This is a genomic window from Marinilabilia salmonicolor (assembly GCF_003003035.1).
GTDB lineage: Bacteria > Bacteroidota > Bacteroidia > Bacteroidales > Marinilabiliaceae > Marinilabilia > Marinilabilia salmonicolor_A.
On the sequence record NZ_PVTS01000016.1, the window covers coordinates 1 to 57671 of the forward strand.

Here is a 57671-nt window from a genome sequence, read left to right on the forward strand (position 1 = left end):
TTGAGGGTTTTGTATTACCCAAAACCTTGCTTTCAAGCTGATAAATCCACAGCTGGTCTGAAAGCCACGCCCAGGCGCATATAGCCGGGACGTTGCCTGCAAGCTTAACAAAAACAGCATATTCGACAAATTTCTTAAATTTGAAAGAAAAAACATATGCAACGCATTCTTACCGAAAAGAAAAATGATTTGAAACGTTTATGCGAATTGCTTAACGTAAAACGACTATATGCATTTGGTTCTGCAGTTTCGGGAGAATTCCGAGACGATAGCGACATTGATTTTCTAATTTCATTCGCCGAAAATTTAACCCCAGAAGAATACGCAGATAATTACTTCTCGCTTCATTACAAACTAAGAGAACTTTTTAACCGAGAAATTGACATAGTAACTGAAAGAACCTTGTCAAATCCCTATTTTATTGAAAGCGTCAATGAATCAAAAGAATTAATCTATGAAGCGTGAAATAAAAAAATATCTCTATGATATTAAAACTTCCATTGACTCGATTGAAGATTATTTAGATGGCAAAAGGGATTTCTTTGAATACCAAAACAATAAGCTACTTCGTCGTGGCATTGAGCGAGAATTAGAAATAATTGGCGAAGCAATGAATCGCGCTTTGAAAATTGACCCCGAATTAAATATTGAAAATGCCAGGCAAATTGTTGATACAAGAAACTGGGTTATTCATGGATATGATAAAGTAGATGACGTTGTAATTTGGGCAATAATTTCAAAACATCTTCCCAAATTAAAAAACAGAAATTGAAAACTTATTTAAATTCTATGGCAGGTGATTGTGAGGACTATTCAATAATGATGGCTGCCTGCATAAAAGCTGTTGGAGGAAAAACCAGGATTGTTTGGGTCAAAGAGCATGCTTTCCCCATTCTTTTGGTAGCAAGTGACAAGCATGAATATAATCTGAAAGTCAAACCGCTTCTTAACCTTTTATTTACAGATATCTACGAAGAAGATTTCGGAGTTGTTCAAAATGAGGAAGGAATATGGTTAAACTTTGACTACACAAAGAGTTATCCAGGAGGACCATTTCTGAATAAAGAAGTAATAAAACTCATCAAAATATAATCGATTTTCCGTGGAATAATTAATACCAATCCCTAATTCAAAAAAGCAATGAAGAAAACCGTATTAATAGTATTATTATCACTTTCAAGCCTGAATCTTTTCTCACAACTAAATAAAGGAAAGACAGTTGTATCATTAGATGGAAATTATTTAAAAACCAACACTGAAAATGGTGTCACATCAAATTATAATGCGTCACAAGTTAAAAATTTAAACCTTGGAGCGTCAGTTGGGTATTTTATAGCCGACCGAATTGAATTGGGAATAGGACTTAACTATTATTGGGAAAAAGAGTCCAGAACCAACAAATTGATGATCACAGATTTCTATCAGGCTGAAGTGATGGATTTAAAATCAAATGGTTTTTTGCCGCATATTTATCTGGGATATTATTATCCAATTGTTAACAGGCTCTACCTTAGTGGAAAACTAAAATTTGGATACGGTAAAATAAAATCTGAATATAGCACACTCATTGCGGGTAGATCCAATACTCCATCAGAATCTTCGTATTCCCCTCCCCCTTATACGACAATGTCGAAAGACACTTACGAAGTTGATTTATTCAATGCTGAAATCATACCGGAACTGACTTGGTTCATTTCTCCCAAAGTTGGTCTCTCTCTTGGGTTGGGAGGAGTAAAACACACAATGATTGATTGGGAAACAGATAATTCCAGTTGGTCCGTTAATTTCGATCCGGCATATTGGAACTTTGGGTTCAAAATAAGATTATAATTCGCCAATAACACAGGCCTACCCCCAACCACAAAAAGCACTTGATTATCACAAACAAAACCACAACATTATAAAAAAGAAAAGGTTAAAAGAAACCTGTTAATCACATCGTTTCTTTTAACCTCTATATCTTTTTAAGAATAGAAAAAAGTCACATTATCCCTTCCATTCTCCTTTATTGGCCTTCTCCCAACGTTTGCTTACCGTTTTCCAATCCACTACATTCCAGAAATTGTCCACATAAGTGCCACGCATATTCTGATACTTCAGGTAATAAGCATGCTCCCAAACATCCAGCGCAAGTAGTGGAATACCGTTCTCAGAAACAACATCCATCAAAGGATTGTCCTGATTAGGCGTGGAGGTTACTTTCAATTTTTTATTGCCATCGAGATAGAGCCAAGCCCAACCACTGCCAAATTGGGTCTTTGCAGCATCTGAAAATTCCTTTTTAAACTCATCCATCGAACCGAAATCCTTAACCAAAGCATTCAGCAGGCGGGCCGATGGCTCACCTCCATCGGGAGACATATTTTCCCAAAACAACCGGTGATTGTAGTAACCACCACCATTATTACGGACAGATTCGCTGTGCCCGGATACATTAGCAAAAATCTGATGCATTGCCGTAGTTTCCATCTCGGTCCCCTCGATGGCTTTCATAAACTTACCATAATAACCACGATGGTGCTTATCGTAATGCAACTCCATCGTTTGCGCATCAATATATGGCTCCAACGCATCGTAAGCATATCCCAGTTCGGGAAATTTATGACCATCAATGGTCGCGGCTGCTGAAGCAGTTGCTCCGTTATTGTTACTTTTTTTCCCTGTGGGGACACAGGCACCTACAGCTGCCATACCCACGAGTGATAAAAAATGACGTCGTTCCATATTCCGTAGTTTTTAGATTTCAAAAAGTTGATTGTAGTAATAAAAACACGTAGCGAATAAAAATGTTTGATTCTCGGTCAGGTTTTAAAAAACTTAAGTTATTCAACAGCTTCAATTTCCGTGCGCTATTAGATGCTTAAACATCAGCTCAATTCATTTTTTCTGAATTTGGGCCTTGCGATGTTCATCCTCAATCTCTCCGGCATTTTTCAAAGATAGTTTCGATATCACCGGGCCAAATAACTCATGAATAATTGCGGTACCGATAACAACCGTCATTATTAAGGTAGAAAAAGCATTAAAAGCCTCCTCTTTGGAAACCAGCAAAGCCAGGCCTATCACAATGCCACCTTGGGGCAACAACCCACCGGCAGTGTATTTTTTTACCTGTTTGGGAATCGAAAGATACGATGATGAGGTCCAGATACCTGTATATTTACCCAACAACCGGGCTGCTATAAACAACAGAATCAACATTGAATTTCCCGAGAGTAAAGAAATATCGAGATGGAGCCCTGACAAAGTAAAAAAGATCACAAAAATGAGCTCTTCGGTATATCGCTCAATAAGACCAAATATTTCATCTTTTTGCTTGTTATAGTTAATAACTACCACTCCAAGTGCCAATGTAGATAGCAACTCGTCAACTCCAATGTATGTTGCCGTACCGTAACAGGCAACTAATATTCCCAGAATCAAAACAATCAGTGCCCCATCAGTCTCCTTCTTAAAAAATGAAGAAAGCCTGTTTAATAAAAATCCAAAAGCCGCACCCAACAACACAGCAACACCTATCTCATAGAACAGATGCCCCATCGAATCAAGCATTGAAGTATCTCCATCTCCCAGGAGCACCTTTGCTGATGCCAGTGAAAGAGTGAATAAAATGATGCCCATAATATCATCAAATGCTGCAATGCCTAAAACAGATGAGCTGACAGGCCCGCTGGCTTTGTATTCTTCAATAACTGCCAACGTTGCCGAGGGATCTGTAGGAGCTGCAAGTGAAGCCAGCAACATACTGAAAGCCAAAGCCAGATAAATAGAATCAAAAAGATTAAAAACATACTGAACCGTCAGAAACGTCAGTAAAAAAACAAACAAATAGGCCAGCAAAGATTCAGCCAGCGTCATAATCAGGTAATTCTTTCCTTCCTTCCTGATTTTATCGAAAGAGAGCGATCCTCCTATATGGAAAGTGATTACGGCCAATGAAATATTAACCAGCGGATCCCCGGTTTCGATAAAACTATGGGGAACAATACCCAGAACCTGTGGATTGAGCAGAATACCTGCTATGATATAACCTGATATCTTAGGCAGAGAAATTCGGGCTGCCAACTCCCCCAGCAAAAAACCGGAAAAATAATGATTCCTGTAATTAATAATAAACTCATGAAACTGAATTTTAATAATCTGAATTCAACCCTGCATTTCCAAAAGACTTGCAAATTTTTCCTAAGGAAAATATCATTTAAGTATAAAAGTACCGAAGAAAATTTGATACACACAAACTACATGTATTAAAATACAATTGGTCATTGAATGATTGGATGAAAACCGAAAGGATAAAAAACAATTTATGATAAAATAATTACGGCACAATAAATGTATATTTGAACATAAAACATAACCTTCTTTTCGTATGAAGACAATATTCGTATTGATTACACTGTTGAGCTTTTCTGTGATACAGGCTCAGGAACAAAAAGAGATATCATCAGAGATATCCGATGTGGTGGTTTACTTAAAAGGTGCTCAGGTTACCCGGACAGCAAATATTTCTGTTGGCTCAGGTAAATCAACACTCCTGTTCAAAGGTTTAACCCCTCGTCTCAATTCCAACAGTTTGCAGGTTGCTGCCGGAAATGGAATTACCATTCTTTCAGTGAATCACAGCATCGATTATCTGGAATCCCAAAAATCGGATGCTCTGGCCCAAAAACTGGTCAACCGAAGAGATGAACTCCAGGACAGTATTTCACTCAACAAGAACACCCGGCAGATCTACATCAAGGAACGGGAAATGTTAATCAGCAATCAGTCTATTGGTGGACAACAGACTGGTGTTAATGTGGAACAACTTATCAGAGCGACCGATTTTTTCCGTCAACGCCTTACGGAAATTGAAAAAACTCTGTTTGAAAATAACAGAACAACTCTTGAAATGCAAAGACGTCTGGATAAAATTAATCGCCAGCTGAACGAGTTGAATGCCCGGGACGACCAGCCCACAAGCACCATCAAAGTAACTATTTCAACCAACCGCCCCGTTAGTGCCCCGGTTGAGCTTACCTACACCGTTCATGATGCACGCTGGCAGCCATTTTACGATATCCGCGTAAAGGATACCGATGAGCCGGTAACGTTGGTTTACAAAGCCAAGGTTTTTCAAAGCACCGATGAAAACTGGCACAACGTAAATCTGACACTCTCCACAGGCAACCCCACCATCAGCAACTACAAGCCGGAATTGCAACCCTGGTTTTTATATCCTGCACCTGTACGAATGCCGGAGGTAATGGAAACCATGAGCATTGTTGAAGACGATGTAGAACTTAATGAAGAATTGGTAATTGAAGACAAGGAAGAAGCCAGGCCCATACGCATCAGAGGTGTGTCCTCTCTTGGAAAACAAAACGTCACCACCGTTCAGCAACAAACAACAACAGCTTTTGAAATCCAAATTCCCTACACGATTCCTTCTGATAATCAGGGATACGACGTAGCCGTTTCGGATCATCAGGTGAAAGCAGATTTCCAATACGCAACAGTGCCCAAACGCTCCCCTCACGTTTACCTGATGGCGCATATTTCGGACTGGAGTGAACTAAACCTGCTGCCCGGGCAGGCCAACATCTATTTCGATCAGACCTATCAAGGCAAAACGGTGCTGAACCCCTACTCTTCTGAGGACACTCTTAACCTTTCCGTAGGAAGAGATCCGGGCATTATCATGGAGCGGGAACTTCAAAAAGATTTTTCATCAAAATCCTTTTTTGGCAATAATGCCAAAGAGACCAAAGCATGGAAAATTACAGTGCGAAATAGCAAAAACACCAAAGCAACTGTAATGGTGGAGGATCAATATCCTGTGTCCACCAACAGCGACATCAAGGTGGAACTGGAAGAAAATAGCGGTGCCAAAGTAAATCCAGTAACCGGGATGCTCAACTGGACGCTGCATCTGGCCCCTGGAGAAACCAAAGAATTACAGTTCATTTATACGGTTCGATACCCTAAAGAGATGGACCTGATTATCGAATAAACAGTTCATTATAAAACAATTAATCAAACAAAAGATATTGTCTCTCAACCAAAAAGAACAAACAGGAGACAATATCTTTTTTATACTCTCCTTCCTGAATACTCAATCCACCACTTTATTATTGAGGTTTTGCTGCACATTTTGTAGATTCGCTTATCTAAAAACGAACAAATGAAAAAAATACTAATTATTACAGTCATTGCCATGTTCACAGCATGTGCCACCAGAGACATTCATGACATTGAAGAAGGAATGGCCTCGAAAGAAGTTGTTGATATAGCCGGTGAACCCACCGAGAAAGTAGAAATGCCACTGGACATTGAATGGTGGGTGTATGAAGAAGATAAGGTGTTGTTAATATTTAAAAACGATACCGTCACCAATGTAACCTCCGAAAAGGAGATTGAAGAGTCACTGAAAGACTTTGAAAAAGGAATGGAAGACATCCAAAAAGAGATTGAAGAACTTACAAAATAGAGATTAATGAAGATTCTGATTGTTGGAACCGGCGGTGTGGGTGGCTACTTTGGCGGTCGTCTTGCGCAGGCAGGACATAGTGTGACCTTTATTGCCCGCGGAGCTCACAAGGAAGCCATGGAAAAAAATGGACTCGAAGTACAAAGCATCAATAGCGATTTCTCAGTGACAAAAGTCAATGTCACTGAGAAAATAAGTGAGGCAGAAGTACCCGATCTGGTCATCATTTCAGTCAAAGCATGGCAGGTAAAAGATATTGCGCAACAATTAAAATCTGTAATCGGACAAAGCACCATGGTACTCCCTTTACAAAACGGAGTTTTGGCCAGTGACGAACTCAAAGAGTATTTGCCTGAAAAGAATGTACTCTCCGGTCTTTGCCGCATTATCAGCAAAATAGAAGGTCCCGGAAAGATTAATCATCTGGCTGTCGATCCCACCATCGTATTTGGCGAATGCGACAACAGCAAAACCGACCGTGTTTATGCCTTGGAGAAGGTTTTTAACGACAGCGGGTTTAAAGGCAGAGTAGCCAACGATATTCAGTCAGACTTATGGAAGAAGTTCATCTCTATCTGTGTTAGTGCCTGGCTCGCGGTTACAAGATCCACTTACGGAGAGGTCAGAGCGCAGCCGGAAACCCGTAAAGTAATGCGCGATTTGTTTGATGAAGTAACCGAACTGGCTCACAAAAAAGGCATCAATATTGAGTCGGATTTTGTGGACAAAACCATGGCCTTTATCGACACTTTTCCTCCGGAATCAACCTCATCGCTAACGAGGGACGTTTGGGAAGGAAAGCCTTCTGAACTGGAATATCAGAACGGAAGCGTGGTAAAACTTGCGGATGAAATCGGATTAGATGTCCCCGTCAACCGGTTTATCTATTACTCGCTGATTTTGATGGAAAAGAAAGCAAGGAAGAAATAAACTTATTGTTATTTGGCCAATGGGAACTCCATTCTTCCGCCGGTTTCAATATATTTTCTCCGGTCATACCCCATCAGACCTTGTTCATCAGCCTCCAACTTCAACTGATTGTAGCGCCTGGATTCTTTGGTCATTTTATTAATCTGCTGTTCCGACATCCATTCGATGTTTAGTCCCATGGGGATGGAGTCACGGGTAATCAAAGGAGAATATACTTCAGCGGAATCGCCTTTTTTTCCCGCTTTTTGCTGATAATAAGCAGAAAGCTTTTCAACATTTCCAGAAAGCATCTCAAAGTCTTCAGCGGACACATCAACTTTTGCAACCTCTCCCTCATGCCACACAAGCAATTGATAATCCTGATTATCGGGAATCAGAACACCTTGTTCAAATAAGGAATCAGGCACATCCGAAAACAAAAGATAATCAAGTTTCTCTATCAAATCGATGGTATCGCCTACCACAGGATGAAGTACAACTGGTTGCTGCGATTTTAAAGGCAGGGCAAAAAGCACGAAGACTAAAAAAAGAAATGCTGCACAACTCTTATTTATAGAGCCAAAGTGGTTAGTTTCAGGTTTCATAAGCATAAAATTTAAAATACTGACCCCAGAATTCCGGGACTCATAGTACAAACATAAAATTAATTATTAATGCCTTACTCACAATATTTGTGTTTGTTTGGCAAAATATTGTTCAATAATTTAAGGAAAAATGGCTACGCCATTTCTTGTTTTGGGTTCACGAATTTTTCGAATTACACAAATTAAAAACCTGTTTTACAGCATCTTTAAAACGGCATAGCTATTTTAAGTCTCACCTCATTTAGAAGTACAAATCCCGTTCCCCTTTTTTCACTCTCTCCAACCGATCAATCAATTTTTCACGGAACTGGTCATCTTTGTACTCTTTCAAATTTTCAGCAATTAACTTATATCCCTTTTCACGGGTTTCTGCAGGTGCATAATCTTCCAGATATTCAGCCATGGTAAGCATGGCATTTGGTTGGCAAAAACGCTTAATAAACCCGGGAACCGAGAACTCCATAAAGTGTTCGCCGGTGCGTTTCAGACGGTAACAGGCAGTACAAAATGAAGGCAAATAGCCATGTCCCAGCAATTCCTCCATAACCTCATTCAAGGTTCTATTATCTCCAATGGTAAACTGCTCATGATCCAAATCCTGCTGATCCTTTCGGGAGGAATAACCTTTCATTTCAATATTGGTTCCTCCATCAATCTGCGATACACCAAACTGAAGCACCTCATCCCGAATATGTGCAGGCTCACGAGCCGTAAGAATCAGACCGGTGTAGGGTACTGCCAACCGAAGAATAGCCACCAAACGCGTGAATTCCTCATCACTGACCTCAAATTCAGGTTTCACATCAAACCCTGAAGCCTGCTTTAGCCGCGGAAATGAAATGGTATGCGGTCCCACATTGTAAACAGCCTCAAAGTGATTGACGTGCCTCAACAAGCCCAGCACCTCAAACCGCCAATCATAAAGCCCCAGCAAAGCCCCAATCCCCACATCGTCGATACCCGCTTCCTGAGCACGATCCAATGCTGTAATGCGCCAGTCATAGTCTCGTTTTTTCCCTCCCAGATGTACTTTCAAATAGGCATTGCGGTCATAAGTTTCCTGAAACACCTGATAAGTCCCGATTCCGGCATCTTTCACTACTTTAAAACCCTCTATATCCATCGGGGCAGCATTGATATTGACACGCCGTATTTCCCCGTTGCCCTTCTTCACGCTATATACATTGCGCACCGTTTCAGCAATAAAATCTGCATCGTATTTAGGGTGTTCTCCATAAACCAATATCAAACGTTTATGACCTGAATCTTCAAGCATCTCAACCTCCGCCTTAATTTCTTCGGAAGAGAGTGTTATGCGCTTCTGTTTCTTATTATCGGTCCGGAAACCACAATACGCACAGTTATTGATACAAAGGTTTCCGATGTAGAGCGGTGCAAAAAGGACAATTCGTTTTCCGTAAACCCGTTCTTTCAATTCGCGGGCCCCGTTTTTAATCTCTTCGATCAGATCAAGGGTATTGGCATTAATCAGAACAGCAGTCTCCTCGAGCGACAAGCGGTGCTTATCCAGTGATCGCGCAATTACCTCACGAACTCTCTCAGGAGATGGATTTTCATTTCGTTTCAAAATCTCCCAGATCTCCTCAGAATCTATAAAATTCTGCATGGGAAGATCTTCTAACTTATATTTCTGCGGATGATATATTACGGACATAACATAACCTTTAGGCTTTAAAGGTACGATGAAAGAGCTGTTATCGGAAAGGTTTTACAGATTTTTTACAGAAACGTCGGATTGGCATATAGCACTTCTGCTTTACATGTCAAAGAATCCGCCGTCCCTGCAATCTAGTGGATTCATGACTTAGGGTTTATCCATAAAGTCCAACTTCTGCGTTGTTGTTCAAAATATAAATCCTCAAATACATTAGTATTCTCCAGTTTAGATTTTTCACACGCCTTGAATTTGAACTTTCTATTTCAAACACGTCAAAAACGCTTAGTTTATGGACAGGCACTATTTAGTGCGCGTCTATAAAGTCGGGAAAATTTGTAAAAAGCCATGTGCCTGGTCAGAAAGTGCCAATTGCAAGGCTTGCGACCGCGTGCCGCCTAAAGCTTTAGCGGTGGCGCAAGCCGCCAAAAACGGAGTTTACATGGGTAAATGAGTATTTTGGCGGCAAGCGTAACGACGCAATTGGTACTTTATGGACAGACATTATTTAATATTCTCCAAGAATTCCTTTTACATCTTCGGGAGACACACGTCCGTAAACCCGCTCACCAATGGTAACCACGGGAGCAAGGCCACAAGCCCCGACGCAACGCAGGCAGCTGAGAGAAAACTTTCCATCAGGAGTGGTTTCACCCACTTTCACATCCAGATGCCGTTTAAATTCATCAAGGACTTTTTCAGCGCCTCGCACATAACAGGCGGTCCCCATGCAGATGGATATCGGATGTTTTCCTTTGGGCAGCATGGAGAAAAAGGAATAAAAGGTGACCACACCATAAACATGAGCAACCGAAACATTCATCTCTTCTGCCACGATCTCCTGAATTTCAGCAGGCAGGTAGCCAAACATTCCTTGTGCACCATGCAACACATTAATTAACTCACCGGGTTCATTATTGAATTTGGCGCACAAATCTTTCAATTCCTGAACTTTATTTTCGGGTATTTTTACTTTTGCCATAACTCTTTTCAATTAACAATGACCAATTACCAATTATCAACTCGCCGTCAAAGACTATTCGATCTCAGCTTTTTTCTTACGATTGAAATAATGCGTATGCAGCAACTCATGCGACAAATCACTCATTGGTTTACCCAGGAATTCTTTGTACAGCTCCTGAATAAACGGATTCTCATGTGACTTCCGAATGGGCTTACCCTTATCTTCTTCATAAATGGCCCGCTGACGTTTCTTCAAAACATCCACATTTCCATGATGATATGGTTGTCCACCACCACCGATACATCCTCCTGGACAGGCCATTATTTCAATGGCATGAAACTCCGACTTTCCGGACTTGACTTCCTCCAGCAGTTTTCTGGCATTTCCTAATCCGTGGGCAATCCCGATATTCAGTTTAAGTCCGTCAAAATCAACGGTTGCTTTACGGGACCCTTCCATACCCCTAAGCTCCTTGAAGTCAACTCTTTCCAGATGTTTGCCTGTGTGCAATTCATAGGCTGTACGTACTGCAGCCTCGATAACCCCGCCGGTAGTTCCGAATATGACTCCGGCCCCTGTGGATTCTCCCAGCGGCTGATCAAAATCATCATCCGGCAAGGCGGCAAAATCCAGGTTGGCATTCCGGATCAACTGAGCAAGTTCCCGTGTAGAAATAGAAACATTCACATCCGGATCCCCATTCACAGAAAACTCTTCGCGTGTGCACTCATATTTCTTGGCCAGACATGGCATTACCGATACCACTACCAGGTCTTCCCGCTTCTTATTCATTTTTTTTGCAAAGTATGATTTGGCGATGGAGCCAAACATTTGCTGGGGCGATTTGGCCGTAGATGGCACATCCATCATCTCCGGAAACTGATGCTCAAAGAATTTCACCCAGCCAGGGCAGCAGCTGGTCAGAATCGGTAACTTAACCTCTTTATCTCCATTCAGATGCCTGTTGAGACGATCCAGCAATTCAGTACCTTCTTCCATAATGGTAAGATCGGCAGCAAAATCAGTCTCAAACACATAATCAAATCCAAGTTTTCGCAGAGCTGATACCATTTTTCCTGTTACCAGGGTTCCCGCCTCCATTCCAAACGACTCGCCCAATGCTGCACGCACTGCAGGAGCTGTTTGCACTACCACTGTTTTGGTGGGATCCACCAGTGCCTCAATTACCTTCCATGTATAATCGCGCTCTGTAAGTGCGCCTGTAGGACAGACAGCCACACACTGGCCGCAATAGGTACATACCGAATGATCCAGATCCATCTCAAAAGCCGGTGCAACAACCGATTCGAAGCCACGATTTACAGCCGACAATACACCAACTGTCTGCACTTCGTTACAGGCGGTTTCGCAACGGCGACACATGATGCACTTATCCATCTCACGAATGATGGCCGGGGATTGGTCGCCTTTGTAATGCGATTGCTCTCCGGTATAATGAATTTCACGAATACCCAGATTCTGAGCCAGATCCTGCAATTCACACTCTCCTGACTTGGCACAGGTCAGACACTCGGCAGGATGGTCAGACAAAATCAGTTCTACCACCGTCCGTCGGGCATTGACCACCCGCACGGTATGTGTATGAACTTCCATTCCTTCCGTACATTCAGTTTTGCAGGCAGGAGCCAAATTTCTCCGCCCCTCCACTTCAACAACGCAGACCCGGCAACCGCCCGGTTTATTCTCAAAATTCATGTCATCCATCTTCATGTAACACAAAGATGGAATTTTGATGCCAATGGATTTAGCAGCCTCCAACAAGGTGGTCCCTTTTTCCACCACCACCGGTTTATCGTCTATAGTTAATTTCACTAAGTTCATAAGTCATTGTTTTTTTTGAAAGTTTCTGACCCGATTTATTGAATACTGATGGCACCAAACTTACATTTATCCATACAAGCGCCACACTTAATACAAATGGAAGTATCGATAAAATGCGGCATCTTTTTATCGCCTGAAATGGCATCCACCGGACAAACACGGGCGCACAATGTACAACCGGTACAAAGCTTCGGATTGATAACATACTGCATCAATGCACGGCACTGACCGGCCGGACACTTACTCTCCTTCACGTGAGCCTCATACTCTTCAGGAAAATTATCCATAGTGGAAAGCACAGGGTTCGGCGATGTCTGTCCCAACCCACACAGAGCAGTATCTTTAATCACGTTGGCCAAATTACGCAAACGGGTCAGATCACCTTCATCCCCTTTACCAAGAGTGATTTTCTCAAGCAGTTCGTAAAGTCGCTTGTTACCTACACGGCAAGGGGTACATTTTCCACAACTCTCTTCAACGGTAAAATCCAGATAAAATTTGGCTACCGAAACCATACAATCGTCCTCATCCATCACAATCATACCTCCGGATCCCATCATGGAACCGCTGGCAATCAAACTGTCGTAATCGATGGGCAGGTCCAGGTGATTTTCCGTCAGACACCCACCTGAGGGACCTCCGGTCTGTACAGCCTTAAACTTCTTGCCACCTTTGATGCCTCCGCCAATATCAAATATCACCTCACGCAAAGTAGTCCCCATAGGTACTTCAATCAATCCCACATTATTCACTTTTCCTGCCAATGCAAACACTTTGGTTCCCGGACTCTTCTCTGTTCCAATTTTTCTGAACCAATCAGCACCTTTAAGAAAAATCGCCGGTATATTGGCAAAAGTCTCCACGTTGTTTACGTTGGTCGGCTTTCCTTTGTATCCACTAACCGACGGGAACGGCGGTTTCACCGTGGGTTCTCCGCGCAATCCTTCCATCGAATGAATCAATGCTGTCTCCTCGCCACAAACAAAAGCCCCTGCTCCGTAGCGGATTTCCACATCAAAATTAAACCCGGCTCCAAAAATATCTTTTCCAAGCAGCCCATAATCCCTGGCCTGATCAATGGCAATCTTCAACCGTTTAATGGCCAGCGGATACTCTGCCCGAATATAAATCAATCCGGTATCGGCGCCAATGCAATATCCGCAAATGGCCATGGCCTCCAGAACCGAATGCGGGTCGCCTTCAAGAATCGACCGATCCATAAAAGCTCCGGGATCTCCCTCATCGGCATTACAAACCACATACTTCTGTTCCGATTCCGACTGCAGGGTTATTTCCCATTTCAACCCCGTAGGAAACCCCCCTCCGCCACGTCCACGAAGACCGGAGTCTTTTACCACCTTTATGGACTCTTCGGGGGTCATTTCATCCAAAATGGTTCCCAAAGCACTGTAACCATCCCGGGCAATGTATTCATCTATATTTTCCGGATTGATAAAACCGCAGTTTCTCAAAGCAATGCGAATCTGCTTTTTGTAAAAATCCATGTGTTTGGAATCGCTCACATGCTCCTTTGTTTCCGGATCCACATAAAGCAAGCGTTCCACCTTCCGTCCTTTTATCAAATGCTCAAGCACCAAGTCTTCAGCATCATCAGGAGTCACATGAACATAAAAAGTGTTATCCGGAACCATTTTTACCACTGGTCCCTTTTCGCAAAACCCGAAACAACCGGTTCGTACCACCTGTACGTCGTTTTCCAGATTGTTTTCATCAATCGATCGCTTTAGATTGACGGCAATGGCTTCGCTTTCAGAGGCCCGGCAACCGGTACCTCCACAAACAAGAATATGATTTTTGAATTTGGCCATAGCTATTATTTTAAAACCATACAAGGTATTTAATATGTAAGTAAATAGTTGTTAGTCAGAAGGCAGTAGTTGTTTCTTCTGATGACTACTTGCGCTGAAACTAACTAGTGTTTGTCTATAAAGTCCAACTTCTGCGTTGTTGCTCAAAATCTAAATCATCCTTTCTTCCGGGAGTAATGACCTACCATAACAAAGAACCATTTCCCTAAGGATGTATAATTTATCTACGTTATTGGTCTGATTGAACCCGAATGCAGGAACATCTATATGTTCTCTTCTGGCAATCGTTGTCATGCTCGTTTCATTTATCATCAATCGTTTCGTAGCTGTCGGGTATTATTCCGTCCACCAACTCGCCGTTTTTGATGTATTTCTCAATAATTTCTGATGCTTTTTTTGTATTTACATGACCAAAAACCACAGGTTTCTCCCCCGGTAAAGTAACTTCAATGGTAGGTTCGGCATAGCAATACCCCATACATCCTGTCTGCGTTACTACCGCATCAACAGCCTGACTATCCAGTTCATCAATCATATAATTCATGGTTTCCCTGGCTCCGGAAGCAATCCCACAGGTTGCCATCGACACTTTTATTTGAACCATACTTTCAGGATGGTCACTTTTTTCTCGCAGGCTGATTTTTCCCTTGAGCTCGTCCCTCATTTTTTTGAGGTCCTGTAGATTTTTAACTTTGCTCATAACTCATTGGATTTAATATACTTTATCTCTTCTTTAATCATATTTCTAACAAAAACACCCACCTTCGGGTGTGAAATGGGAACCCCTTCCAGCACCTCTTTTATTTCGTCGGATGAAATTTCAAAATCAGTCTGATTCCTTTTCATGCGAATTACAAAATTGATCTCCGGATGACCGGTCATCAACAGTGCCAGCGTGGAGGCGAGATCTCCCTCCGGAACGCAATCGATGTGTCCGGTATCAAACAAAGCCGTCACACCGGTACCTTTACCCGGCTTAGAATCAATCTCAATCCGACCTCCCGTTTGTTCCGCATTCATTTTAAGAAAAGGAAGCCCCAGACCGACTTTTCTCGATGAGCGTGAGGTCGTATAGGGATCTGTAATCCGTCCCACTGTTTGCTCATCCATTCCGCAACCGTTGTCCCGGATGGCCATCTGCAACATCCTGTCAGTGTATAACAACTCCACCTCCACCCGGTCGGCACCGGCTTTTACAGAGTTTTCTGCTATATCAAGTATGTGCATCGATAAATCCTTCATCTCATTCTTTTACAGCTTTAGTATTTCAGGAACCACCTCACGTCCGTCAACCCCGCCTAAAGCCTTTTTAAATTCCTCAATGCCGGTATCTTGCATTCTCAACCGGGTCATATTCATCCCCAACCTCTCCGGATGATGCGCATCAGAACCGGTAATCAATGGTTTTATCTTTGCCCAGCCATATTTCTCAATCATCTCCAAAGTCACATTAGGACTTATCTCGAGCGCATCGGCGGCGATATCAGGAGGCACAAATCCAAGCTGACTGCTCAGACTGTTTCCCGGCCGGTCTATGTGCGCCGGAACAAAAACGCCCCCCAGCCGGTGAACCTCTTCATAACATTGATCCAGACTCCGATCCAGCGCTGCGATAAGCAACCATGGTTCCTCACCCAGAATATTCTCCTCTTCATCCACCCAGACCTGATCCCCAAAATAGTCAGGGTTGTTCTTAATTTTCACCAACCACCGGTCCAGCCATTTCTGCAATTCATCCAATGGCTCAAACTCATCAAAGTATGCCAGGCAATGCACCTCCTCCCGGGTGTTAAGCTCTGCACCACCCCAAACGGCAATTCCGGCCTTACGTCCCATCTCCATTACCACCCTGCACTGACGGGTTGAGTTGTGATCGGTTATGGCCATTATGTCAATGTGCTTTTGTTTTGCTTCCGAAATAATCCGTGCCGGACTCATATCCAGACTTCCACAAGGTGAAAGAACCGTGTGGACATGCAAATCGGCACGATATTCCTGCAACATACCTTTCATTTCTTTATCAATCCATACAGCCTGCCTGCAAGTTCAAAGGTCTCCATTTCAGTTCCCAAAACCGGAACATCCTCTTCGTTGCTTTGCTCCAGCATATCCTCATCAGGTTTCAATCCCTTCACCAGAATAACTGCCGCCACCTCCTTCAAAGAAGCAACGGCCATCACATTTTTGTGGGTTTGAAGAGTTGCCCAGACATCTCCCTCAGAGGCATTTCCCATCACATCACTCAACAAATCGGAGACATAACCACCGGTCACCTCCCGGCTTAGTCCCTTTTCTCCTCCAAAAACGGACAGCCCCAAACTCTTAATAACATCATTTACAGTCATACAATTCTTCTTTAATGTTAGCACGATCCGGGCAAATCACTCTTCTATATTGGCCTCATCTGCCGCCCCTTTTTTCTTACAATCCTTATCCAACCGGTTTTTGCCCCATATCTTCTCAATGATTTTAAGTGCGTGCTCCCCGCTCAACTTACTGTGTTTCTCCATCATTCGTTGAATAAAAACACATGCTGACAACTGGGCTTCTCTTCGCACGATATCCTCGGCCAGACTCTGGCAATTTGGAGCTCCGCATGCCGCGCAATCAATACCCGGCAAAAAACACATCAGATGACGTACCTGCTGCATCTTACGCATTGCTTCCCCCATATCTTCATCCAACGCCATCATGGAACGAGGCTCCAGCAAACCTATATCCAGATTATTAGACATAAAATGTGTATAAGCCTTTATATCTCCCGGAATATCGGCCACACCTTCAAATCGGCCGGCTCTTTTGTTCAGTCGCTCAGTGGTCAAAAACCGATTGCCTCCCACCAGGACACCTCCGGCACAACTCTGGTCACATGCTCTGAGTTCTAAAAAATCGACCCCTTCAATTTCATCATGCTCCAGTTTTTCAAGAAATTCAATGACGTTATGAATCTCATCAATAGCGAGGCATCTGCCTTCCATGCGTGATGCTTCACCGCCGGTAAGACTGTATTTTATAGATCCCGGACTCAGCAATGGCAACATTTCGCCGGGAGAAATACTACTGGTCTCGTGTCTGGATTTTATACGTTTGTAGATTTTATTGTAGATAAACTGCATATTTATGACCCCATCGATGGGAGATTGCTCTTCGCCAACAGGGCTTTTTACGGCGGCAATTTTTGCAGCGCACGGAGTTATGTAAAAGATGCCGATATCATCGGGGTGAATGCCCTCATCTTCCAATCTTTTCCGAAAATATACTGCAGAAGCATCAATGGGAGGTTTGATACGCATTACCTGATCAAGCAGTGAAGGAAATTTTATCTGAATCAATCGGACGATTGCCGGGCAAAAAGAGGAGATAACAGGTTTATCCTCCATCTCACGGGCCGTTTCGACCATCGAGCGGGAAATAATCCCTGCAGTATGTTCAGTCTGAAAAACATGAGTAAAGCCCAACTCCCGCATCACAGAAAAAATTTCTGCCTCGGTTACCTTCTCAGGAAACTGTCCGATAAGAACAGCAGGGACAAGAGCAACCCGACATTTGTATTGAAAAATTTTATCAAAATCGTCCTGCTCCACATAGAAAGCATCTACCGGACAAGCACGCATGCACTCTCCGCAATCCACACACCAATCCGGCCTGATGGTTGCGACACCATCCCGGATGCGAATTGCGGCTGTGGGACAAACATTCATACAGTGCGTACAACCGAAACACTTGTCCCCATCAACCTTTAATGCATGATAAAACCCGCTTTCGACCATTAAAACCTTCTATTTCAACAATGTTGTAATTTCTACCGTGGTGCCTTTTCCCACCTCGCTCTTTATATTCAGTAAATCAGCATTTTTCTTCATATTCGGCAATCCCATTCCGGCACCAAACCCCATTTCTCTCACTGCCTGAGAGGCCGTAGAATATCCTTCCTGCATAGCCTGTCCAATATCCGGAATTCCGGGCCCTTCATCTTCAATGGTAACAAAAATGCGATCGGGATCGATATCTACATAAATGCATCCATTCCAGGCATGGGCTACTACATTAACCTCTCCTTCATAAAGGGCCACCACCAGTTTTTTTATGGTGGCGGGCGGTACATTTAGCTGTTTCAATATTTTCTTTACGGCACTACTGGCATTTCCCGCTTTCGAAAAATTGCCTCCCTCTATTTCATATTTAAACTTCATCCGCTGATGATTTTTTTTAATCCTGAACCACAACAATCAATAGACAGGCTTCAATCCGGCCTCATGCAACCTTGCAATAGCTCCAAACATGGAATAGCGACACTCTATCAACACCATCTCATGTTCCTTCGCTATAGCAATCATTGGTGGTAGTACCTTCTTATTCCTGACAAATACAATGCATTCAATATCTGCAACTTCAGCGGTCCTAATTGTCTGTAAATTGTTTAACCCCGTAACCAAAACCAGTTGGTCTGTATCCAACGTGAGCACATCACTCATCAGATCACTTGCGAATCCCCACACCACTTCTTTTTCCAGAAACTGTTCGCCACAAACAAGTTCTCCCTCTAAAATCTCAAGTAATCTGTTTATTTCCATCTACTTATAATCATTTAAAAAACTGATCAACAAGAGTATAGCCACCCTTATTTTGATTAAAGATTTTTTTCAATAATTAATACACGAAACTACAATTTTTAAGGAATTTAAAAAATAAAAAAAGACACACTTTGTAATATATATCCGGTCTAAATTACTGTAGCAATGAAAAGTATAAGGGATGTAAATTTGAAAAGAAAGACAAATAAGTCGAACTCTCATTAAAGATTTTTTAACAAATCCATCTGGCTCAATCTCACATATATTCCAGATCAATCTCTTTCAGGAATTTTTCCTCCAGCAGATGTACAATCCGTTTGATCACCGTTCGGCGAATTTCCAGCTCCACTGGCAAGTTCGGATCCTGGTGGGCCACATTGATACGGGTACCATTCAGCACATGAATCCGGTCACTCTCCAGCAGCATTCGAATAATCTGATCGGCAGGCCCGTTGCCCAGCCGGGTGTCGCGATGGTAATGTTCCAGAATGCGAGCCACTTTTCCTAAAGTCAGAATACCCTCAGTTACAAGATGAATACCCTCCACATAGGATACCGGAGGCAATTCAGGGTCTGAAGATTCCATTCCGGCGTCAAATTTCAGCGCCAGCTCCCGGGCCACCAATTCGGCAGTTGTACCTCCGGCAATTATCTTTTTCCCATTGAAACGCTGAACCTTCAAAGCAAAGTCAAGATCGTGACGTTCATCAAAAGGGGGCCCCGATACCAGCAGTAATTTCCGGGGTTCCCTGAAATAAATCACCCCGCAGGACGTATCGTCTTTAGGACTTTCTCCATCATGAAGAGCAGCCATATTTGCAATTTTCCGGGACATTTTGGCTGCCGAAATAAAAGGTTCATTACCCAAAACCTTCATTACATACTCCACAGCACCCTCTCTTCCCCAACCAAACGGAAATGAACGGGTTCCCATACCTGATTGAATAATTCCGTCCGTCCAGAACACAATCCGGTCCTCTTTTTGAGCCAAATAACTACAGGTCCGAATTACTTTTCCCTTATGTTGGTCCGATTCAAGTTCCAGATTTTCCCATCCCGGATCAAATTCCCGATTATTCCGAAGCACCAGACAAGAAGGGTTATCATATTCCACAATGGTTGTTTGACCATTGTCCTCCATATCCACAATGGTGAAAGTGGAGTAACTGATTTTACGAATGGAACAAACCGGCAGGGTATCCATAATTATCTCAGCAGTCTTCCTGACTTCCCGGTGCTCTATGGTAAAATTTATGGCCATGGAAGCCGTCAGAGATGCCAGTACATTGGCTTTAATACCGGAGCCCATTCCATCGGACAACACCACAATGGTTCTTCCCTCCTCACGCACTCTTCTGGAAAGAAAAACATCACCACAAATAGCCTCCCCCACGTGATCACGCTGTTCACAAAAAATGTCCAGATAAATATTTTGCTCTGGTAGATGCATGCCAAATAGATTCGTTTTACTTATTTAGAGTCTGATAATAAATACACTATCACGACTTTATACACAGGCACTATTTAGTGTCACCACGAAAACTCCTGTTTTTGGGTGTGCCTGATAAGAAAGCATCAATTGCAAGGCGGGCGATGACTGAAAAACAGGAGTTTACTTTTCGTAAATGACTGTTTTGAAGGCAAGCCCAACGCAACAATTGGCGTTTTCTTGCAAGCACTATTTATTGTTGATACCTGTATCATCAGAGCTGCCAAGTTTTTGGGCTTCGATAATGGAAGTCAGTATTTTCTCCGTTTTGGAAGCACTCTCGCCCAACAGAAAAGCTATCTGCTGAACAGTTTCCAGGTTTTCGCGAATGACCTCACGGGCCCGTGTTACCACCTCCTCTTTCCTGACTTCCGGTGCCGTCAGATCTCTGATAATTCCACCCACAATCCGATTTTTCTCGATGGTAAAAACAGACACATTAACCACCGAGTCGCCAATGGTAGTATCCCTGTTGAGAAGATCCTGCCCTGACTGCAACACAGATGCAAACAACTTGGGAAACGGCACCAGCGAAGCCAACTCAGCTCCATTTAGTCCGGGAATGGTTTCATTGATCTGTCGGGCATCATCACCAAGCATATCCACAAAACTATTGTTCGATTCAATGATCCGCAGATTCTCATCCACAATTACCACCCCTGCCCTGATTTTATTGAGCATGGCAGTGGTCGTTTCGGCGGCCAATCGAGCCAGTTTTTCTTCCTCCCGGGCTTTTTCTTCACTCTGCTTCAGCGCTTCTTTGGTCTTTTTCAATTTCTCATTGGTGGCATTCAACTTTCCGATATAAGTATGCATCTTATGGATGGTATAAGTATAACACATCTCATAATTGGTCAGCCCCTGGCAATAGGCAACAGCAAATTCGCGGCACGATGGATAACCACAGGCACCACAACCCAACTGATCCTCCACTTTTTCCTTACCCATCTCATGCAAAACACGCTGGATCTCATTTTCGGCGGGATAAGGAAGTCTCTGATCATGCTCCTTAAATGAACGTGACAGAACCAGATCACTAAAAGATTCAATCTGTTTTTGCCAGGTTTCATAGTCAAAGTCCTTCAGGCGCTTATTGACATACTTAATCACCTGAGACCTGCGATAAAACTTCTTCCCACCGGGTGATGTACCGGGACCCATAATGCACCCCTCGCAATAAAAAAGATCGAGATGCTGCTGAAGACCAATTTCTGTTTTAAACTCCTGCAGAGATTGGAGGAAGTTGGTGCGTCCTTCCGTCATAATGATGCTGGCACTTAATAAATCCTGATTGATATCCACCGCCTGCAACATGCCCCGGTTTATTGGGAAAAGCCCCCCTTTCCTTCCAATGGGAGGGTCAAAATCACTAAATTTCACAGAATTCTCAGTGATGTGGTGTTCACCAAACATCTCACGGAGTTCCAGAAAAGTCAGCACTGCATCGGTTTTCCCATCTTCTTTGAAAAAACGTGCATCATCTTTGGCCGCTGCACAGGCGGTTATATAAACAACTTTCGTATCCGTACCATACATTCGGTGGATAACCTTAGCCATCGCCACGTAAGGAGGAACAATAGGGGCAAGATTCTCCACCAGTTCCGGATGATATCGTTCCACATGATTGGCGACGGGAGGACAGTTGGTGCTGATGTAATATTTCCCCTGAAAATTGTAGAGCAGTTCACGATAGCGGAAGGAGACCAGATCCACACCAAATGCTCCTTCCATCACATAAGTAAAGCCCAGAGCACGAATCATCCCAACAAATTTTCGATAATCCGAAATATCCACAAACTCAGCAGAAATGGTAGGATCACAAATAGCCGCAACGGGTGTATCGCCATCAAGAATATTACGGACACGTTGCTTTTCATCCCTTATCTCGATGGCATCCTGAGCACACATGGTCACACAATGGCCACAGCCAATACAACGTGCAGGCATTATTTCAGCGTGCTTCTCCACTATTCGGATAGCCTTGGCCGGGCACACTCTAATGCAGGTAAGGCTTAAATTGCACTTTTCAGGATCGACATGAATTAACTGGCTCATAATTATCAATTAACGATCTACTCAATATCCTCACGGGAAAAAAATTCACTCAAAACATCGTAAACATTGTCTGAAGTTACATTCCTGAAAATTTCTCCGTTAATTTTTAAAATGGGGCCCTGCTCACAAAGATTGTCACAAAGATCACCATGAAAAAACACCCTGTCCTGAAGGTTATGCTCTTTGAGATAACTCTTTATCAAATCCATAGTATAACGGTTCCCTCTCGAGAAACAAGAACTCCCCAAACATATGGTCATATCTATTTCGTTGCTCATGGCGTTCTATTTTGCCTAAAATTGCTATCTCACTAAAATTACATATTTTTAACACATCACAAACACCGGTTCCTCTATTTGTAGGGATTAAAAATTAGCAATAAACCAAGTAAACATGGCAAGCCTTTTACTTCCCATATCGCCTGACGATGACATCAATAAAATTCTTCCTGCAGTAAAACAAATTGCCGGATTTACTGATTACACCATAATTCCTTTTACTTACAAAATATCCGGAAAAAAGTATCGTACCCAAACAAACTCCAATGCAGGGAATATTCGAAGCTCCGAAAATGATTTATTCAAAACCATTCACTCCTTTCTCTTTCCCAACGATGATGATATTGCACTGGTTGTCATCAGTCCGCAGGTAATAAATCTGCAAAGCAGAAATAAAGCCACCCATTTTTTCTCAAAATTCAGGAATTTACAGGTTCCGTACCTTGTATTACCTGACAAGCCCGAAGATACCTGGCATCCGAAAGAAATCTATTTCCCGGTTTGCCTGAAAGACGGAGAAAAGGAAGCATCAGCCTGGGCAGGATTCTGGAGCAGAACATTTGAAGCCAAACTTCATCTTCTAAATCCGCACTTCCGGAATAAAACCACCAACCAATATTTGCAACGTACCATGGCTTTCATCCGGAATCTCCTCCAGAAATCAAACGTTTCGTATGACATTTCATCTGACGGCCACACAAGAAAAGAGGCCCGGCAAAAAGCTTTGGAACTGGCAAAAAATTCGCCGGACACACTCATTGTAATGCCGGCCACCAGGCTTAACTCTCCGGAATACGTTTTTATCGGACCTCCCGAAATCCGGCTATTAAAAAACCGGGGCAACACCCCGGTTCTTTTTGTCAACCCACGCCATGATATGTATGTACCCTGCGGGTAAAAAACTGAATTTCAGGAGACATGAAAAACAGCACAAAAATTAGTTTGGAAAATTATGGGTCTTCACACTAATACCTGTTTCTCGGTGTATATGTGGTATGCAGTAGCTCATGCGACTTATGCCCAAGCGGTTCCACCAGGAAATCTTCATAAATCTGGATAATCTCCGGGTTTTCATGTGATTTTCGGATCTTTTTCCCTGCATCTTCCCTGTAAATCGCTTCCGCCCTCTTTTTCCGAATCTCCGGCGACGTAGGCAATGGTTGTCCACCACCTCCCAGGCATCCACCCGGACAAGCCATAATTTCAATGAAGTGGTAATCTGCTTCTCCGTTTTTTACTTTCTCCATTACTTTCTTAGCATTCGACAGTCCGTGAGCCACACAGGTTTTCACCTCCACACCATCCAGAAAATCCCATTCAGGTAATGGATTCTCAATTTTCAGCGAAGCCTCCCGAACCTCCTCCATGCCCCTGACAGGAAGAATATTTAACCCGTCGAATGGTATTTCCCTTCCGGTTACCACCTCGTAAACCGTCCTTAATGCTGCCTCCATAACACCACCGGTAGCTCCGAAAATAACTCCGGCTCCTGTGCTCTCTCCCATAATGCTGTCGTAATCATCATCAGGCAAGGATTTAAAATCAATACCGGCCTGTTTCACCATCATTGCCAGTTCACGTGTTGTCACCACAAAATCAACATCCTGATATCCGCTGGCCCTCATTTCCGGCCTGTTGGCCTCAAATTTCTTAGCAGTACAAGGCATTACCGACACGCTGACCATGTTGGACGGATCAACCCCGATTTTATTGGCATAAAAAGTCTTGGCCAAAGCTCCAAACATCTGCTGGGGAGACTTAGCAGTAGAAAGATGCTCCAAAAAATCAGGAAAAGTATGCTCAATAAATTTAATCCATCCCGGGGAGCAGGAGGTTGTCATTGGAATCTTTACATCCGTCTCTTTATCTTTCAAAACTCTTTTCAACCGCTGAAGCAGTTCATTCCCCTCCTCAATAATGGTAAGGTCGGCCGACCAGTCAGTGTCCAACACGGCATTAAAACCAAGCCGGCGCAAAGCAGCCACCATCTTTCCGGTGACAATTTCACCAGGATCCATATCCAGGGCTTCACCCAAAGCTATTCTTACTGCCGGAGCCGTTTGCACAACTACAAATTTATCCGGATTATCGATGGCATTCCAGACTTCATTAATATACGTTTTCTCGGTAAGTGCCCCGGTAGGACAACGGTTTACACACTGACCGCAATTGGTACAAACCACCTCATAAATGGGTTTGTCAAAAAAGGTTGAAATCTTCATTTCGCCACCTTTATGTGCCACAGTTAATGCACCAATGCTCTGAATCTGGTCACAGGTGCGCACACATCTCTGACATCGGATACATTTGGAATCATCTTTTATGATAGATGGCGAAAATTCGTCAATCGTATAGCCCTTCAACGGCACCAACGGAAGAAACCCACTCTCCCCTACAATATATTCATTCGATAAAGACTGAAGCTCGCATTTGCCATTTTTATAGCAGGTAGTACATTCGGCTCGATGTTCAGAAATCAATAGCTCTATGATCTGCTTCCGTGCATTTCGAACTTTCATGCTATTTGTAAGAATCTCCATCCCTTCACTAACCGGAATGGCACAAGCAGGTTGTAAACGGTCAAGTCCCACTTGTTCCACCACACAAACCCTGCAGTTTCCAGCCACACATAAATCCTCGTGATGACACAAGGTGGGAATCCGTACATTTACTTTACGGGCAGCTTCAAGAATGGTGGCCCCTGCATCAACAGAAACACTGAGATGGTCTATTTTCAGATTTACTTGCTCAACCATAACTATAGATATTTTTTAAACGAAAGACCCCAAACAGGTCCGGTTAATAAATCATCTCTTCACGAAAGTTTTCGACTATAGAGCTGAAAGAATTGGCCACAGATTGCCCCAAACCACACTTTGCGGTTACTCGCATGGTTTCGGCCAGTTCCAAAAGCTTTTCCAGATACTGCGACGATTTATCGCCTCTTTTTACAGCCTCTATGCCCAGCAAGAGTTGCTGAGTCCCAACCCTGCATGGGGTGCACTGACCGCAGCTCTCCTCCACAAAAAAATCAAGATAATTGTGCAAAACATTATACATGGAACGTGAAGAATTAAAAATCATCATGGAACCTCCGGTGGGCAAACTGATTCCGGTAAGTTTCCCCTTATATCCAATTACTGTTTTATCGAATTTTTTCCGGGGCACACAAAAACCTGCTGCTCCTCCCACCTGAACAGCCTTAGCATCGCCGTCGCCGAAGTCATCCACAAATTTCTGAAGAGTCATGCCAAATTCCAGTTCATAAATACCGGGAATCGGCGTGTCACCGCTTACCGAAAACACCTTACTTCCTCTGCTGTCCTTAACTCCCAGATCTCTGAATTTCTCAGGACCATATTTGAATATGGAGTAGGTATGTGCCAGCGTTTCCACATTATTAATTACGGTAGGTCCTTTTCGGTAACCGGAATCCGTCGGGAAAGGAGGTTTATTCCGCGGCTCCCCCCTGTGTCCTTCCATACTTTCAAAAAGTGCCGATTCCTCCCCGCATATATAAGCTCCACATCCCAGGAAAATTTGAACCCTGAAAGGTAGATTGAGGCTGTCGGCAAGTTCATGAAACTCATCAATGGCCTTCTGAAGCTTAGGAATTAAGAATTTGTATTCTCCCCTTAAGTAGATAAAGCCTTTTTCGGAACCAATTATCCGGCCGCAAACAGCCATTCCGGTAAGAACTTTATGCGGAACACTCGAAAGAATCTCCCGGTCTTTAAAAGTCCCCGGCTCCCCTTCATCGGCATTACAGATGACATATTTTTCCTGACCGGAAGCTTCAGCAGTCAATTTCCATTTTAATCCTGTGGGAAAACCTGCCCCACCCCGCCCCTTTAAACCGGAACTAATCAAATCTTCAATTAATTCCTCATTGGAACGTTTCAGGGATTTTTCAAGAATAACAGCCGAATCGTGCTCATTCTTAAATATTAAGTCGAGACGTTTAAGACCTTTTTTCATTCGTTTAAAATTTTGTAATTATCTGATAAAAAACTAATTAAAAATTTGAGAACGAATGGAACCGCTTCGCTCTCGCATAATATTTTTTAAACATGTTCTCTTGTGATTTATATTTAAAAAATATCATGCTCGTTTCATCAGTATAAAATTTATTAATTAAGGTCGGATGAAACTCGCATGCAGGAATTTATACATATTCTCTTGTTGCAATCGTTGCCATGCTCGTTTCATCAGTAAATAATTTATCTAAGTTATTGGTCTGATGGAACTCGTCCCGAACATTCGGAACTCGTTTCATAATGCAGAATTTCTGAAAAAAATATCCCCTGCGAAATCATTCAGGGCTGTTCCGGGTGGACCAAAATCAGGACGCTGATTTTTGTTCATTCAACCTGTATTCATTGATGATATCTCTAACCTTACCCGGAGTTAATTCGGTATAGGGAACATCATTAATCAACATGGCCGGCCCTTTATGGCATTGTCCGAGACAATTGGTCTCTTTTAAAGTAAAAAGACCATCAGGCGTGGTTTCTCCAAGCTTAATCTTCAATAGCTCCTCCAGTTCCTTTATCACCTGATTTTTTCCATGCATCATACAGGTAATGGTTTTGCAAACCCGTATGACATATTTGCCACACTTTTCTGTTTCCAGGAATGAATAAAAAGTTGCCGTTCCGTAAACCTTGGCAGCAGAGACATCCAGCTCCCTGGCTATTTCCACCATTGCATCTTCAGGGATAATATGATTGTCCTCATAAACATTCTCCAAAATAGGAAGCAAACTTTCAAGACTTCTTCCATGACGATCGGCAAGTCGTTTGATGTAATCAACGGAATGAGGCATAACACTGAATTTTAAAGAAATAAGGCAATAAGGATATTTTTCTTTAATAAATTTCAGTCAATAAATCAGGGATGTCCATGACTTTTGTCATGCAAATACAGGCAATTGTTAATTTTTATTAATTCTAAACACTTGAGCCAATTGGTCATATTTTTTTTAGATTCCCCGCAATTTTCCCGAAATTTGTGAAACAAAACTGATGAAGAGGTGAAGAATTACATACAAAGATTGATTGCCGAAGGAGAGCACGTTCAACAGGATTTTAAATATGCCATCAATGACAGCCGAAAAATAGCACGGTCACTGGCAGCATTTGCCAACACAGAAGGAGGACGATTGCTTGTGGGAGTAAAAGACAACGGCAGAGTTGCCGGTGTTTCTTCAGATGAGGAGTTCTATATGGTAGATGCAGCAGCCACACGGTATTGTCGTCCGCCAGTTCAGTTTGAGTCTCACGAACATATCCTGGATGGCAAAACGGTTGTAGAAATCATCGTCCCTAAAAGCGAAAGAAAGCCCCACAAGGCGCCCACCAAAGACGGAAAGTATAAAGTTTACGTCAGGGTTGAGGATCAAAACCTCCTGGCCAATCAAATACTCCTGAAGGTCTGGCTGAGACAGAAAAAAAACAAAGGAACTTTTTTCCAGTTAAAGGAGCCCGAACAATTACTGTTAACCCGTCTCAACAACGAAGAGCCTTATATTACACATTCAAAGTTTGCCCGTATAGCAGGTATTTCCCGAAGAAAAGCCGAAAAAATACTGGTCAATCTTATTGTGATGGGAATTATCGACATAAAACTTACCGAGAACGGTGCCTTTTACTTCCTGAAAGAGGCTCCGGTTGAAAACAAAGAAAAGGAAACACCGGACGCATCGCCGGTTTTTAAAACCATACGCTAAATGCAATTCATTTAAGGGTACAACAGATATTTCGCTCTAAGTGAACGATATTCAGCAAGCTCCTCTGCCCAGGAAGCCCTGATATCCGGTTCACTCACCCCCTCTTTTATTTGTAATAACACCTGATCATCTCCGGTTAAAAGATGAAACCATTGGAGTCTTGAAAAGAATTCATCACTTTCGCCGGATTTTCTGTAGAAATCAAGAAGAGGCTCCAGTGAAAACCTATGTTCTTCAGCCCCCGGCTCCCTAAAGTCTTTTCCAAAACAAGTTTCTCCCATATACACAGGGTTACTATCCATTCCTTCAATGCTCGCCCCCAACACGGGATGTTTGATTAACCAGCAATCCAACCTTTTTACCGGTAAGCAATGGAATCCAAACCTCCTTTCTCTCTGAGCCGGTTCGCAAATCAGCACTATTCTTCGATTGACAGTGAACAACAGAAACCGCCAGAAAAAAATACTGATAAAACAATTCGCCTGTCCATTTCTTTAAAATCTTGTCTTTTTCGGGTAAACCTACCACGGGTCGATAACCCGAGATTAACCAATTTTGCCCCCTAGGGGGAAGAGCCGGGTCTGTCATATTCCCATTATGCCTCAAAATTTAATCGAGGTGCTCACTCGACAAAACGCCGTCTTTAAGTGTTTAGCAGAGTTGGTAAGTGTTGATATTATAGCGTTTTCCTCACGCTTGTCCTGCTGGGCCAAAATTCATAGGAGGAAAACCACTTCCATGATCGTTCGGACCTGCAATATTCTTAATCGGACCATGAATTTCCTCAAACCTGGAGATATTCTCTTTTAATGCCTGAAGCAACCTCTTGGCATGTTCAGGTGTAAGTATCACCCGTGATTTTACGGAAGCCTTGGGCACTCCCGGCATTACCCTGGCAAAATCTACGACAAACTCCGAAGGAGAATGACTGATAATTGCAAGATTGGAATAAATCCCCTGAGCCACTTCCTGGTTTAATTCAATTTTAACTTGTCCTTTTTTATTATTCTGATCTTCCATTTTACTCAATTTTATTTAAAATAAGTTTGATATTCATTAAGCAACATTTTCACGCAATATTGTATTGAAAATCATCCGGCAAAACCATCAATTATCTATTCAAGTTCCATGCCTTCCCGATTGACGTATAAAGGTATAAAAACAAGGCGATTTTTCAGCACGAATGATTGACTTCGTCAAACTTCGTTTCAAAAAAAGCCTTGTCATGCTTGTTTTATATATTCTGGTTTAACAAACTCTGAGCAGTAACACAAAGAAAAAGCGCAACCCCCATAAAAGGAGTTGCGCTTTTGTTTATGTATTCCCATTAACCGGGAAATAGTTTCACTAGCCTTCTCTGACCGTTTCAGATTCGCGTTTATTAACCAGTTTATCGTATTCTTCCTGAGAACCAACAATAATCTTGTCATACTCACGCAATCCGGTACCGGCAGGAATCAGGTGACCGCAAATAACGTTCTCTTTAAGACCGTCAAGCTTATCTACTTTACCCTGAATTGCAGCTTCATTCAATACTTTGGTTGTTTCCTGGAAGGAAGCAGCCGACATAAAGCTCTTGGTCTGCAATGCAGCACGGGTAATTCCCTGAAGAACCTGACCCGAAGTTGCAGGAACAGCATCCCTGGTCTGTACAAGTTTCAAGTCTTTCCGCTTCAGTTGTGAATTCTCATCTCTCAGACGACGTGCATTCACAATCTGTCCCGGACGTAAAGTAGATGAATCTCCAGAGTCAACAACCACTTTCTTACCCCAGATCTCATCATTCTCTTCCATGAATTCGATCTTATCGACAATCTGACGCTCCAGGAATCGGGTATCACCAGCATCGGCAATCTCCACCTTACGCATCATCTGACGAACGATAACTTCAAAGTGTTTGTCGTTAATCTTAACCCCCTGCAAACGATACACATCCTGAACTTCGTTCACAATGTATTCCTGTACCGCAGTAGGTCCTTTAATGGCAAGAATATCAGAAGGAGTTGTAGCACCATCAGACAGCGGTGTTCCGGCACGAACATAATCGTTTTCCTGCACAAGAATCTGCTTGGATAGAGATACCAGGTATTTCTTAACCTCGCCATTCTTGGAAGTAACGATAATTTCACGGTTACCACGCTTAATCTTACCAAAAGCAACCTCACCATCAATTTCGGAAACAACAGCAGGATTGGATGGATTACGGGCTTCGAACAACTCCGTAACACGGGGCAGACCACCGGTGATGTCACCGGAACGTCCCATTGCACGGGGAATCTTAGCCAATGTCTCACCCTGCTTAATGTCATCACCCTCATCTACTGAGATGTGGGCACCTACAGGCAGGTTATATGTTTTTAACACCTCTCCGTTAGAGTCAAGAACACGTAATCCTGGGTTCTTGGTCTTATCACGGGTTTCGATGATTACCTTTTCACGATATCCGGTTTGCTCATCGGACTCTTCCTTGAAAGTAACACCGTCGATCATATTCTCGAAAGAAACCTTACCGGTTTTCTCCGTAATAATCAAGGCATTAAATGGATCCCATTCACAAATCAAATCCCCTTTCTTCAAGTCGGTTCCATTCTTAATATAAAGCTTGGCACCGTAAGGAATTGGTTGTGTGGTAAGGGAGATATTTGTATTCTTATCTACAATGCGCAACTCAGCCAAACGGCCGATGACCACATCAACATCGGTTCCTTCTTCAGTAGTGAAAGGAACAGTACGCAATTCATCAAATTCAGCTTTACCCTCATATTTGGCAAGCATACTATTTTCAGAAGTTACGTTTGATGCAGTACCACCCACGTGGAATGTACGCAATGTCAGCTGAGTACCCGGCTCACCAATAGACTGGGCAGCAATAACTCCAACAGCCTCACCTTTATGTACCAGTTTACCGGTAGAAAGGTTACGACCATAACACTTGGTACAAACACCTTTCTTAGACTCACAAGTCAATACCGAACGAATTTCAACCCTCTCGATGGGTGAATCCTCAATAATGCGAGCTTCAGTTTCGGTAATCTCATCACCACTCTTCACAATAATCTCGCCGGTGTTGGGATGATAAACATCATGCACAGAAACACGTCCGAGGATACGCTCATAAAGGGAAGCAACAACTTCTTCGTTACTCTTGATGGCAGTTGCCGTAAGACCACGAAGGGTTCCACAATCCTCCTCATTGATGATTACATCCTGAGACACATCCACCAGACGACGAGTAAGGTAACCCGCATCCGCTGTCTTAAGAGCGGTATCCGCAAGACCCTTACGGGCACCGTGTGTAGAGATAAAGTACTCAAGTACCGACAGTCCCTCTTTAAAGTTGGACAAAATCGGGTTTTCGATAATCTGTCCGCCCTCAGCACCTGATTTCTGCGGTTTGGCCATCAAACCACGCATACCGGACAACTGACGGATCTGCTCTTTAGAACCCCTCGCACCGGAGTCAAGCATCATGTAAACGGAGTTAAAACCATCTCTGTCTGAGCTCAACTGATTCATAAGTGTCTGAGTCAATCGGGCATTCACGTGTGTCCAGATATCGATAATCTGATTATATCTTTCGTTGTTGGTAATGAATCCCATGTTATAGTTGTTCATTACCTCCTCAACTTCAGCATACCCCTCATCAACCAAAGTTACTTTCTCTGCAGGAATAATCACATCCTGAAGGTTAAACGACAGACCACCTTCGAAAGCGAGTCGGTAACCCAGTGACTTAATATCGTCAAGGAAGTTGGCGGTTTTAGGAGTACCACAAACTTTGTGAACCTTACCAATAATGTCACGCAAAGATTTCTTGGTCAATAAAGTATTGATATATCCCACCTCTTCAGGAACAAATTCATTAAATAAAATCCGTCCGACAGTGGTCTCTATCATTGTTTCAACAAGTTCTCCCTGCTCATTAAGGTCTTTGGTCTTAACGGTTACTTTCGTATGCAGTTCAACCTGTTTTTCATTGTAAGCAATTTTCGTCTCTTCGGGAGAGTAGAAAACCAGTCCCTCATTTTTAGCTCCCGGTCTTGCTTTGGTCATGTAGTACAATCCCAAAACCATATCCTGCGAAGGAACGGTAATAGGCGCACCATTGGCAGGGTTCAGAATATTCTGACTTGCCAGCATCAGCATCTGAGCTTCAAGAATGGCGGCATTGCCCAATGGGAGGTGTACAGCCATCTGGTCACCGTCGAAGTCGGCGTTAAAAGCCGAACAGGCCAACGGGTGCAACTGAATCGCCTTTCCTTCAATAAGTTTAGGCTGAAATGCCTGAATACCCAATCGGTGAAGCGTTGGAGCACGGTTCAGCATCACAGGGTGACCTTTCAACACGTTCTCCAGAATATCCCACACAACCGGATCCTTACGATCTACAATTTTCTTGGCCGACTTAACGGTTTTTACAATACCTCTCTCAATCAGTTTACGAATGACGAAAGGTTTGTATAGTTCGGCAGCCATATCTTTCGGAAGACCACATTCGTGCATCTTCAATTCCGGTCCCACAACAATTACCGAACGTGCAGAATAGTCAACACGTTTACCAAGCAGGTTCTGACGGAAACGCCCCTGCTTACCTTTCAAGCTGTCGCTCAAAGACTTAAGCGGACGGTTAGCATCCGTTTTAACTGCATTTGATTTCCGTGAGTTATCAAACAGAGAATCCACAGATTCCTGCAACATCCTCTTCTCATTACGTAAAATCACCTCGGGAGCCTTAATCTCAATCAGACGCTTGAGTCGATTGTTACGAATAATAACCCTGCGGTAAAGATCGTTCAAATCGGAAGTAGCAAAACGTCCACCATCCAAAGGTACAAGAGGCCTCAATTCCGGAGGAATCACAGGAACCACCTTCACAACCATCCATTCCGGACGATTAACACCTTTAGATTCACGGAACGACTCCACTACCTGCAAACGTTTCAAAGCTTCGTTTTTACGCTGCTGAGAAGTTTCGGTATTGGCTTTGTGACGCAAATCATAAGAAAGCTCATCCAGGTTAAGACGTGACAAAATCATATGCAAAGCATCAGCTCCCATCTTAGCGATGAACTTATTGGGATCATCGTCTTCAAGATGCTGATTGTCCTTTGGCAGGCTGTCGAGAATATCCAGATACTCCTCTTCTGTGAGGAAATCCATATATTTCACTCCGTCAGCACCGGTAACTCCGGGCTGAACCACCACATAGCGCTCGTAATAAATAATGGAATCGAGTTTCTTGGTAGGAAGACCTAGCAAATATCCGATTTTATTGGGCAAAGAACGGAAATACCAGATATGTGCAACCGGCACTACCAGTGAAATATGACCCATACGTTCGCGACGAACTTTCTTCTCGGTCACCTCAACACCACAACGGTCACAAACGATACCCCGGTAACGAATCCGTTTATATTTTCCACAATGACATTCATAATCCTTTACAGGACCAAAAATGCGCTCGCAGAACAAACCATCCCGCTCAGGTTTGTAAGTACGATAATTAATGGTTTCGGGTTTAAGCACCTCACCACTGGAACGTTCCAGTATTTCCTCCGGTGAAGACAACCCGATTGTAATGCGGGAAAAATTACTCTTGACTTTCTGATCTCTTCTGAATGCCATATATAGCCGAGTATTAGAAGTTTTAAACTAAAAGAGGCATAATGTGCTTCCCCAAAAAGGAAAGCACATAGCCAGCGTACTATTCAAGATTCACACTCAAACCAAGACCGCGCATCTCATGCAGCAATACATTGAGTGATTCAGGGATTCCCGGCATTGGCATCGGGTCACCTTTCACAATGGTCTCGTAAGCCTTGGCACGACCAAGAACATCATCCGACTTCACTGTGAGAATCTCCTGCAATATGTGAGAAGCACCAAATGCCTCAAGAGCCCAAACCTCCATCTCACCAAATCGCTGACCACCAAATTGTGCTTTACCACCAAGTGGCTGTTGTGTGATGAGAGAATAAGGCCCGATAGAACGAGCGTGCATCTTGTCCTCAACCATGTGGCCAAGTTTCAGCATATAGATGATACCTACTGTAGCCGGCTGGTGGAAGCGTTCTCCTGTACCACCATCGTACAGATAACTCTTACCAAAGTCAGGCACATTGGCTTTTCGTGTCCAGTCTGTCAGATCCTCGTTGGAAGCCCCGTCAAAGATCGGAGTGGCAAATTTAACACCAAGAACATCACCTGCCCATGCAAGAACAGTTTCATAAATCTGACCAAGGTTCATCCTTGAAGGCACACCCAGCGGGTTCAATACGATATCCACAGGAGTTCCGTCTTCAAGGAACGGCATATCTTCCTGACGCACAATACGGGAAACAATACCTTTGTTACCATGTCGTCCGGCCATCTTATCACCTACAGTAATTTTACGCTTCTTGGCAATGTAAACTTTTGCCAATTGCACAATACCAGCAGGCAACTCATCACCAATAGTAAGATTGTATTTTTGTCTCTTCTCTTTGGCTTCAAGCTCCTTATATTTCATCCGGTAATTGTGAATTACCTTGGAAATAAGCTCATTCTTGTCTTTGTCAGTCGTCCATTTATTCGGATTAACTGACAAATAATCAAGATCCTGAAGAATCTTCTGAGTAAACTTGGTTCCTTTGGAAATAAGATCCGCTCCGAGATAATCCTTAACACCCTGGCTGGTTTTGCCATTGATGAGCGAGAAAAGTTTATCCACAAGACGTCCTTTAATTTCCTCAATGGAACGTTCAAACTCCTGATCTATCTTGGCCAATGCAGGTTTATCGCTTGTTCTGTTTTTGCGATCTTTAACCACACGCGAGAACAATTTTTTATCGATAACCACACCTGACAATGATGGAGAAGCTTTCAATGAAGCATCCTTCACATCACCGGCTTTTTCACCAAAGATAGCTCTCAAAAGCTTCTCTTCCGGAGTTGGGTCACTCTCCCCTTTGGGAGTAATTTTACCAATCAGGATATCACCGGGCTTAACATGAGCTCCGACACGAATCAGACCATTTTCGTCCAGTTCTTTGGTCGCCTCTTCACTCACGTTGGGAATATCAGAAGTAAGCTCCTCAAGTCCACGTTTGGTGTCACGTACTTCCAGTGAATACTCATCAATGTGTACAGATGTAAATACATCTTCACGAACGAGTTTCTCGGAAATAACAATGGCATCCTCAAAGTTGTATCCTTTCCAGGGCATGAAAGCCACTTTCAGGTTACGTCCCAGCGCCAGTTCACCTTTCTCGGTTGAATAACCTTCGGTCATAATCTGACCCGGTTCGATACGATCACCCTTTTTCACAAGTGGCTTCATATCAACCGTAGTGCTCTGGTTGGTTTTCTTATATTTGGTAAGTTTATACCTTTTGGTTTCAGGTTCAAAACTCACAAATTTCTCTTCATCTGTAAGATCGTATCTTACAACAATCTCCTGAGCATCCACAAACTCTACTACACCATAACCTTCAGCAACAATCTGTGTCCGTGAATCACGGATCAGCTTACCTTCAAGTCCGGTACCTACAATAGGAGCCTGGGGCCTCAACAAAGGTACAGCCTGACGCATCATGTTAGATCCCATCAACGCACGGTTGGCGTCATCATGCTCAAGGAAAGGAATCAAAGAAGCTGCAACAGAAGCAATCTGGTTTGGAGCCACGTCCATCAGGTCAATTTCCTCCCTGTCAATAAGAGGGAAATCACCATCATGTCGGGCTTTAACCTTATTGTTAGCAAAAATACCACTTTCGTCAAGCGGAGCATTTGCCTGCGCAATAATTTTTGACTCTTCCTCTTCAGCCGTAAGATAGAAAACACCTTCATTGGTAAGATCCACCTTACTGGTTTCAACTTTACGATAAGGAGTTTCAATAAATCCAAGATTATTGATTTTCGCAAACACACAAAGAGACGAGATGAGTCCAATGTTTGGTCCTTCAGGTGTCTCAATAGGACACAGACGCCCGTAGTGTGTATAGTGAACATCACGAACCTCAAATCCGGCACGTTCACGAGACAAACCACCAGGTCCAAGTGCAGACATTCTGCGTTTATGAGTAATCTCAGCCAACGGATTGGTCTGATCCATAAACTGGGACAACGCGTTGGTACCAAAGAAACTATTGATAACCGAGGAGAGGGTTTTACTGTTGATCAAGTCTATTGGCGTAAACACCTCATTGTCACGAACATTCATTCGCTCGCGAATGGTACGTGCCATACGGGCTAACCCAACACCAAACTGATTGGCCATCTGTTCACCAACAGTACGAACACGACGGTTACTCAAGTGGTCAATATCATCAACCACGGTCTTAGAGTTGATCAGTTCAATCAGATACTTAATAATCGCGATCATATCATCACGAGTAAGCACCTTGATATCGAGATCAATATTCAGATTCAGCTTTTTGTTCAAACGGTAACGTCCTACATCACCCAAATCGTAACGTTTATCAGAAAAGAAAAGCTTGTCGATCACGTCACGTGCAGTAGCCTCATCAGGTGGCTCGGCATTCCTTAATTGTCGATAGATGTGTACAACCGCTTCTTTCTCCGAGTTACACGGGTCTTTTTGAAGCGTGTTATAAATAATGGCAAAATCAGAAAGGTTCTGATCTTCCTTATGCAGTAGGATGGTTTTTGTCCCGGAATCGATAATTTCCTCGATGTGTTCATCTTCCAACACAGTCTCCCGGTCAATAACCACTTCATTTCTTTCAATAGAAACTACCTCACCGGTATCTTCATCAACGAAGTCTTCGATCCAGGTTTTAAGCACACGAGCAGCAAGTTTCCGGCCCACTACCTTTTTGAGGGCAGTTTTGGAAACCTTAATTTCATCTGCAAGGTCAAAAATTTCCAGAACCTCTTTATCACTTTCGTATCCGATAGCCCTTAATAATGTGGTAACAGGTAATTTTTTCTTCCTGTCGATGTAGGCATACATCACATTATTGATATCGGTAGCAAATTCAATCCAGGACCCTTTAAACGGAATAATTCTGGCAGAATACAACTTGGTTCCATTGGCATGCACGCTCTGACCGAAGAAAACACCAGGAGAGCGGTGCAGCTGAGAAACGATGACCCTTTCGGCACCATTAATAATAAAGCTACCTTTATCGGTCATGTACGGAACAGTCCCCAGATATACATCCTGAACAACAGTGTCAAAATCCTCGTGTTCCGGGTCGGTACAATAAAGTTTAAGTTTGGCTTTCAGGGGGACGCAATAGGTCAGTCCTCTTTCGATGCATTCTTCAATGGTATAACGGGATGGATCGATTCCAAAATCCAGAAACTCGAGCACAAAATTGTTTCGGGTATCTGTAATCGGGAAGTTCTCCATAAAAACCTGCCATAACCCCTCCTGTTTCCTTTCCTCGGGGGTAGTCCCCATCTGGAAGAATTCACGGAAAGATTTCAGCTGAATTTCCAGGAAGTCAGGATAGTCCAGCTGGTTTTTGATGGTAGCAAAGCTAATCCTTTCGGTAGTAATTGGAGTCATCTATCAACAAATTATTTGAACTTAAACATATAAGCATAAAAAGGTTTAGGATCCCATAATCATGGGTTCCTAAACCGTCACCATATTTCAGGTATATTGTCCTGTTTACTTAAGTTCAACTTCTGCTCCTGCTTCTTCTAATTGAGATTTAAGGCTTTCAGCTTCTTCTTTAGATACTTTTTCCTTGATAGGAGCGGGAGCTTTGTCCACAACTTCTTTGGCTTCTTTCAGGCCAACACCGGTCATTTCTTTAACCAGTTTTACGATGGCAAGTTTAGAACCACCTGCTGATTTCAGGATAACATCGAATTCAGTTTGCTCAGCACCGCCTTCAGCTTCACCAGCAGCAGCACCGCCAGCAACAGCAACGGCTGCAGCAGCAGGCTCGATGCCATATTCTTCTTTCAGGATTTCAGCAAGCTCGTTAACGTCTTTCACAGTCAAATTCACTAATTCTTCTGCAAGTTTTTTAATATCTGCCATTGTTCTAGGTATTAAATAATTTCAATTTCAGTTTGTAAAAATTTATTCTTTTTCACTAAGGGTCTGGAGAATTCCATGAATTTTGGTACCTCCCGATTGCAGAGCGGAAATAACGTTCTTAGCAGGCGACTGCAGAAGACCGATAACATCACCAAGCAATTCTTCCTTAGATTTAATGGTACTAAGTGTCTCTAATTGTTCACCGCCCATATAAACAGATTCCTCCACATAAGCACCCTTTAAAACAGGCAAACTAGTGGCTTTTTGGAATTCTTTAATCAATTTGGCAGGAACATTTCCTGTGTTACAGAAAAGAACAGCAGAAGTACCTTTAAAGGCTTCCTCCATGCCTTCTACCTGCTTTTCGCTTTGCTCAAGGGCCAGTTGGAAGAGGGTGTTCTTAACCACCATCATCTTAACGTCCTTATTAAAACAAGCACGACGCAAATCGCTGGTTTGAGAGGCATTCAACCCAAGGGTATCAGTCACATAAAAGTGGCTGTACTCATTGATTTTTTCTGAAAGCTCTTTAATCAGTGCGCTTTTATCTGTTTTTTTCATGATTCCTAATACTCTTCAGTTAACATTAATATTAAACCTCAACCGACTTGGGTTCAATGCGAATACCGGGACTCATGGTACTAGAAAGCGCGATACTCTTAATATAGGTTCCTTTAGCAGCTGAAGGTTTCAGCTTGATAATGTTCCCTACAAATTCACGCACATTCTCTGTAAGTTTATCGGGCGAAAAAGAGACTTTTCCAACGGTAGAATGGATAATACCATACTTGTCCACTTTAAAGTCAATTTTACCGGCCTTCACTTCGCTTACAGCCTTAGCAATATCCATGGTTACAGTACCACTTTTGGGGTTAGGCATCAGACCGCGAGGTCCGAGGATACGCCCCAAAGCACCAACTTTAGCCATGACACTGGGCATAGTAATGATAACATCAACATCGGTCCAGCCTTCTTTGATTTTATCGATATACTCATCAAGCCCAACGTAATCGGCACCAGCTGCTTTAGCTTCCTCTTCCTTATCGGGGGTACAGAGAACCAAAACTCTGGTTTCTTTACCTGTTCCATGAGGAAGAGTGACAACTCCGCGCACCATCTGATTGGCTTTCCTTGGATCTACACCCAAACGAACGTCAATATCAACAGATGCATCGAATTTGGTGTTGGTAATTTCTTTTACCAACTGAGCAGCTTCTTCAATGGGATATTGCTTTCCGGCATCGATTTTTTCTAACGCTAACTTCTTATTTTTTGTTAGTTTTGTCATTGTTGCAAACGGATTTTAATTGTTAACCGGAAAATCACCATCAACTGTGATTCCCATACTTCTGGCAGTACCAGCAACCATCCTCATTGCAGATTCGACTGTGAAGCAATTCAAGTCACTCATTTTGTCTTCAGCAATAGCTTTCACCTGATCCCAGGTAACTGAAGCAACCTTTTTACGGTTGGGTTCAGCAGAACCGGATTTTAGTTTAGCTGACTCCAGCAACTGCACAGCAGCAGGAGGAGTTTTAACTACAAAATCAAAAGATTTGTCTTTGTAAACTGAAATGACAACAGGCAAAACCTTACCGGCTTTTTCCTGAGTACGAGCATTGAATTGCTTACAGAATTCCATAATGTTCACCCCTTTGGCTCCCAATGCGGGACCAACCGGAGGTGATGGATTTGCTGCGCCACCTCTAATCTGAAGTTTAATTAAATTTTCTACTTCTTTAGCCATCGTAGCAATTCGTGTTGGTTATTAATAATCAGGATAATCAAGAATACTTTCATTTTTCACCTGCAGAGGCAATGTTATTGCCCTGGAAGCTCCGCTGCTCGATGAACGAACCCTATTCTTTTTCTACCTGTAAAAAGCTTAATTCGAGAGGAGTTTTGCGTCCGAAGATTTTCACCATTACTTTGAGCTTGCGCTTTTCTTCATTTACCTCTTCAATCACCCCGTTAAAACCGTTAAACGGACCGTCAACTACTTTTACGGTCTCCCCAACATAAAACGGGATGCTAATTTCCTCCTCATTTTCGGTCAACTCATCTACTTTACCAAGCATACGGTTCACCTCAGACTCACGCATGGGAACCGGGTTGTCATCACCCAGGAAACCAATAACGTGTGTAATACCTTTAATAAGATGAGGAATTTCTCCGACCAATGCAGCTTCAATAAACACATAACCAGGATAAAAAGTACGTTCTTTATTGATCTTTTTCCCGTTACGGATCTGATATACTTTTTCGGTTGGTATCAATACCTGACTGACATAATCCTGAAGGTCACGGCTTGCAATTTCACTTTCAATGAATTCCTTGGCCTTTTTTTCCTTCCCGGTAACAGCCCTTACCACATACCATTTCTTTTGAATATCACTCATCGGAATAATTCCTTCTTCCAGTTTTTAATACAATTGTTGATAAATCCACTGCAAGACATTGTCAAACGAATAGTCCATCGCATAAACAATACCTGCAATAATCACAGATGCCACCATTACAACAATAGCACTGTTCTGAAGCTCAGGCCAGGTTGGCCATGAGGTTTTGTTTATCAGTTCATGATGAACATCCTGAAAATAGGCTTTTATCTTTTTCATATTCTATCTTGTACTTTGCTCTTTATCCTGGGAAATCAAACACCCTTGCACGGGAGGAGAGGCTCGAACTCCCGACACCTGGTTTTGGAGACCAGTGCTCTACCAACTGAGCTACACCCGTATTCATAAAGATGGAGAAGCACATAGCTTCTCCATCTTCTATATGTTTCGGAATGCCTATTCCAAAATTTCAGTTACCTGACCTGCACCAACTGTACGACCACCTTCGCGGATAGCGAAACGCAGACCTACGTTAAGAGCTACAGGGTAAATCAGGCTCACAGTAATAGTTACGTTATCACCAGGCATAACCATTTCTGATCCTTCAGGAAGAGTAATCTCTCCGGTTACGTCCAATGTACGCAAGTAGAACTGGGGACGATAATTGTTGTGGAATGGAGTGTGACGTCCACCCTCTTCTTTTTTCAACACATAAATCTCAGCCTTGAACTTGGTGTGAGGAGTGATTGAACCTGGCTTGGCCAAAACCATACCACGCTTAATCTCTTTCTTATCTACACCGCGAAGCAGAAGACCTACGTTGTCACCAGCTTGTCCGTCGTCCAAAATCTTACGGAACATTTCAACTCCGGTACAAACAGTTTTCTTAGCTTGTGCACCAAGACCAATCATTTCCATTTCATCACCAGTGTGAATTACTCCGGTTTCGATACGTCCGGTAGCAACAGTACCACGGCCAGTAATTGAGAAAACGTCCTCAACAGGCATCAGGAAAGGCTTCTCGTTGTCACGCTCAGGAGTAGGAATCCATGAGTCAACAGCGTCCATCAGTTCCATAATTTTTTCTTCCCACTTCTCTTCACCTTCAAGTGCACCAAGAGCAGAACCTTTGATGATAGGAGCATCGTCTCCGCCAAACTCGTAGAAGTTCAACAGATCACGTACTTCCATCTCAACAAGCTCGAGAAGCTCTTCATCGTCAACCATGTCCACTTTGTTCAGGAACACAACGATTTTAGGTACGTTTACCTGACGTGCAAGCAGGATGTGCTCGCGGGTCTGAGGCATAGGACCATCAGTACCTGCAACAACCAGAATAGCACCGTCCATCTGAGCAGCACCAGTTACCATGTTCTTAACATAGTCGGCGTGACCAGGACAGTCAACGTGTGCATAGTGACGTGCTTCAGTTTGATACTCAACGTGAGCAGTGTTAATAGTAATACCCCTTTCTTTCTCCTCAGGAGCATTATCAATAGAATCAAATTCTTTGACTTCGGACCAACCTTTCTTTGCCAACACTTTTGTGATAGCAGCAGTCAGAGTAGTTTTACCGTGGTCAACGTGACCAATGGTACCGATATTAACGTGAGGCTTCGTCCTTTGAAATGTTTCTTTAGCCATAACTCGAAATTATTAGACAATTAGATATAAATTGAAACCACTTATTTACTATAAATCAAAACCTTAACGCCTGAATTAAATCAGAAACGCCTGATTTTCGGGCCATAAAGATAAACATTTTCAATGCAATAATCCATAATTCAGGTTCTTTTTTCCAAAAAATCAACACGGTAAACCCTGTTGACCGGAAAACAAAGAAGCTGTTTATCTTTTCGCCCTTTCATTTTAATAGGCTGATTATTAACTATAACCAGCCTATTAAAATCCGCTCCGGAAGGTTAATCACCTACCAAAAACGGTGTGCAAATGTATAATATTTTTCAAATAGCACCAAATAATCAGGCACTCTTTTTTGACTATTTGGCTTTTAACTTTTCTTTGCGTTTAATCAATTGCTTACGTAAGGCTTCACATGCCTGATCAACAGACTCCTCAAATGTTTTACTTTGTTTTTTAGCAAATAAATTACTACCCGGAATATCCAACTCAATTTCCGCAACCTTATTCTCTGATGTCTCAGCCTTATCAAGCCTAAGCGTCACCTCGGCTCCGATAATACTGTCGGAGAACTGATCGAGTTTTCCAACTTTCTGATTAATGAAATCTTCAAGTCTTTCTGCGGTATCAAAATGTACCGATTCAATAGTAATGTTCATAGACACTCCTCCAACTTAATTTTAGGCTCTGGGATGAGCCTGATTATAAATAGATGATAATTTTTCAAATGTATTGTGCGTATAAATCTGGGTTGCGTTAAGATTGGCATGCCCCAGCAATTCTTTAATTGCATTGATATCAGCACCTCTGTTAAGCAAAATGGTTGCAAAAGTATGTCGCAATACATGCGGACTCTTTTTGGCCATTGTGGTTACTGCCCTCAGGTGTTTATTCACAATGCGGTAAACCAACTTATGGTAAACAGGATCTCCTTTATCGGTTAGAAAAAAAGCTGTCCGGTTCCGGTTCGGGAAAGATGAATTTCGCACCTCTCTATAGTTTAAAACATTGTGTATTGTGCTTTGGTTCATTGGCACCAGTCGCTCTTTATTACGCTTCCCAAGCACCTTTACAAGTCCGGAAGAGAAGTCAAAACTATCATCCCTCAGGGCAATCAATTCAGAAAGACGGATCCCGGTGCCGTAAAACAAATCGATAATGGTTTTATCACGTACTCCGGAAAAGTCGCTCTCAAAGGGAAACTGATCGAGCAACAGATCCATCTCTTTCTCTTTAACAAAATCAGGAAGGTTTTTTGCAAGTTTCGGCAAAACAACTCCCTCTGCCGGAGAAGTTTCCATAACCCTCTCGCGCAAAAGATATTTATAATAAGCTCTTAGAGATGCAATCTTCCGATGAATAGATCGTGGTTTAAGATCATTGTAGTGAAGTGCCACCACCCAGTTTCGAATAAACCGGGTTTTCACTTCGCATTCATCGGCCACCCCCATTTCTTCCATATACGATGCAAATTGTTTAAGATCTGCTTCATATGCGACCAATGTGTGATTGGAACTACGCTTTTCGAATTTGAGATATTTTAGAAACGGGTCGATATATAGCATAAAAAAACGCCTGACTTTTCAACTAATGGTTTAAACGAATATACGAAAAAACCGCTGAAAAGTCAGGCGTTTTGAAAAAGAAATTTTGTCTATTCCGTATCTTCCTGAAGCTTCTGAATATAGGCTGCTTTTTTAAGCTCTTCCCGGCGCTGAACAGACGGTTTGGTAAAAGCCTGGCGACTACGGATTTCACGCATTGCACCGGTTTTTTCAAACTTACGCTTGAATTTCTTCAGAGCTCTTTCAATATTTTCTCCTTCTTTAATAGGAACTACGATCATGGTATTCGTCTTTAATATTTTTAAACTTCAATTCTTTTAAACTAAAACAAGCTTCAACATCCGTCGGAATGCAGAAACCTAATTGGGAATATTTTTATAATCAGTTCTTTTCTTCAATAAATAAACAACCAACCTCCAATCTTTTAGACGGTTATAATAAGAAAATAGTTTTTCCAAAATCAGGTGCAAAGAAAATGAAGATTATTGATTGAAACAAGTTAATTTTCATTTTTCTGCTCTTCATTTCTGTTTTTCTCATTAAAACAGAGATAGGGCAACACCTTTTCAAGCGCTGCTTTATCAAAAGAAGTGAAGGCTTCCAAAGCATGCTCATTGGCAATACTTCCGTTTTTCCTTTGGTATTCAATAATTTCCCTTGCCTGATAAAAATTAATATATGGATGTGCTTTAAGTTTTCGGAGTGAAAAAGAGTTCACATCCATTTTTTTAATATCCGCAACTGAAACCACAAAATAAGCGCTTATCTCATCCACCAGCCCGGGAGACAACCCGTACACCTCCCTGAGCTGCTCAACACTGTAAAAACCGCCCAGCAGATTTCGAAAATCGACAATTCGCTGTGAGAAAACCGGACCGATACCTTTGATTTTTTGTAATTCAGTTGTATCGGCTTTATTGAGATCAATAATCAAAGCTCCGATTTCTGAAGCATTTTCAGTTTTACCGGACACAACCGGATTCCTGTCATTCCTTTTCTCCCGGATATCGACATACTCTTTCCTCTCATTTGCTACCCTGACCGGAATTTTCACATAGGGGCTCATCAAAGTCAGTAATTCCTGATCAATTCCATAAATTTTTCCTACTTCCTCTCCTTTGCGAAAAACACCTCCGGCTTCCCGAAACTTCATCCAGTTGATAATTGCATACGAAGGCACCCCCATTTTGGAGAGCTCGGTAACAGAGACGGTATTGGGATTGAATGTGGTAAACTTAAATTCCTTTTTTCCCCGGGAGCCTGAAGATTTAGTTTTTAATTCCATTTTGACGGAATACTTCGATTCAGTCAAAAATTTAACATCTGAGATCATCTCTATTTCCGGAGGATCAGCAAGAAAAGGCAAAAGAAATCTGACGATAACCAAAAGAACAATCAGGAGACTTAATAAAACGAGGCCATATTGCTCCCTTCGGGAAAAAGCCAGCCAATCTTTCCACATGACATTTTTTGCAGCAAGTTAAACCATAACTCGCATTAAATCAAACATCAAAACGACATTCTTCCTTCTATTAATTATCAAATCCAACCAAGGCCGTTGAGGAAAACCAATGCAATAGCTATGGGAGCCAAAAACTTTATAATAAACCGAAAACCGCTGTAATAACGGGCCTTTTTCCCATCTGCCTCTATTTCAAGACGAGGTAAATTTTTGTCCATGATCCATCCCACAAAAATAACCACCAAAAGGCCTCCGATGGGAAGCAGTATATTTGAAGAAACATAATCAAACCCACCAAAAGCGGCATCACTAAAAACACACAGCGCAGCCAGCAACGACATTATTCCGGCGGCAATCCAGGTAGCCTGCTTTCGGCGAAGTTTTAGTTCCTCTGTAAAATATGCCACCACTACCTCAAGTAAAGAGATGGAAGAGGTAAATGCAGCAATACTTAGCAAAACAAAAAACAGTAATCCGAAAAAATAACCACCGGCCATCTGGTTAAAAATATTGGGCAATGTAACAAACACCAGACCCGGGCCCTGATTGGGAGCCATCCCGAAGGCAAAAGCTGCCGGAAATATTGCGACACCTGCCAAAACAGCAATCAGGGTATCAGCCAAAGAAACCGAAAGAGCCGTTCCTCCGAGACTCTCATTTTTTTTGATGTAAGATCCATAAGTAACAATAACCCCCATCCCTATACTTAAAGAGAAAAAGGCCTGCCCCAATGCTTCAAGAATTACATCCGAATTAAGTTTGGAAAAATCCGGATTGAAGAGAAAATCAAGTCCGGCCATTGCCCCGTCAAGTGTAATGGCCCGCACATTCAGAACAAGAATGATTAAAACCAACAGGGGCATCAATATTTTAGTGTATTTTTCTATTCCTTTTTCAATGCCTGAACTAACAATGTATGCCGTTCCGGTCATGAAAAGCAATGTCCAGAACAAGGACCATCCTTTGGTTGACTGAACACCTTCAAAAACCTGTATCATCTGGTCCGGAGTATTGCCGGCCAAAGCATTGGTCAGAGAATAATAGACATATTGTAAAGTCCATCCGGCCACCACAGCGTAAAAACCGAGAATAAGAAACGCTGCACCTACGCCCATCACACCAATCAAAAACCAGGGTTTGCCAGGAGCAAGTTTTCTGAAAGCTCCGAAAACATTCAGTTGTGCTTTTCGGCCAATCAACAATTCAGAGATCATAACCGGAACACCGATCATGATAACAAACAGCAGGTAAACCAACAGGAAGGCTCCTCCTCCATTTTCACCAAGGATGTATGGGAATCTCCAAATATTACCGAGTCCGATAGCAGAACCTGCAGCAGCAGCAATGATGCCAAATTTTCCTGAAAATGTATCTCTGGATGGTGTGTTGGATTGCATAACTGGAAAAGATAAAAGAGTATCACTAAAAAAACCCCCACACAATCGTGGGGGCTTAAAAATTTATCCTATTTGTGCATCTGTATTACAATACATCTACGCAATTAAGTGCTTTGAATGCAAGTTCGAGACGCTTAACCATAGCCTCTTCACCGGCACGAAGCCATTTACGGGGATCGTAATACTTCTTATTTGGTTTATCCTCTCCTTCGGGATTACCAATCTGTGCCTGAAGATAATCATGGTGCTTAGCATCATATTCACGAACACCATCCCAAAAAGCCCACTGAGTATCGGTATCGATGTTCATTTTGATAACACCATAGCTCACAGCTTCCTGAATCTCGGCATCAGAAGAACCTGACCCACCATGGAATACAAAGTTAACAGGCTTCTCTTCAGTACCGAATTTCTCAGCAATATAATCCTGTGACTTTTTCAGAATATCGGGCCGCAATACAACGTTACCAGGCTTGTAAACACCATGAACGTTACCAAATGAGGCAGCAATAGTGAAGTTTGGAGATACCTTCTTCAACTCTTCGTAAGCAAAAGCAACCTCTTCAGGCTGAGTATAAAGCAATGCATTGTCAACATTGGTATTGTCAACACCATCTTCCTCACCACCGGTAATTCCAAGCTCAATCTCAAGAGTCATATCAATTTTGCTCATTCTCTCGAGGTATTTTTTACAGATGTCGATGTTCTCCTGCAAAGGTTCCTCTGAGAGATCAAGCATATGAGAGCTAAACAAAGGCTTTCCGGTTTCCTTATAGAATTTCTCACCCTCATCAAGAAGCCCGTCAATCCAGGGCAGCAATTTCTTGGCAGCATGGTCGGTATGAAGAATCACAGGTACACCATAAGATTCAGCCAAAAGATGAACATGCTTAGCAGCAGCAACTGCACCTTTAATAGCAGTTTCCTGTCCTTCTCCGTTGGCAGCTTTGCCGGCATAAAAAGCGGCTCCACCATTAGACAACTGAACAATTACAGGTGCTTTAGCAACTTTAGCAGCTTCCATAACACCATTCACGGAGTTGGAACCAACCACGTTTACAGCAGGAAGAGCAAATTGGTTTTCACGGGCAACGCGAAAAATCTCCTGAAGGTCTTTACCTACAGCAACACCAGGTTTTACAACATCCAAAATTCTTTCTTTCATAATTACAATTATTTGATGAGATGTAAAATTAATAACTTGTTAAAAGCAATAAAGATTTGCAACAAAACGTAATTATATATCACAAAATCAATTACAAATCCGTGCAAATTTAAAAATAAAATAGGAAAAAAAGCAACCATAGTCGAATTTCCGCCGGAACTAAAAAGGATAACCGATGGCAAAGTTAAACCCAACATCGTCCCAAGTCCAGGGTCTGTTTAACGGAATCCAGCGTTCGCCGGCGGGAAGTGAAGGATCATGGGTCTTAAGACCTGCATCGAACCGGAAGATAAAGTAATTGAAATCGAAACGTGTTCCCAGGCCTGTTCCTACAGCAAGCTGTTCTGCAAATGTTTCGAAATCGAATAATCCACCTTCAGGACTTGCATCCTCCCTGATGCTCCAGATATTTCCCACATCCATAAACAGAGCTCCTTCCAGAATCCAAAACAGTTTAAACCGGTATTCCAGATTAAACTCCAGCTTGATATCTGCTGTTTGGTTGTAAAAGCGTGCCCCCTCTTCATTATAGCTTCCGGGGCCCAGTCCCCTGACCGGCCAGGCCCTAATGCTGTTGGCCCCTCCGGAGAAGTAACGTTTTTCAAAAGGCAAAACATCCAGATTCCCATAGGGATATCCCACTCCGGCAAAAAAGCGCCAAACCAAAGAGGTATATCTGTCCAAACGATTGTTGAACCTTAGATCCACATCACCTTTCACATACTGCGCATACCGAATTCCGAGCAACTCATCATAATCCTGTCCGGAATCTTCATTCCAAAGTCCGGAAACCGAAGACAACAAGTTACCTGCCGATTCCACATTAGCTCTCAGGTACCAGAAATCACGTCTTTGCCCCAACACCTGCTGATTCAGTAAAAATGAATAGTTCATATTCATGATCAGGTGATCTTCATAAGTATATCTCAAAAAGGTATTGCTGATTCTGTCCCAAAACTCATCATTCACCTCAGGAATATTTACGAGATTGAACTCAATGGGATAAAAAGAGTGAGAAATATATCTGGAAGACTTCCAGTTGTACCCCAGCCGTGCATTGGCAATGGTACGGGTGTAATCAGGTCTGCGCTGATAATTATAAGCCAGTCCGATATTGGTTTTGGGATTGTATCGTTGCCTGAACTGCTCGATACGAAGCGGAAGTAAAAACCGTGGCAAAACCAGGGAAGCTTCTGCCCCCAGCTCCAGAGTATTAAACTCTTCAGCGGAGGACCGCACAAACTGGTTCTGACGTGCAAGCCGGGTATTGAAAGTAAAGAATTCACCCCCCCGCATCAGGTTTTTATGCTGATAGGTGAGGTTCCCGGCAGCTCCGAGGTTTCCGGATGAGTTGGTCCCTTCGATATCGAAAGATACCGACTGCGGCTTACCCGGAGACAGACGAATAACACAGTCAAGAAGCGGTTTCCCATCAGCATCGAAATTCCCGGTTTCCCGAAAACGAATATTGATGTATTTAAACAACCTCAATCCACTTAGCAGCTGATGTGTACGACTAACCATCCTGGCATTGTAAATATCTCCGGGATGGATATAACTCGAACTAAACAACAATTCCGGCTTGAAAGACAATTTTTCGTTGTAAACAACCACAATGTCTTTGTAATTTAAAGTATCTGCTGCAACCGAGGTTCTACCACTATCTGCTCCAATTGCATCAGCTGCTCCCATGCCAATATGAAAAAGAACCCTGTTGACTTTGAACCTGCGATGATGTTTGTAACCCAGGGCATCCTCCGGACTGACAACAACCATCGAATCAACCACCTGATGGTTACCCGTCGTGGTATCTGACCGGAAATAGATAAACTCCTCGGAAAACTTATAAAAGCCTTTACTCCTGAGGTTTTCAGTAATCCGCTCTCTTTCGCGCTCATGCAAATCAACAGTAAACGGGCGTCCGGATCGCAGCAACGTAGATAACGTATCGTTTAATATTTCCTGACGGATAGAGTCGTCTTCAATCCGGTAAAAAATATTTTTCAGATGATATCTGTTTCCGGGATTAATATCATAAGTAACTTTCACCTTCTTTTTACCCGAAAAGATGGCCGTATCATTAACGGAGGTTCGAAAATAGCCCTGATTCTTAAGGAACAATGAGATCTGACGCGAAGATTGGGTGGCTAAAAAAGGATCATAAATCACAGGTTCTTCTCCGATGCTTCGCAACCATTTGTTAATGCCTTTCCCGCCATCACGTCCCGAAAGATTGTAAAGTCCCAGATAAAATTTCCAGACACCGAGGAGTTTAGTGTTTTCCTGCTGTCGGATATATGGCTTTAATTGCTCCTTACGCACATCGGCTCCCCTGTTTTTCACTTTCACGTTAGAAAGCAGATGCTCTCCTTCGGGCACAAACTTGGTGGATGAACACCCTGTTCCGAACAAAACCATCAGGCCAATAAAAAACGGAATAAAATTCCTGAAAGAAGTAATATTTTTAAACATCAATAAAATCACAGTATAATTGGGTATTCAATTTTCCTGACAATACAAAGAAACCAAATATATCGGTTATAATTATAATTTTGCAAACAAAGAAAAAGCCAAAATGATAGGACAAGCGAAAAAAAAACTGATTTCTTCTCTTTCACAGAAAAAATATCGTGACAAGAACGGATTATTTGTTGCCGAAGGGCCCAAACTTGTAAACGACTTGCTGGAGGCCGGAGTGCAAGCTGAAATAATCATTTCCACAGACAACATTTCACTTCCTGAAACAGGACGATCCGTCATCACGGAAATTATCCCCCCCCGGGAATTGCAAAAAATCAGTTTTTTAAAGACGCCCCAAAACATTCTGGGTGTTTTTCGAAAACCCGAGGCACCATTTCACCCGGACCAACTTACCGACAAGCTCTCACTGGCACTCGATGGCATCCAGGATCCTGGAAATATGGGCACCATTATCCGCCTGGCCGATTGGTTTGGCATTTCCACAATAGTTTGCAGCGAAGACACGGTGGATTGTTTCAACCCCAAAGTAGTGCAGGCTTCCATGGGCGCCATTGCCCGGGTAAAAGTAATTTACACAGACTTACCCGCTCTTTTTCAACAAACATCATCAGATTCCGGAATGGAAATCTTTGGCACTTTCATGGATGGAGAGAATATTTACGCTCTCGATTTACCACCTTCAGGAATCATTGTATTGGGCAACGAAGGCAGTGGAATCCGTCCGGAAACCACAAAACATATAACCCGGAAAGTTGCCATTCCATCATTTTCCGCAGGCGGAATGGAATCCTTAAACGTTGGTATTGCCGCAGCCATTGTTTGTTCAGAATTCAGACGTACTACTTCGCCCTGATGAGACGGGCAACCGCAAGGGCACATTGTTCTCCGTCGAGAGCCGAAGAAGCGATGCCTCCGGCATATCCGGCTCCTTCTCCACAGGGGAATAGTTTTTTGATGCGTACATGCTCTAAAGTTTCCCTGTTGCGGGGAATCCTTACCGGCGAAGAAGTTCTGGATTCAGTGCCCAATACAATCGCCTCCTCATCCAGAAATCCACGGGCTCTTTTCCCAAAAAATTTAAACCCCTCCTGCAAACGGGAAGAGATATGCTCAGGCAAAATGAAATGCAGCGGAGCTGACACTGCACCCGGGACATAAGAACAATCCGGGAGGTCGTAAGAAAGTCGTCTTTCAACAAAATCGACCAGGCGCTGTGCCGGAGCAATCACACCCTGTCCACCGTTTACAGCACAAAGTCTCTCCACATCCTGCTGATATTTCAATCCCGCCAAAGCTCCATACTGATGATAATCCGGAATATCCTCCGGTCTGATTTCCACCACCATACCACTATTGGCAAAAGGCGAATTCCTTCCCGAAGGAGACATTCCGTTGACAACCATCTCATCGGCTCCTGTCATTGCAGGAACAATAAACCCTCCGGGACACATGCAAAAAGAATAAACGCCTCTTCCCTCCACCTGATGAGAAAAGCTATAAGAAGCAGCAGGCAAATAATTCCCACGTCCCTCAGGTGTATGATATTGAATTTGATCTATCAGTTCCTGCGGATGCTCCACCCGGACTCCCATAGCCCAGGTTTTAGCTTCCAATTCAATTCCTTTTTCATCAAGCAACCAATAAATATCCTTTGCTGAGTGACCAGTGGCGAGAATCACTGCTTTGGCGGTAATCTTCTTCCCATCGGCAATCTGCACTCCCACTATTTCATCTCCCTGAAGAAGAAAATCAACGACCCTGGCATTGAAAAGAAATTCACCTCCCGAGGATATAATGGTTTCCCGGATATTCCGGATAACCCGGGGTAACCGGTCAGTTCCGATGTGGGGATGCGCCTCAATGAGAATATCATCTGCAGCCCCATGAAAATGCATAATCTCCAGAAATTCGCGAAAATTCCCCCGCTTTTTACTGCGGGTATATAACTTCCCATCCGAAAAAGTACCGGCACCGCCTTCTCCGAAGGCATAATTTGAATCTTCATTAAGCTCCTCATTCCGATTGAGAAGGGCAATATCTCTTTTTCTTTCAGAAACCTCTTTACCGCGTTCTATAACGATGGGTTTAAAACCAAGTTCTATCAGCTTCAGTGCGGCAAATAAACCTCCTGGACCGGCACCTACAACAATTACCTCAGGAGCATTGGTTGCATTGGGCCAGTGAAATGAGCGGGGCTGATGAGCCGGCATGGGTTCTCCTGTCCATACTTCCACGTGTACCTGCACCATCACCTGCTTCTGCCGTGCATCTATGGATCTGCGAATTACTCTCAAACCGGTTATTTTGCCGGGAGAAATTTTCATCTTCCGGGCAACAATATTCTTAAAGGATTCCTCCCGTGACGCCTGTTCGGGCGTAAGTCGCAAAGCTACTTCCTGCTTCATTATTTTTTAAGTTGTGAATTTTGTGATCAGGGTTCTGAGTCGGAGGTTATTAGGTTGAGATTGATTCGCTGCGTTACCAATAACAAATTTTTGCAACAAACAGAAATTCAAATCACCTGCAAAGATATGGAGATCAAATTATCATTCAAAGTAAAAAGAAAATACAAAAAGACGTGAAGAAAGTCTGTCGAGGACATCAGTAAAATAAACATCTTCAGGTTCTCCGGTACCATCCGGATTCAGCACATTTCGCAATCCGACCGAAAGTTTTACCTCTGTAGATAATCTAAAGTAGTTGAGATACATATCGATACCGGTTCCCACTTCCAGGTATAAATCATTGGATCTTAAGCTGAGTCCATCATTTTCAGTTTTTGCCAAATCGATGCGTGGATTGATACCTCCGATAACATAAGGTTTAAAGTTGGTCATCCGGTCGCCACTGAACTTCAGCAAAAGAGGAAACTCAAGAAATGTAGATTTGATTTCCAGTGGTACCTCCTCTGCTTCTCCATCCTGAATGTATAAGAGATCGCGCTGTCCGAAACTGATTCCGGGCAGAAAACGCAAATTCAGATTTTTATTGAGGCGCAGACTGGTAACAATACCAATATTGACCCCCGGATTGAGGCTAACCACTTCGGCATACCGATTCTCAAGGCCTTCGGGACGATCAGCCGGCATCTTATGGCGAACTTTAAAATCCATAGCATTAAGTCCGATAAGAAAGCCAAAATGAAGTGGCTTGTAGTCAAAGGCAGGAAGGTTCGGAACCTTTTTCTTATTCTCCATCTGAGAAAAAGCAGGCATCTGAAGAACCCATAAGCAAATAAAAAGCACAAACAATCTCAATGGCCAATGATTTTTCAGCTTAACGAAAAAAACCAACAGATTATTGCGTTCATTTTTTAACAGAGACATAAATGGTGGCAATTCCAAACGTTTGGGGGATTCTTTTTTCCGGCTCCAGTCCTGCCGCCCGAAGTTCATCTTCAAATTCCGTTCCTTCCGGAAACTGAAGCACCGAAGCAGGCAAGTATCTGTAAGCATCCTTATCCCGGGATATGAGGCCTCCCCACCAAGGCAAAATTCGGGTAAAATAAAAATGGTACAACTGTTTAAAGGGGAAAGATGCCGGTTTGGAAAATTCCAAAACAATAAGTTTTCCGCCGGGTCGGAGCACCCGTTGCATTTCGGCAAGTCCCTTTCTGAGGTTTTCAAAATTGCGCACACCAAAAGCTACGGTAACAGCATCAAAAAAGTTGCTCTCAAACGGGAGATTCTCCGAGTCTGCTTCCTTGAGAGTAATAGTCATGTGAAGTCTTTTTTGCTGAATTTTCTTTTGAGCAAACTCCAGCATTTGGGGAGAAAGATCCACTCCATAGACTTCAACAGGGTCTATTTTACAGATTTCGATTGCCAAATCTCCTGTTCCGGTGGCCACATCCAAAATCATAGGGGCCTGAAGTCCTTTTAATAACTTCACCACATTTTTTCGCCACATTCGATCGATTCCAAAGGAAAGCAATCTGTTTAGAAGGTCGTAACGGGGAGCAATACGGTCAAACATGGAACGAACCTGTTCCTTTTTGCTGCCATCAGTATTTTGATATGGTTTTATCATTGTTGAAAATTATATTGGTCAAAAATACAAACCTTTTCGATACATTAATACAAAAGAACAGGAAGAGTGCCCAAGATGTTTTTCATTGGTCAATCTTCCTGAGAATATTTTATGGTTTCTGACAGAATTAAACGTTTACACGAAATGTATTTCGATTAAACTTTCCCTTCTGCCCACCATTTCAGTCTGTTTTCAAATTTAGCTTTTATCTCTTCCACAAAACCATAAGATTCATCATCCACCCTGATTTCGCCCTTAGTAACATGTCCCAAAATTGAGAAAGGCATATCTCTCTCCATCATAAAATCCACAAAGTCATCCTGTTTCTCCGGAGAAATTGAAACAATCACGCGTCCCTGCGACTCACCAAACAGGAATGCATCGCGTCGTACCTCAGCATCAGAAGTAATATCAAAACCATAATTGAGCGGAATTCCGGATTCCAAAAGTGTAAAAAAGAGTCCACCATTGGAAACATCGTGAATAGACCGCGCCAGTTTGTTATCCACCAGATCACTGATAACCGCCTGAAGTTTTTTCTCCTCTTCAAGATTAAAGTAAGGAGGCAATGAAACATCCACCCCATGTACAGCCCGAAGATATTCGGAACCATTGACATCATCACGTGATCGCCCCACAAGAAAAATCATATCTCCCTTATGCTTAAAGGACAAAGTGGTATGTTTATCCACATCTTTAAGAACACCAACCATTCCAATAACGGGAGTTGGAATTACAGGAATAATCTGTCCCTCAACAGAACGTTGATTGTAAAAACTAACATTGCCACTAACCACCGGAATATCAAAAAACCGACATGCATCAGCCAGTCCTTTAACAGCGTCCACGAAATCGGCGTAAGCTTCGGGATCATAAGGGTTGCCAAAATTCAAGCAATCAGAAATTGCCAAAGGCACACCCCCTCCGCAAACAATATTTCGCATGGCTTCGGCAAGTGATATCCGGGCACCGTTATACGGATCGGATGTAAAATAGGAAGGATTACTATCAACAGTAGCCAGGAGCGCTTTATTGTTGGTTCCCAATTCAATAATCCCGGCATCTGAGGGGAATTTGGTACTGGTTGATTCTTTTCGCAGGGTCTTGGAAAATTTACGGGTTAACCATTTTTTGGAGGTCACATTAAGTGACTTAAGCATGGCATCCACCACTGCGGGATAGTGGTCCGGTTCGGGCAAATCATCCACTTTAACCGATTCGGGCAGTTTTCTTTCTGTGGCAGTTTCGCGTTCATAGACAGGCCCAAGTTCGGCCAATCCAAGATATTTTACAGGAAATTCAATTTCCGGAGATCCGTTAATACCACATTTAAGCAACTGAGAATCGTTAACTGTCCCGACGACCCCCATGGTAAGTTTTCCTTCTTCTACAAACTGCCGAACTTTAGCTTCGTTTTCAGGCGTAATGCAAACCAACATTCTACCCCAGGTTTCTGAAATCAAAATTTCACGCAGGTTCATATCTTTTTCCCGCAGCGGCACCTGGTCGGCATTGAATTCAACACCGCTGTTTCCTCTTGCGGCCATTTCAGTCAGAGCACCCACAATTCCCTGCGCTCCAATCGTCTGAACCCCAACAACTAACTTTTCGGCAATCAGTTTCTTGAGTACCTTATAGAGATGTTTTTCAGACTCAATGTCACGCATTTGCTCAAGTGAGAGGCTTTTGGTTTCACCATCAGAAATTTTATCAGCAACAAAAGCATCGGTATCAATGCCATCACGACCGGTTGGCACACCGAGTACTGCGACCAGATTACCGACTCCTTTGGCTACAGCAGAAACCAATTCATCCTTCTCAGCTACCCCAATCGACATGGTGTTAACAATGGGATTGGTGTTAAATGCCTCGCAAAAAAACACCTCACCCCCGATAACAGGAGTACCGAAGCCTTTCTCAAAGTCAGCAATCCCGTTAACCACCTCATCAAAGAGCCATCGCGCAGTGTCACGATCCGACTTTCCAAACCGTAAAGAGTTGAGCAAAGCAACAGGCTTTGCCCCCATGGAAAAGATGTCGCGATTGACAACACGCATTCCGGTGGAAGCCCCCAATCGTGGCTGAACAGCACATGGATGGTTGTGCGACTCGAGCTTAAAAACAGCAACCTGCCCATCACCAATATCCACAACGCCTGCGCTTTCCCGACCTGCTTCAACCAGTACTTTTTGGTTTTTTGTGGGCAATAGCTCCAGCCATTTACGGGAGTTTTTATAGCTGGCATGTTCCGACCACAATATGGAGAAGAGTTCTAACTCCAATTTATTGGGAACGCGCCCAAGAATGGATTCAATCTTTTCGAATTCCTCAGAAGTCATATTTAACAACTCCGCATCGGCAATTGTAGATAGATCTTTATGGTTCATAGAATACAGATTTTTCAGATTTTTGAAGGTTGGGCTTGTTAAAGTTAGCAAAACATTCAGAAAATATATAATGACAGAGCTATTTAATTCGTAAAAATTTATGTCAATAAAGCAGTTTTCAGACAGCTTCTTTGCATCCTAAAAGCAAATTTCATCCGTATAAAATTTATTAATTAAGGTCGGATGGAACTCGCATGCAAGAACTTATACATATTCTTTTGAGGCAATCATTGCCATGCTCGTTTCATCAGTATAAAATTTGCTTAAGTTATTGGTCTGATGGAACTCGCATGTAAGGAATTTATACATTGTCTTTTGTGACATCCCTTGCCATGCTCGTTTCATGTATCAATTGAAGGTTAAACCCATTAAAGACTGCCAGTTATCCGGAGACCGGTTCAAAATCGTTACAACAGACCATTCAAAACCCAAAAAATCTTCAATAATTGGTACCTTTGGCTTAATCAAATTACAATTTGAAAAATCACAGATATGAAGAAAATTGCTTTAGTTACGGGTGCCACATCAGGAATAGGAAAAGCCTGCGCTTCAATGCTGGCAAGAAACGGATACAACCTCATCATTACCGGAAGGCGTGAAAACCGACTGAATGAGCTGGCCCAAAAACTGAAAAACAACAATGTGGAAGTAAAAACCCTGGTATTTGACGTCCGTCACAAAGAAGAAGTGGAGCGTGCCATTGAGTCTTTACCCCGGCAATGGAGCAATCCGGATGTTCTGATTAACAATGCAGGACTGGCAGCAGGAGCTGATCCCATTCAGGAGGGTGA

The 57671-nt window shown here is 42.8% G+C and carries 54 protein-coding genes and 1 tRNA gene (1 of these 55 running past the window's edge); 11 read left to right on the plus strand and 44 right to left on the minus strand.

The window, feature by feature from the left end; translation table 11 throughout:
* Nucleotides 1–156: 156 nt before the first annotated feature.
* From BY457_RS14585 to BY457_RS14600, 4 genes are read left to right on the plus strand one after another with little or no spacing between them, the layout of a single operon-like run.
* The gene (locus tag BY457_RS14585; protein WP_106154069.1) at nt 157–465 is read left to right on the plus strand and encodes a nucleotidyltransferase family protein; all 309 of its coding nucleotides are present in this window, start codon (nt 157–159) and stop codon (nt 463–465) included.
* Nucleotides 455–772 (plus strand): HepT-like ribonuclease domain-containing protein, encoded by a 318-nt coding sequence (locus BY457_RS14590; protein WP_106154070.1) that lies wholly within the window; start codon nt 455–457, stop codon nt 770–772. The genes BY457_RS14585 and BY457_RS14590 overlap by 11 nt, the downstream gene beginning before the upstream one ends.
* On the plus strand, nt 769–1092 hold the full coding sequence (locus tag BY457_RS14595; RefSeq protein WP_146130992.1) for a hypothetical protein: 324 nt from the start codon (nt 769–771) through the stop codon (nt 1090–1092). The genes BY457_RS14590 and BY457_RS14595 overlap by 4 nt, the downstream gene beginning before the upstream one ends.
* Nucleotides 1093–1140: 48 nt before the next feature.
* Complete coding sequence (locus BY457_RS14600) at nt 1141–1830, plus strand: outer membrane beta-barrel protein (protein ID WP_106154072.1); 690 nt, start codon at nt 1141–1143, stop codon at nt 1828–1830.
* A gap of 156 nt (nt 1831–1986) precedes the next feature.
* Here the strand turns inward: BY457_RS14600 and BY457_RS14605 are convergent, their stop codons facing one another.
* Together BY457_RS14605 and BY457_RS14610 are read right to left on the minus strand one after the other, a co-directional pair.
* Nucleotides 1987–2724, minus strand: coding sequence for a superoxide dismutase (locus BY457_RS14605; RefSeq protein ID WP_106154073.1), 738 nt, complete (start codon nt 2722–2724; stop codon nt 1987–1989).
* A gap of 153 nt (nt 2725–2877) precedes the next feature.
* Complete coding sequence (locus BY457_RS14610; RefSeq protein WP_258176753.1) at nt 2878–4077, minus strand: cation:proton antiporter; 1200 nt, start codon at nt 4075–4077, stop codon at nt 2878–2880.
* Between the two features lie 292 nt (nt 4078–4369).
* Between BY457_RS14610 and BY457_RS14615 the strand changes: the two genes are divergently transcribed.
* From BY457_RS14615 to BY457_RS14625, 3 genes are all read left to right on the plus strand, one after another.
* The gene (locus BY457_RS14615) at nt 4370–5992 is read left to right on the plus strand and encodes a DUF4139 domain-containing protein (protein WP_106154074.1); all 1623 of its coding nucleotides are present in this window, start codon (nt 4370–4372) and stop codon (nt 5990–5992) included.
* 171 nt (nt 5993–6163) lie between these two features.
* Complete coding sequence (locus tag BY457_RS14620; protein ID WP_106154075.1) at nt 6164–6469, plus strand: hypothetical protein; 306 nt, start codon at nt 6164–6166, stop codon at nt 6467–6469.
* A 6-nt stretch (nt 6470–6475) separates the two neighbouring features.
* The gene (locus tag BY457_RS14625) at nt 6476–7399 is read left to right on the plus strand and encodes a ketopantoate reductase family protein (RefSeq protein WP_106154076.1); all 924 of its coding nucleotides are present in this window, start codon (nt 6476–6478) and stop codon (nt 7397–7399) included.
* 8 nt (nt 7400–7407) lie between these two features.
* Here BY457_RS14625 and BY457_RS14630 read toward each other — a convergent pair whose 3' ends face one another.
* The 16 genes from BY457_RS14630 to BY457_RS14700 form a co-directional block, all read right to left on the minus strand.
* On the minus strand, nt 7408–7983 hold the full coding sequence (locus tag BY457_RS14630) for a hypothetical protein (RefSeq protein ID WP_146130993.1): 576 nt from the start codon (nt 7981–7983) through the stop codon (nt 7408–7410).
* Between the two features lie 241 nt (nt 7984–8224).
* Nucleotides 8225–9658: a [FeFe] hydrogenase H-cluster radical SAM maturase HydG gene (hydG, locus tag BY457_RS14635; protein WP_106154078.1), complete on the minus strand. Its 1434-nt coding sequence runs from the start codon at nt 9656–9658 to the stop codon at nt 8225–8227.
* Nucleotides 9659–10166: 508 nt separating this feature from the next.
* Nucleotides 10167–10640: an NADH-quinone oxidoreductase subunit NuoE family protein gene (locus tag BY457_RS14640; protein ID WP_106154079.1), complete on the minus strand. Its 474-nt coding sequence runs from the start codon at nt 10638–10640 to the stop codon at nt 10167–10169.
* A 54-nt stretch (nt 10641–10694) separates the two neighbouring features.
* On the minus strand, nt 10695–12464 hold the full coding sequence (locus BY457_RS14645; protein WP_106154080.1) for an NADH-dependent [FeFe] hydrogenase, group A6: 1770 nt from the start codon (nt 12462–12464) through the stop codon (nt 10695–10697).
* A gap of 35 nt (nt 12465–12499) precedes the next feature.
* Nucleotides 12500–14293, minus strand: a complete 1794-nt coding sequence (locus BY457_RS14650) for an NADH-quinone oxidoreductase subunit NuoF (RefSeq protein ID WP_106154081.1) — start codon at nt 14291–14293, stop codon at nt 12500–12502.
* Between the two features lie 150 nt (nt 14294–14443).
* Nucleotides 14444–14587 (minus strand): hypothetical protein, encoded by a 144-nt coding sequence (locus BY457_RS19045; RefSeq protein WP_181256497.1) that lies wholly within the window; start codon nt 14585–14587, stop codon nt 14444–14446.
* 7 nt (nt 14588–14594) lie between these two features.
* On the minus strand, nt 14595–14993 hold the full coding sequence (locus BY457_RS14655) for a (2Fe-2S) ferredoxin domain-containing protein (protein ID WP_106154082.1): 399 nt from the start codon (nt 14991–14993) through the stop codon (nt 14595–14597).
* Nucleotides 14990–15535: an ATP-binding protein gene (locus tag BY457_RS14660; protein WP_181256498.1), complete on the minus strand. Its 546-nt coding sequence runs from the start codon at nt 15533–15535 to the stop codon at nt 14990–14992. The genes BY457_RS14655 and BY457_RS14660 overlap by 4 nt, the downstream gene beginning before the upstream one ends.
* Before the next feature lie 9 nt (nt 15536–15544).
* Nucleotides 15545–16297 carry a PHP domain-containing protein gene (locus tag BY457_RS14665; RefSeq protein WP_106154151.1) on the minus strand — a complete coding sequence of 251 codons (753 nt, stop codon included), beginning with the start codon at nt 16295–16297 and terminating at the stop codon, nt 15545–15547.
* A gap of 5 nt (nt 16298–16302) precedes the next feature.
* Nucleotides 16303–16638 carry a DRTGG domain-containing protein gene (locus tag BY457_RS14670; RefSeq protein ID WP_106154084.1) on the minus strand — a complete coding sequence of 112 codons (336 nt, stop codon included), beginning with the start codon at nt 16636–16638 and terminating at the stop codon, nt 16303–16305.
* A gap of 36 nt (nt 16639–16674) precedes the next feature.
* Nucleotides 16675–18063 (minus strand): [Fe-Fe] hydrogenase large subunit C-terminal domain-containing protein, encoded by a 1389-nt coding sequence (locus tag BY457_RS14675; protein ID WP_106154085.1) that lies wholly within the window; start codon nt 18061–18063, stop codon nt 16675–16677.
* A gap of 9 nt (nt 18064–18072) precedes the next feature.
* A complete protein-coding gene (locus BY457_RS14680) occupies nt 18073–18486 on the minus strand; it encodes an ATP-binding protein (RefSeq protein WP_106154086.1) in 414 nt (137 codons plus the stop codon).
* A 36-nt stretch (nt 18487–18522) separates the two neighbouring features.
* Nucleotides 18523–18867 carry a hypothetical protein gene (locus BY457_RS14685; RefSeq protein WP_106154087.1) on the minus strand — a complete coding sequence of 115 codons (345 nt, stop codon included), beginning with the start codon at nt 18865–18867 and terminating at the stop codon, nt 18523–18525.
* Nucleotides 18868–19123: 256 nt separating this feature from the next.
* Nucleotides 19124–20317, minus strand: a complete 1194-nt coding sequence (locus tag BY457_RS14690) for a SpoIIE family protein phosphatase (protein WP_106154088.1) — start codon at nt 20315–20317, stop codon at nt 19124–19126.
* A gap of 228 nt (nt 20318–20545) precedes the next feature.
* Complete coding sequence (locus BY457_RS14695) at nt 20546–22411, minus strand: [Fe-Fe] hydrogenase large subunit C-terminal domain-containing protein (protein WP_106154089.1); 1866 nt, start codon at nt 22409–22411, stop codon at nt 20546–20548.
* A 17-nt stretch (nt 22412–22428) separates the two neighbouring features.
* A complete protein-coding gene (locus BY457_RS14700) occupies nt 22429–22689 on the minus strand; it encodes a (2Fe-2S) ferredoxin domain-containing protein (RefSeq protein ID WP_106154090.1) in 261 nt (86 codons plus the stop codon).
* 115 nt (nt 22690–22804) lie between these two features.
* On the opposite strand from BY457_RS14700, the gene BY457_RS14705 reads away from it, so the two are divergent.
* Entirely contained in the window at nt 22805–23587 is a 783-nt protein-coding gene (locus BY457_RS14705; RefSeq protein WP_106154091.1) for a hypothetical protein, read from the plus strand.
* 67 nt (nt 23588–23654) lie between these two features.
* On the opposite strand, the gene BY457_RS14710 is transcribed toward BY457_RS14705, so the two are convergent.
* The 3 genes from BY457_RS14710 to BY457_RS14720 form a co-directional block, all read right to left on the minus strand.
* Nucleotides 23655–25445: an NADH-dependent [FeFe] hydrogenase, group A6 gene (locus tag BY457_RS14710; protein WP_106154092.1), complete on the minus strand. Its 1791-nt coding sequence runs from the start codon at nt 25443–25445 to the stop codon at nt 23655–23657.
* Between the two features lie 43 nt (nt 25446–25488).
* On the minus strand, nt 25489–26667 hold the full coding sequence (locus BY457_RS14715) for an NADH-ubiquinone oxidoreductase-F iron-sulfur binding region domain-containing protein (protein ID WP_106154093.1): 1179 nt from the start codon (nt 26665–26667) through the stop codon (nt 25489–25491).
* Between the two features lie 364 nt (nt 26668–27031).
* Nucleotides 27032–27514, minus strand: a complete 483-nt coding sequence (locus BY457_RS14720) for an NADH-quinone oxidoreductase subunit NuoE family protein (protein WP_106154094.1) — start codon at nt 27512–27514, stop codon at nt 27032–27034.
* Between the two features lie 207 nt (nt 27515–27721).
* Here BY457_RS14720 and BY457_RS14725 point away from each other — a divergent pair, with 207 nt between their 5' ends.
* On the plus strand, nt 27722–28417 hold the full coding sequence (locus tag BY457_RS14725) for an AlbA family DNA-binding domain-containing protein (protein ID WP_106154095.1): 696 nt from the start codon (nt 27722–27724) through the stop codon (nt 28415–28417).
* 11 nt (nt 28418–28428) lie between these two features.
* On the opposite strand, the gene BY457_RS14730 is transcribed toward BY457_RS14725, so the two are convergent.
* From BY457_RS14730 to tamL, 19 genes are all read right to left on the minus strand, one after another.
* Nucleotides 28429–28698, minus strand: a complete 270-nt coding sequence (locus BY457_RS14730; protein ID WP_181256499.1) for an exo-beta-N-acetylmuramidase NamZ domain-containing protein — start codon at nt 28696–28698, stop codon at nt 28429–28431.
* Nucleotides 28699–29107: 409 nt separating this feature from the next.
* Entirely contained in the window at nt 29108–29437 is a 330-nt protein-coding gene (locus BY457_RS14740) for a DUF3467 domain-containing protein (protein WP_106154098.1), read from the minus strand.
* Between the two features lie 327 nt (nt 29438–29764).
* Complete coding sequence (rpoC, locus tag BY457_RS14745) at nt 29765–34042, minus strand: DNA-directed RNA polymerase subunit beta' (protein WP_106154099.1); 4278 nt, start codon at nt 34040–34042, stop codon at nt 29765–29767.
* A 79-nt stretch (nt 34043–34121) separates the two neighbouring features.
* Nucleotides 34122–37931, minus strand: coding sequence for a DNA-directed RNA polymerase subunit beta (gene rpoB, locus BY457_RS14750; RefSeq protein ID WP_106154100.1), 3810 nt, complete (start codon nt 37929–37931; stop codon nt 34122–34124).
* 105 nt (nt 37932–38036) lie between these two features.
* Complete coding sequence (gene rplL / locus BY457_RS14755) at nt 38037–38414, minus strand: 50S ribosomal protein L7/L12 (RefSeq protein WP_106154101.1); 378 nt, start codon at nt 38412–38414, stop codon at nt 38037–38039.
* A 42-nt stretch (nt 38415–38456) separates the two neighbouring features.
* Nucleotides 38457–38975, minus strand: a complete 519-nt coding sequence (rplJ, locus tag BY457_RS14760) for a 50S ribosomal protein L10 (RefSeq protein WP_106154102.1) — start codon at nt 38973–38975, stop codon at nt 38457–38459.
* A gap of 31 nt (nt 38976–39006) precedes the next feature.
* Entirely contained in the window at nt 39007–39702 is a 696-nt protein-coding gene (gene rplA, locus BY457_RS14765; RefSeq protein ID WP_106154103.1) for a 50S ribosomal protein L1, read from the minus strand.
* A gap of 15 nt (nt 39703–39717) precedes the next feature.
* A complete protein-coding gene (rplK, locus tag BY457_RS14770; RefSeq protein WP_010663860.1) occupies nt 39718–40161 on the minus strand; it encodes a 50S ribosomal protein L11 in 444 nt (147 codons plus the stop codon).
* A 112-nt stretch (nt 40162–40273) separates the two neighbouring features.
* Nucleotides 40274–40813, minus strand: coding sequence for a transcription termination/antitermination protein NusG (nusG, locus tag BY457_RS14775; RefSeq protein WP_106154104.1), 540 nt, complete (start codon nt 40811–40813; stop codon nt 40274–40276).
* Nucleotides 40814–40837: 24 nt separating this feature from the next.
* Nucleotides 40838–41032, minus strand: coding sequence for a preprotein translocase subunit SecE (gene secE / locus BY457_RS14780; protein WP_010663862.1), 195 nt, complete (start codon nt 41030–41032; stop codon nt 40838–40840).
* Nucleotides 41033–41080: 48 nt separating this feature from the next.
* A tRNA-Trp gene (locus BY457_RS14785) sits at nt 41081–41153 on the minus strand.
* 56 nt (nt 41154–41209) lie between these two features.
* Nucleotides 41210–42397 (minus strand): elongation factor Tu, encoded by a 1188-nt coding sequence (tuf, locus tag BY457_RS14790; protein WP_106154105.1) that lies wholly within the window; start codon nt 42395–42397, stop codon nt 41210–41212.
* Between the two features lie 356 nt (nt 42398–42753).
* On the minus strand, nt 42754–43053 hold the full coding sequence (hpf, locus tag BY457_RS14795; protein WP_106154106.1) for a ribosome hibernation-promoting factor, HPF/YfiA family: 300 nt from the start codon (nt 43051–43053) through the stop codon (nt 42754–42756).
* A gap of 21 nt (nt 43054–43074) precedes the next feature.
* On the minus strand, nt 43075–43959 hold the full coding sequence (locus tag BY457_RS14800; protein ID WP_106154107.1) for a tyrosine-type recombinase/integrase: 885 nt from the start codon (nt 43957–43959) through the stop codon (nt 43075–43077).
* 89 nt (nt 43960–44048) lie between these two features.
* A complete protein-coding gene (gene rpsU / locus BY457_RS14805) occupies nt 44049–44240 on the minus strand; it encodes a 30S ribosomal protein S21 (protein ID WP_010663866.1) in 192 nt (63 codons plus the stop codon).
* A 218-nt stretch (nt 44241–44458) separates the two neighbouring features.
* Complete coding sequence (locus BY457_RS14810; protein WP_106154108.1) at nt 44459–45421, minus strand: helix-hairpin-helix domain-containing protein; 963 nt, start codon at nt 45419–45421, stop codon at nt 44459–44461.
* Between the two features lie 77 nt (nt 45422–45498).
* On the minus strand, nt 45499–46818 hold the full coding sequence (locus tag BY457_RS14815) for a sodium-dependent transporter (RefSeq protein ID WP_106154152.1): 1320 nt from the start codon (nt 46816–46818) through the stop codon (nt 45499–45501).
* An 85-nt stretch (nt 46819–46903) separates the two neighbouring features.
* Entirely contained in the window at nt 46904–47983 is a 1080-nt protein-coding gene (gene fbaA / locus BY457_RS14820) for a class II fructose-bisphosphate aldolase (RefSeq protein WP_106154109.1), read from the minus strand.
* Nucleotides 47984–48142: 159 nt separating this feature from the next.
* On the minus strand, nt 48143–50455 hold the full coding sequence (gene tamL / locus BY457_RS14825) for a translocation and assembly module lipoprotein TamL (protein ID WP_106154110.1): 2313 nt from the start codon (nt 50453–50455) through the stop codon (nt 48143–48145).
* Nucleotides 50456–50558: 103 nt separating this feature from the next.
* On the opposite strand from tamL, the gene BY457_RS14830 reads away from it, so the two are divergent.
* Nucleotides 50559–51317 (plus strand): TrmH family RNA methyltransferase, encoded by a 759-nt coding sequence (locus BY457_RS14830; RefSeq protein ID WP_106154111.1) that lies wholly within the window; start codon nt 50559–50561, stop codon nt 51315–51317.
* Here BY457_RS14830 and BY457_RS14835 read toward each other — a convergent pair.
* The 4 genes from BY457_RS14835 to purL all read right to left on the minus strand — a co-directional run bounded on the left by BY457_RS14835 (nt 51304) and on the right by purL (nt 56880).
* Nucleotides 51304–52869 carry an NAD(P)/FAD-dependent oxidoreductase gene (locus BY457_RS14835; protein WP_106154112.1) on the minus strand — a complete coding sequence of 522 codons (1566 nt, stop codon included), beginning with the start codon at nt 52867–52869 and terminating at the stop codon, nt 51304–51306. The genes BY457_RS14830 and BY457_RS14835 overlap by 14 nt on opposite strands.
* A 141-nt stretch (nt 52870–53010) precedes the next feature.
* A complete protein-coding gene (porT, locus tag BY457_RS14840; RefSeq protein ID WP_258176754.1) occupies nt 53011–53721 on the minus strand; it encodes a type IX secretion/gliding motility protein PorT/SprT in 711 nt (236 codons plus the stop codon).
* Nucleotides 53722–53770: 49 nt separating this feature from the next.
* Nucleotides 53771–54493: a bifunctional demethylmenaquinone methyltransferase/2-methoxy-6-polyprenyl-1,4-benzoquinol methylase UbiE gene (ubiE, locus tag BY457_RS14845; RefSeq protein ID WP_106154114.1), complete on the minus strand. Its 723-nt coding sequence runs from the start codon at nt 54491–54493 to the stop codon at nt 53771–53773.
* A gap of 155 nt (nt 54494–54648) precedes the next feature.
* Nucleotides 54649–56880 (minus strand): phosphoribosylformylglycinamidine synthase subunit PurL, encoded by a 2232-nt coding sequence (purL, locus tag BY457_RS14850; protein ID WP_106154115.1) that lies wholly within the window; start codon nt 56878–56880, stop codon nt 54649–54651.
* 492 nt (nt 56881–57372) lie between these two features.
* On the opposite strand from purL, the gene BY457_RS14855 reads away from it, so the two are divergent.
* Nucleotides 57373–57671, plus strand: the 5' end (the start) of a protein-coding gene (locus BY457_RS14855) for an SDR family NAD(P)-dependent oxidoreductase (protein WP_106154116.1). Its footprint extends 460 nt past the window's final position; only the first 299 of its 759 coding nucleotides appear in the window; the start codon lies at nt 57373–57375; its stop codon lies beyond the right edge, outside the window.

Coding starts and splice junctions, on each gene's coding strand:
- BY457_RS14585 (WP_106154069.1), top strand. CDS start 157: ATGCAACGCATTCTTACCGAAAAGAAAAATGATTTGAAACGTTTATGC.
- BY457_RS14590 (WP_106154070.1), top strand. CDS start 455: ATGAAGCGTGAAATAAAAAAATATCTCTATGATATTAAAACTTCCATT.
- BY457_RS14600 (WP_106154072.1), top strand. CDS start 1,141: ATGAAGAAAACCGTATTAATAGTATTATTATCACTTTCAAGCCTGAAT.
- BY457_RS14605 (WP_106154073.1), bottom strand. CDS start 2,724: ATGGAACGACGTCATTTTTTATCACTCGTGGGTATGGCAGCTGTAGGT.
- BY457_RS14615 (WP_106154074.1), top strand. CDS start 4,370: ATGAAGACAATATTCGTATTGATTACACTGTTGAGCTTTTCTGTGATA.
- BY457_RS14620 (WP_106154075.1), top strand. CDS start 6,164: ATGAAAAAAATACTAATTATTACAGTCATTGCCATGTTCACAGCATGT.
- BY457_RS14625 (WP_106154076.1), top strand. CDS start 6,476: ATGAAGATTCTGATTGTTGGAACCGGCGGTGTGGGTGGCTACTTTGGC.
- BY457_RS14630 (WP_146130993.1), bottom strand. CDS start 7,983: ATGAAACCTGAAACTAACCACTTTGGCTCTATAAATAAGAGTTGTGCA.
- hydG (WP_106154078.1), bottom strand. CDS start 9,658: ATGTCCGTAATATATCATCCGCAGAAATATAAGTTAGAAGATCTTCCC.
- BY457_RS14640 (WP_106154079.1), bottom strand. CDS start 10,640: ATGGCAAAAGTAAAAATACCCGAAAATAAAGTTCAGGAATTGAAAGAT.
- BY457_RS14645 (WP_106154080.1), bottom strand. CDS start 12,464: ATGAACTTAGTGAAATTAACTATAGACGATAAACCGGTGGTGGTGGAA.
- BY457_RS14650 (WP_106154081.1), bottom strand. CDS start 14,293: ATGGCCAAATTCAAAAATCATATTCTTGTTTGTGGAGGTACCGGTTGC.
- BY457_RS19045 (WP_181256497.1), bottom strand. CDS start 14,587: ATGACAACGATTGCCAGAAGAGAACATATAGATGTTCCTGCATTCGGG.
- BY457_RS14655 (WP_106154082.1), bottom strand. CDS start 14,993: ATGAGCAAAGTTAAAAATCTACAGGACCTCAAAAAAATGAGGGACGAG.
- BY457_RS14660 (WP_181256498.1), bottom strand. CDS start 15,535: ATGAAGGATTTATCGATGCACATACTTGATATAGCAGAAAACTCTGTA.
- BY457_RS14665 (WP_106154151.1), bottom strand. CDS start 16,297: ATGTTGCAGGAATATCGTGCCGATTTGCATGTCCACACGGTTCTTTCA.
- BY457_RS14670 (WP_106154084.1), bottom strand. CDS start 16,638: ATGACTGTAAATGATGTTATTAAGAGTTTGGGGCTGTCCGTTTTTGGA.
- BY457_RS14675 (WP_106154085.1), bottom strand. CDS start 18,063: ATGGTCGAAAGCGGGTTTTATCATGCATTAAAGGTTGATGGGGACAAG.
- BY457_RS14680 (WP_106154086.1), bottom strand. CDS start 18,486: ATGAAGTTTAAATATGAAATAGAGGGAGGCAATTTTTCGAAAGCGGGA.
- BY457_RS14685 (WP_106154087.1), bottom strand. CDS start 18,867: ATGGAAATAAACAGATTACTTGAGATTTTAGAGGGAGAACTTGTTTGT.
- BY457_RS14690 (WP_106154088.1), bottom strand. CDS start 20,317: ATGCATCTACCAGAGCAAAATATTTATCTGGACATTTTTTGTGAACAG.
- BY457_RS14695 (WP_106154089.1), bottom strand. CDS start 22,411: ATGAGCCAGTTAATTCATGTCGATCCTGAAAAGTGCAATTTAAGCCTT.
- BY457_RS14700 (WP_106154090.1), bottom strand. CDS start 22,689: ATGAGCAACGAAATAGATATGACCATATGTTTGGGGAGTTCTTGTTTC.
- BY457_RS14705 (WP_106154091.1), top strand. CDS start 22,805: ATGGCAAGCCTTTTACTTCCCATATCGCCTGACGATGACATCAATAAA.
- BY457_RS14710 (WP_106154092.1), bottom strand. CDS start 25,445: ATGGTTGAGCAAGTAAATCTGAAAATAGACCATCTCAGTGTTTCTGTT.
- BY457_RS14715 (WP_106154093.1), bottom strand. CDS start 26,667: ATGAAAAAAGGTCTTAAACGTCTCGACTTAATATTTAAGAATGAGCAC.
- BY457_RS14720 (WP_106154094.1), bottom strand. CDS start 27,514: ATGCCTCATTCCGTTGATTACATCAAACGACTTGCCGATCGTCATGGA.
- BY457_RS14730 (WP_181256499.1), bottom strand. CDS start 28,698: ATGGGAGAAACTTGTTTTGGAAAAGACTTTAGGGAGCCGGGGGCTGAA.
- BY457_RS14740 (WP_106154098.1), bottom strand. CDS start 29,437: ATGGAAGATCAGAATAATAAAAAAGGACAAGTTAAAATTGAATTAAAC.
- rpoC (WP_106154099.1), bottom strand. CDS start 34,042: ATGGCATTCAGAAGAGATCAGAAAGTCAAGAGTAATTTTTCCCGCATT.
- rpoB (WP_106154100.1), bottom strand. CDS start 37,931: ATGACTCCAATTACTACCGAAAGGATTAGCTTTGCTACCATCAAAAAC.
- rplL (WP_106154101.1), bottom strand. CDS start 38,414: ATGGCAGATATTAAAAAACTTGCAGAAGAATTAGTGAATTTGACTGTG.
- rplJ (WP_106154102.1), bottom strand. CDS start 38,975: ATGAAAAAAACAGATAAAAGCGCACTGATTAAAGAGCTTTCAGAAAAA.
- rplA (WP_106154103.1), bottom strand. CDS start 39,702: ATGACAAAACTAACAAAAAATAAGAAGTTAGCGTTAGAAAAAATCGAT.
- rplK (WP_010663860.1), bottom strand. CDS start 40,161: ATGGCTAAAGAAGTAGAAAATTTAATTAAACTTCAGATTAGAGGTGGC.
- nusG (WP_106154104.1), bottom strand. CDS start 40,813: ATGAGTGATATTCAAAAGAAATGGTATGTGGTAAGGGCTGTTACCGGG.
- secE (WP_010663862.1), bottom strand. CDS start 41,032: ATGAAAAAGATAAAAGCCTATTTTCAGGATGTTCATCATGAACTGATA.
- tuf (WP_106154105.1), bottom strand. CDS start 42,397: ATGGCTAAAGAAACATTTCAAAGGACGAAGCCTCACGTTAATATCGGT.
- hpf (WP_106154106.1), bottom strand. CDS start 43,053: ATGAACATTACTATTGAATCGGTACATTTTGATACCGCAGAAAGACTT.
- BY457_RS14800 (WP_106154107.1), bottom strand. CDS start 43,959: ATGCTATATATCGACCCGTTTCTAAAATATCTCAAATTCGAAAAGCGT.
- rpsU (WP_010663866.1), bottom strand. CDS start 44,240: ATGATCGTAGTTCCTATTAAAGAAGGAGAAAATATTGAAAGAGCTCTG.
- BY457_RS14810 (WP_106154108.1), bottom strand. CDS start 45,421: ATGTGGAAAGATTGGCTGGCTTTTTCCCGAAGGGAGCAATATGGCCTC.
- BY457_RS14815 (WP_106154152.1), bottom strand. CDS start 46,818: ATGCAATCCAACACACCATCCAGAGATACATTTTCAGGAAAATTTGGC.
- fbaA (WP_106154109.1), bottom strand. CDS start 47,983: ATGAAAGAAAGAATTTTGGATGTTGTAAAACCTGGTGTTGCTGTAGGT.
- tamL (WP_106154110.1), bottom strand. CDS start 50,455: ATGTTTAAAAATATTACTTCTTTCAGGAATTTTATTCCGTTTTTTATT.
- BY457_RS14830 (WP_106154111.1), top strand. CDS start 50,559: ATGATAGGACAAGCGAAAAAAAAACTGATTTCTTCTCTTTCACAGAAA.
- BY457_RS14835 (WP_106154112.1), bottom strand. CDS start 52,869: ATGAAGCAGGAAGTAGCTTTGCGACTTACGCCCGAACAGGCGTCACGG.
- ubiE (WP_106154114.1), bottom strand. CDS start 54,493: ATGATAAAACCATATCAAAATACTGATGGCAGCAAAAAGGAACAGGTT.
- purL (WP_106154115.1), bottom strand. CDS start 56,880: ATGAACCATAAAGATCTATCTACAATTGCCGATGCGGAGTTGTTAAAT.